The organism is Oribacterium sinus, assembly GCF_014202695.1.
GTDB classification, from domain to species: domain Bacteria; phylum Bacillota; class Clostridia; order Lachnospirales; family Lachnospiraceae; genus Oribacterium; species Oribacterium sinus.
Map to the genome: position 1 here is coordinate 57,672 of NZ_JACHHH010000013.1, position 41,641 is coordinate 99,312.

General features: G+C 43.3%; 33 protein-coding genes and 1 riboswitch (1 of these 34 running past the window's edge). Of the genes, 29 read left to right on the forward strand and 4 right to left on the reverse strand.

Annotated features, from left to right (window positions below; all coding sequences use genetic code 11):
- From HNQ46_RS10955 to HNQ46_RS11055, 21 genes are all read left to right on the forward strand, one after another.
- Nucleotides 1-218, forward strand: partial view of a substrate-binding domain-containing protein gene (locus tag HNQ46_RS10955; protein WP_183684719.1) — the end only. The gene continues 784 nt to the left of window position 1, outside the view; 218 of the gene's 1,002 nt are visible here — the last part of the coding sequence; its start codon lies off the left edge, out of view; its stop codon occupies nucleotides 216-218.
- Nucleotides 219-286: 68 nt separating this feature from the next.
- The gene (locus HNQ46_RS10960) at nucleotides 287-1,804 is read left to right on the forward strand and encodes a sugar ABC transporter ATP-binding protein (protein ID WP_183684720.1); all 1,518 of its coding nucleotides are present in this window, start codon (nucleotides 287-289) and stop codon (nucleotides 1,802-1,804) included.
- A complete protein-coding gene (locus HNQ46_RS10965; RefSeq protein ID WP_183684721.1) occupies nucleotides 1,797-2,756 on the forward strand; it encodes an ABC transporter permease in 960 nt (319 codons plus the stop codon). The genes HNQ46_RS10960 and HNQ46_RS10965 overlap by 8 nt, the downstream gene beginning before the upstream one ends.
- A 183-nt stretch (nucleotides 2,757-2,939) precedes the next feature.
- A complete protein-coding gene (locus tag HNQ46_RS10970) occupies nucleotides 2,940-4,301 on the forward strand; it encodes a cation:proton antiporter (protein WP_330604605.1) in 1,362 nt (453 codons plus the stop codon).
- A gap of 67 nt (nucleotides 4,302-4,368) precedes the next feature.
- Nucleotides 4,369-4,824 (forward strand): hypothetical protein, encoded by a 456-nt coding sequence (locus HNQ46_RS10975; RefSeq protein WP_183684722.1) that lies wholly within the window; start codon nucleotides 4,369-4,371, stop codon nucleotides 4,822-4,824.
- A 32-nt stretch (nucleotides 4,825-4,856) separates the two neighbouring features.
- On the forward strand, nucleotides 4,857-5,582 hold the full coding sequence (locus HNQ46_RS10980) for an MgtC/SapB family protein (protein WP_183684723.1): 726 nt from the start codon (nucleotides 4,857-4,859) through the stop codon (nucleotides 5,580-5,582).
- Between the two features lie 81 nt (nucleotides 5,583-5,663).
- Nucleotides 5,664-7,043 (forward strand): ATP-binding protein, encoded by a 1,380-nt coding sequence (locus HNQ46_RS10985; RefSeq protein ID WP_183684724.1) that lies wholly within the window; start codon nucleotides 5,664-5,666, stop codon nucleotides 7,041-7,043.
- Between the two features lie 124 nt (nucleotides 7,044-7,167).
- Nucleotides 7,168-7,818, forward strand: coding sequence for a GntR family transcriptional regulator (locus HNQ46_RS10990; RefSeq protein WP_183684725.1), 651 nt, complete (start codon nucleotides 7,168-7,170; stop codon nucleotides 7,816-7,818).
- 102 nt (nucleotides 7,819-7,920) lie between these two features.
- Nucleotides 7,921-9,681 carry a glycerophosphodiester phosphodiesterase gene (locus HNQ46_RS10995; protein WP_183684726.1) on the forward strand — a complete coding sequence of 587 codons (1,761 nt, stop codon included), beginning with the start codon at nucleotides 7,921-7,923 and terminating at the stop codon, nucleotides 9,679-9,681.
- A gap of 846 nt (nucleotides 9,682-10,527) precedes the next feature.
- Nucleotides 10,528-11,826 carry an L-cysteine desulfidase family protein gene (locus tag HNQ46_RS11000; protein WP_183684749.1) on the forward strand — a complete coding sequence of 433 codons (1,299 nt, stop codon included), beginning with the start codon at nucleotides 10,528-10,530 and terminating at the stop codon, nucleotides 11,824-11,826.
- A 170-nt stretch (nucleotides 11,827-11,996) separates the two neighbouring features.
- Nucleotides 11,997-13,217 (forward strand): dicarboxylate/amino acid:cation symporter, encoded by a 1,221-nt coding sequence (locus HNQ46_RS11005; protein WP_007157464.1) that lies wholly within the window; start codon nucleotides 11,997-11,999, stop codon nucleotides 13,215-13,217.
- 384 nt (nucleotides 13,218-13,601) lie between these two features.
- On the forward strand, nucleotides 13,602-14,816 hold the full coding sequence (locus HNQ46_RS11010; RefSeq protein ID WP_183684727.1) for an ATP-binding protein: 1,215 nt from the start codon (nucleotides 13,602-13,604) through the stop codon (nucleotides 14,814-14,816).
- A 44-nt stretch (nucleotides 14,817-14,860) separates the two neighbouring features.
- Nucleotides 14,861-16,084 (forward strand): MBL fold metallo-hydrolase, encoded by a 1,224-nt coding sequence (locus HNQ46_RS11015; RefSeq protein ID WP_183684728.1) that lies wholly within the window; start codon nucleotides 14,861-14,863, stop codon nucleotides 16,082-16,084.
- 38 nt (nucleotides 16,085-16,122) lie between these two features.
- Nucleotides 16,123-17,532 carry a hypothetical protein gene (locus tag HNQ46_RS11020; RefSeq protein ID WP_183684729.1) on the forward strand — a complete coding sequence of 470 codons (1,410 nt, stop codon included), beginning with the start codon at nucleotides 16,123-16,125 and terminating at the stop codon, nucleotides 17,530-17,532.
- 498 nt (nucleotides 17,533-18,030) lie between these two features.
- Nucleotides 18,031-18,528, forward strand: a complete 498-nt coding sequence (locus HNQ46_RS11025; protein ID WP_040648880.1) for a QueT transporter family protein — start codon at nucleotides 18,031-18,033, stop codon at nucleotides 18,526-18,528.
- A gap of 124 nt (nucleotides 18,529-18,652) precedes the next feature.
- Nucleotides 18,653-20,053: a UDP-N-acetylmuramate--L-alanine ligase gene (gene murC, locus HNQ46_RS11030; protein WP_007157456.1), complete on the forward strand. Its 1,401-nt coding sequence runs from the start codon at nucleotides 18,653-18,655 to the stop codon at nucleotides 20,051-20,053.
- Nucleotides 20,054-20,416: 363 nt separating this feature from the next.
- Nucleotides 20,417-21,262, forward strand: a complete 846-nt coding sequence (locus tag HNQ46_RS11035; RefSeq protein ID WP_007157454.1) for a DnaD domain-containing protein — start codon at nucleotides 20,417-20,419, stop codon at nucleotides 21,260-21,262.
- 14 nt (nucleotides 21,263-21,276) lie between these two features.
- Complete coding sequence (locus HNQ46_RS11040; RefSeq protein ID WP_183684730.1) at nucleotides 21,277-22,233, forward strand: ATP-binding protein; 957 nt, start codon at nucleotides 21,277-21,279, stop codon at nucleotides 22,231-22,233.
- A 294-nt stretch (nucleotides 22,234-22,527) separates the two neighbouring features.
- Nucleotides 22,528-23,754, forward strand: a complete 1,227-nt coding sequence (locus HNQ46_RS11045; protein ID WP_183684731.1) for a ribose-phosphate pyrophosphokinase — start codon at nucleotides 22,528-22,530, stop codon at nucleotides 23,752-23,754.
- Nucleotides 23,744-24,844 (forward strand): acyltransferase family protein, encoded by a 1,101-nt coding sequence (locus HNQ46_RS11050; protein ID WP_183684732.1) that lies wholly within the window; start codon nucleotides 23,744-23,746, stop codon nucleotides 24,842-24,844. Before HNQ46_RS11045 ends, HNQ46_RS11050 begins: the two co-directional genes overlap by 11 nt.
- Nucleotides 24,845-25,001: 157 nt before the next feature.
- A riboswitch (TPP riboswitch) is annotated at nucleotides 25,002-25,096 on the forward strand.
- A gap of 34 nt (nucleotides 25,097-25,130) precedes the next feature.
- Nucleotides 25,131-25,682 (forward strand): energy-coupled thiamine transporter ThiT, encoded by a 552-nt coding sequence (locus tag HNQ46_RS11055; protein WP_183684733.1) that lies wholly within the window; start codon nucleotides 25,131-25,133, stop codon nucleotides 25,680-25,682.
- Between the two features lie 235 nt (nucleotides 25,683-25,917).
- Here the strand turns inward: HNQ46_RS11055 and HNQ46_RS11060 are convergent, their stop codons facing one another.
- Both HNQ46_RS11060 and HNQ46_RS11065 read right to left on the reverse strand, forming a co-directional pair.
- Complete coding sequence (locus HNQ46_RS11060) at nucleotides 25,918-27,135, reverse strand: cell wall-binding protein (RefSeq protein ID WP_183684734.1); 1,218 nt, start codon at nucleotides 27,133-27,135, stop codon at nucleotides 25,918-25,920.
- Nucleotides 27,136-27,273: 138 nt separating this feature from the next.
- A complete protein-coding gene (locus HNQ46_RS11065) occupies nucleotides 27,274-28,197 on the reverse strand; it encodes a class I SAM-dependent methyltransferase (protein WP_183684735.1) in 924 nt (307 codons plus the stop codon).
- A gap of 173 nt (nucleotides 28,198-28,370) precedes the next feature.
- Here HNQ46_RS11065 and HNQ46_RS11070 point away from each other — a divergent pair, with 173 nt between their 5' ends.
- The 8 genes from HNQ46_RS11070 (at nucleotide 28,371) to HNQ46_RS11105 (ending at nucleotide 39,193) form a co-directional block, all read left to right on the forward strand.
- Nucleotides 28,371-29,069, forward strand: a complete 699-nt coding sequence (locus HNQ46_RS11070; RefSeq protein WP_243155926.1) for an RluA family pseudouridine synthase — start codon at nucleotides 28,371-28,373, stop codon at nucleotides 29,067-29,069.
- A gap of 64 nt (nucleotides 29,070-29,133) precedes the next feature.
- Nucleotides 29,134-29,661, forward strand: coding sequence for an RNHCP domain-containing protein (locus HNQ46_RS11075; RefSeq protein WP_183684750.1), 528 nt, complete (start codon nucleotides 29,134-29,136; stop codon nucleotides 29,659-29,661).
- 190 nt (nucleotides 29,662-29,851) lie between these two features.
- A complete protein-coding gene (locus HNQ46_RS11080; protein ID WP_183684736.1) occupies nucleotides 29,852-31,264 on the forward strand; it encodes a 6-phosphofructokinase in 1,413 nt (470 codons plus the stop codon).
- A gap of 20 nt (nucleotides 31,265-31,284) precedes the next feature.
- The gene (locus tag HNQ46_RS11085; RefSeq protein ID WP_183684737.1) at nucleotides 31,285-32,292 is read left to right on the forward strand and encodes an aldo/keto reductase; all 1,008 of its coding nucleotides are present in this window, start codon (nucleotides 31,285-31,287) and stop codon (nucleotides 32,290-32,292) included.
- Between the two features lie 193 nt (nucleotides 32,293-32,485).
- Nucleotides 32,486-34,042, forward strand: a complete 1,557-nt coding sequence (gene cls / locus HNQ46_RS11090; RefSeq protein WP_183684738.1) for a cardiolipin synthase — start codon at nucleotides 32,486-32,488, stop codon at nucleotides 34,040-34,042.
- Nucleotides 34,043-34,236: 194 nt separating this feature from the next.
- Nucleotides 34,237-35,967: a zinc ribbon domain-containing protein gene (locus HNQ46_RS11095; protein WP_183684739.1), complete on the forward strand. Its 1,731-nt coding sequence runs from the start codon at nucleotides 34,237-34,239 to the stop codon at nucleotides 35,965-35,967.
- Nucleotides 35,964-36,617: an ABC transporter ATP-binding protein gene (locus HNQ46_RS11100; protein WP_243155927.1), complete on the forward strand. Its 654-nt coding sequence runs from the start codon at nucleotides 35,964-35,966 to the stop codon at nucleotides 36,615-36,617. Before HNQ46_RS11095 ends, HNQ46_RS11100 begins: the two co-directional genes overlap by 4 nt.
- A gap of 53 nt (nucleotides 36,618-36,670) precedes the next feature.
- Entirely contained in the window at nucleotides 36,671-39,193 is a 2,523-nt protein-coding gene (locus HNQ46_RS11105; protein WP_183684740.1) for an ABC transporter permease, read from the forward strand.
- A 911-nt stretch (nucleotides 39,194-40,104) separates the two neighbouring features.
- Here HNQ46_RS11105 and HNQ46_RS11110 read toward each other — a convergent pair.
- Together HNQ46_RS11110 and HNQ46_RS11115 are read right to left on the reverse strand one after the other, a co-directional pair.
- Nucleotides 40,105-40,890 (reverse strand): type III pantothenate kinase, encoded by a 786-nt coding sequence (locus HNQ46_RS11110; RefSeq protein WP_183684741.1) that lies wholly within the window; start codon nucleotides 40,888-40,890, stop codon nucleotides 40,105-40,107.
- A gap of 9 nt (nucleotides 40,891-40,899) precedes the next feature.
- Nucleotides 40,900-41,505, reverse strand: a complete 606-nt coding sequence (locus tag HNQ46_RS11115) for an ECF transporter S component (protein ID WP_183684742.1) — start codon at nucleotides 41,503-41,505, stop codon at nucleotides 40,900-40,902.
- Nucleotides 41,506-41,641: the final 136 nt, after the last annotated feature.

Genomic DNA, 41,641 nt, shown 5'->3' on the forward strand with positions numbered 1-41,641 from the left:
CAGCCAATGCAGCAACCAAGATTATCGGTTATGACGGAAATCCAGAAGGTGTTGCAGAAATCAAGAAGGGTGGAAACTGGGTTGCAGATGTTGCACAGGACCCTGCAGGAATTGGTAAGACCACTCTTGAGGCTATTAAGAAGCATTTAGAGGGTGAGAAGGTAGATTCCGAGATTTTGATTGCGCCTTATATTATTGATGCAAAGAATGCAAAGTAATAAAAAGATAGGTTAAGAGGAAGGCGTCCCACTTTTTGGACGCCTTTTTCTATAATATGGAGCATATTATGATGGAAGAAAGAAAAGAGACTTTAGTAGAATTAAAGCATATTCATAAGGAATTTCCCGGCGTGAAAGTCTTAGAGGATATTTCTGTTGCTTTTTATCCTGGGGAAGTACATGTTCTTTTGGGAGAAAATGGTGCAGGAAAATCCACAATTATTAAAATCATTTCCGGTATTTATCAACCTGATAAAGGGGAAGTTTTGATAGAGGGACAGCCCGGGGCAAAAAATATTCGAGAAGCGCAGCAGAGAGGAATCAGCGTTATTCATCAAGAACTTAGCGTTATTGAGGATTTAAAAGTTTATGAAAATGTTTTTCTGGGAAGAGAAGAGAAAAAATCCGGATTTTTAAACAAAGAAAAAATGATTGCGGAATGTAAAAGGATTTTGGATGAAATGGATGTGGCGATTGATCCACGCTCACCGGTATATAAGCTTAGTAATGGAGAAAAGCAAATGGTAGAGATTGCCAGAGCTGTTTCTCAGAATAGTAAGTTAGTAATTATGGATGAGCCTACCAGTTCGCTTTCTGACCACGAGGTACAGTCTCTTTTTCGAGTTATACGTCAATTAAAGAAAGATAATGTTGCAGTAATTTATATTTCTCATCGTCTAAAGGAAATTCTGGAGATGGGAGATATGCTTACCGTACTTCGAGATGGTATGAAGATTGCTACAGTACCGGTTTCAACAGTAACTGAACAGAAGATGGTAGAAATGATGGTGGGAAGAGAAATTTCCCAATTTTATTACAAAGCCAAAGCTCCGGAAAATAAAGAATTGGTTTTGGAGGTGAAGAACCTATGCTCTAAAAATCATTTTAAAAATGTTTCATTTCAACTATATAAAGGAGAAGTTCTTGGGGTAGCCGGACTTATCGGTGCAGGAAGAACTGAATTAATGAGGGCGATTTTTGGAGCTGATTCCTATGATAGTGGAGAGGTATTTTTGTATGGAGAAAGTTTAAAGGGATTACAGCCTAAGGAAATTATTAAAAAAGGTATGGGATTAATTCCCGAAGATAGAAGAGGCCAGGGACTTTTACTGGAAAAGACAGTTCGGGAAAATACCAGTTTGGCATCTTTAAAAGAGAATAGTCATAGTGGTTTTATTGATTTTTCGTGGGAAAAGCGAGAAGCAATTTCCTACATAGACAAGTTACGGATTAAGACTCCTTCAGATTCAGCAATCATTAAAAATCTTTCAGGAGGAAATCAACAGAAGGTAGTAATAGCAAAGTGGCTTTTAGCAAAGTCTAAGATTCTTATTATGGATGAGCCTACCAGGGGAATAGACGTTAATGCTAAAGCGGAAATATATGAGCTTATGAAGAATTTTGTCGAGGAAGGTGGCAGCATTATCCTCGTTTCTTCAGAATTACCAGAGGTATTAGGATGTTCTAATCGCATTATGGTAATGCGAGAGGGATATGTAACCGGTTTTCTGGATAGTGCAGAAGCGACAGAAGAAAATGTCATGCTTTTTGCCAGCAAAGGAAATGAGGAGGTTGTTTATGAATAAGAAAAATGGTGGTATATCAAAAGTCCTAAAAGGAGAAAATACCATGCTCCTTTTTGCGGTAGCGCTGTTTGCAGTGTGTCTTCTTTTTGTCCCTCGATTTGCGACAGGGGGAAATATCAAGAATATCTTGATTCAGATTTCAATCAATGCACTTATTGCCTGTGGCATGACCTTTACTATACTTTCAGATGGTATTGACCTTTCTGTTGGTTCGGTAGCGGCTATAGCAGGGGTAGCAGGAGCGTCTTTAATCAAAACTATGCCAAATGCATCTGTTCCGATGTCCATTCTGATTATATTACTAACTTCCTTAGTAATAGGTACTGTGTGTGGTGCTCTTAATGGATTTTGTATTGCAAAGTTGAATGTTCCTCCCTTTATTGCAACTATGGCGATGATGAATGTAGCAAGAGGTTTAGCCTATGTTTTTACAGATGCAAAGCCGGTTTTTGGCTTGCCGGAAAGTTTTGGGTTTATCGGTTTAAGAGAACTTGGTATTATTCCTGTATCAGTTATTTTAATGGGTTTTATTATTTTTCTTAGTTATATTATTTTAACAAAGACTTGCTATGGAAGATATATTTATGCTGTAGGTAGTAATAAAGAGGTAGCTAAGCTGACAGGAATTAATGTAGATCAAGTCCGTTTTTCGGTCTATGTGATTTCCGGAATTCTTTCAGCATTAGCAGGGCTGGTGTTAGCCTCCAAGTTACAGAATGGACAGGCCACGGCAGCAGTAGGCTATGAGTTAAATGCCATTGCAGCAGTAGCAATGGGTGGTACTAGTATGTCCGGTGGACGAGGAGGAATTCCTCAGACAGTTATTGGTCTTATCGTTATCGGAATTATTAATAATGCGTTAAGTTTACTTGGGGTTTCGGCATATTGGCAGACGGTGGCAATGGGCGTTATTATTCTGATTGCAGTAGTCATTGATCAGGCTAGAAAATAAGAAAAAAATAGATTGCCTATATTGAAGAAGCTTGGGAAGCATTAAACTACCTCATTTACGGATGTTTAGTACTTCCCTTTTTCGTGTTGATTATTTACTATAGATTTAGAATATTTTCCAGGAAGGAGGACAATCCCATGGAAGGACAATCCATCATGCAAATATTTCAGGGGGGGCTCCTCTGTGTCCGGAGTGATTATCCCCATAGCTTTAATGCTATTTTCCGGCTTTGCCTTAACAAGAGTCACCAAGCGCCTGAAGCTTCCCAATGTAACCGCCTACATTTTGGCGGGAATCCTGATTGGACCCTATTGCTTGAATCTGGTGAATCCGGACATTATTGAAGGCACAAGTTTTATTGCGGATATTGCTCTAGCCTTTATTGCCTTTGGTACCGGAGAATTTTTTACCTTTTCTACGCTAAAGCAGAACGGGCTGAAGGTTTGTATCATTACCCTTTTTGAAGCGACTCTGGCTTCCCTCTTTGTTTTTGTGCTTTGTCTTTTTATTTTGAAATTGAATTTAAGTCTGTCCTTGGTTTTGGGAGCATTGGCAGCAACCACCGCCTCCGCTTCCACGATTATGACCATCCGGCAGTTTAATGCCAAGGGGGACTTTGTGAATACCCTTTTGCAGGTGGTGGCATTGGACAATGTCTTTGGCCTTGTGGCGTACAGCATGGCGATTTCCGTGGCGGTGGCGCTGCAATCCGGCTCCTTTAAGCTGAGCAGTATTCTTATGCCTATTGCTTTAAATCTGGCGGTACTTCTTCTGGGAGGACTTTTTGGGCTTTTTTTAAAACTTTTAATGCCGAAGCAGCGTTCTACGGACAACCGTTTGATTATTACCATTGCGGTGCTTTTCAGCTTTTGCGGCATCTGCGCCCTTTTGGATGTTTCTCCTCTTTTGGGCTGTATGTCCATGGGTATGATTTACATCAATATTACGGAAGACGACAAGATTTTCAAGCAATTAAATTACTTTAATCCTCCTATTTTACTTCTGTTTTTCGTGCGCTCCGGTATGAACTTTAAGCTGGATGTGCTCTTACATTCTGAGGGAATAGGGGAAAATGTTCCTTTGCTCTTGGTGGGAATCAGTTATTTCTTGGTACGTATTTTGGGAAAATATCTGGGGGCTATTCTGGGCCCAACTTTGGTGGGAGAAAAGAAGGAAGTTCGGAAATATTTAGGATTGGCATTGGTGCCTCAGGCAGGAGTAGCCATCGGTCTTTCCGCCTTGGGGGCAAGAATCCTGGGAGGAGAGTTGGGAAGAGCCTTGGAAACGGTAATTCCTGCCTCCAGCATTCTCTACGAACTTATAGGACCGGGGTGTGCTAAACTGGGACTCTATCTTTCCCATTCCTATGCGGTAAGTCTGGAGGATTTAACGGAATCCGTCACACTAGAACCGGAGAAGAAGAAAAATGAGGTGGAGCTTTTGATTGAGCGAATCCAGGCTATTCAGAAGGAACTTCCTTCTCATGCTAAGAGACTGGCGGAAGAGGAAGAAGCCTTTACCGAGGCGGCGGAGGAGCAGTATTAGCTTGAAGCTTCTACTTAAGGGGTTATATAAGATAAAAAATAGATAGTTCATTTACGTAGGAGGAAACATGGCGAAAGACTTAACTACTTGCCAAGTGGATAGACAAAATATATTGAATAATGAATTGGCTATTACGGAGTTACAAAAACAAACCGGAATACAAGGAGTTGTTTTTGAAGAACGTCTTAGGTTTACTAAGGCTATGGTGGCTACATATTTTGATGTTGATGAAAGAACAATAGAAAGGTATGTAAGTGACAATATTGATGAAATTTCCTCGAACGGATATGAGATTGTCAAAGGAGCCAGGCTGAAAGCATTTATAAAATGTATTGCTGAACAGGATGTTCCCGACATTAATGTCGGGAACATCAGTAGTCGAACTTCCCAGATTGCTTTATTTGATTTTAGAGCATTTTTAAATGTGGCAATGCTACTAGTTGAAAGTAAAAATGCAAAAGTACTTAGACAAATTATACTTGATATTTTCAATGCAATTTCGATTGTAGATGAGTTTTATTAGCATTGATTACAGAAGAACAGGAGGAAAAAGCCATGTCAGAATGGACACTACAGGAAGCTTTTCAAAGTCTTAGGATAGAGCATAATATCAGCCTTTCTTCCGCCTTGCTTAGAATCTTACTTGCGGTTCTTCTCTCTTCCATCATTGGCTGTGAGCGAGCCAACAAAAGGCATTCCGCAGGTCTTCGTACCTTTATTTTGGCTTCTTTATCCAGCTGTCTGGCCATGATTTTGGATCTGCTGTTTATGAACGAGGGAAATCTTCGTTTTCCTATGCTCTCCGCCTTTGCCATGATCAGTATTGCAAGCATCAGCCGAAAGGCGATTCTTTACAGCTCCCGAAATCAGGTGAAGGGATTAACCACTGCCATTGCCCTATGGTCCTGTATTCTCATCGGCCTCAGTGCAGGAGCGGGACTATACTTGATCAGTGTAGTAGCCTGCTTTATGCTTTATTGGATTCTGTCTTCTTTACCGGGTTTGGAAATGTATTTGAAAAATCGCTCTAACCACTTTGAAATTCATTTGGAGTTAAAGAGCAGGCAGTATTTACAGGACTTTGTAACGACTATCCGGAGACTGGGGCTTCGAATTGATGATATTGAGTTAAATACCGCCTACCACGGTTCCGGCCTTAGCGTGTATTCCGTGACCTTTACTATAGACAGCAAGGAGCTGAAGAAGTTCAAAACTCACAAGGAGATTATCGAAGCCCTGTCCACCATTGACTACATTTATCATATTGAGGAAATGCGGTAGTTTAATTCCTGGCCTTTACATCTTAGAACAGATATGATAATTTTTATTCGGACAAAACCGAATCGGAGGTGACCGAATAAAATGAAATTTATCGGAAGAGAGGAAGAAGTACGGAAAATCAAAGGCTTGTATCAGTCTCCCGGCATGGAAGTGCTTCTATTATACGGAAGAAGGCGTATTGGAAAAAGTGAGCTGATGAAACATTCCATGCAGTTCTTTGAGGGGAAGAGGATTTATTACGAGTGTAAACAGACTTCTGAAATGAACAATGTAGAAAGCCTGGCGACTTTACTTTCGGAAGAGTTTGGCTACCCGAAGATTTCCTTTTCCGGTCTGGAGGAAGTGCTGGATTTTCTTTTTAAAAGGGCAACGGAGGAGAATATTCTCTTGATTTTGGATGAATATTCTTATCTTAGCGATGTGCTGAAGGGCATGGACAGTGTTTTGCAGGCACTGATTGATAAATATCGAAACCGGAGTAAATTGAAATTGGCCTTGTGCGGTTCCTTTGTGGATACCATGCAGAAACTGATAGAAAAAGAGAATCCCTTATTTGGACGTTTTGATTTGGTTTTAAAGCTGAAGCCCATGGATTACTATGATTCGGCACAGTTTTATTCCCATTTTTCCGACGAGGATAAGGTGAGGCTTTATAGTGTTTTTGGCGGAATTCCCTATTATAATCGTTTGATTCGGGAAGACAGGTCCGTAAAGGAAAATATTATAGAGCTGATCGCATCCCCCGGTGCAAGACTGGAAAATGAGGTACTCATGTACCTTAAGTCGGAAATTGCGAAAATTGTGAATGCCAATGAAGTCTTTGAGGCTATGGCAAAGGGATTTTCCCGCTTTAACGATATCCTGTCTCAGTCCCATGTTTCCAGTGGCCCCAGCCTAGTGGATGTGTTGGACAAGCTGATTCGTATGGAGTTGGTGGAGAAGGCAGCGCCCATTAATGATGAAAATAACCGAAAGAAGTCCGGATATTATATCGGTGACCCCATGTCCTTGTTTTATTATCGATATATTTTCCGCTACAGCTCCCAGCTAAACGTGATGAATTCGGATATTTTCTATCAGCGATATATTCAGGAGGACTTTGAAAATGCCTATGTGCCGAAGCGTTTTGAGACAATAGGAAAACAATATTTGATTCGGCAGAATCGGGCAGGACTTATAGAGGAGCCCTTTGAGAAAATAGGCAGGTACTACTACGATATTCCGAAAGAACGACGAAACGGAGAGTTCGACATTGTCACCTACGATCCCAAGGGCTATATTTTTTATGAAGTAAAGTTTCAAGATAAGCCTCTTAGCAAGGCGGAAATAGAAAAGGAGATAGCGCAGGTAAAGGAATGCGGCCTGCAATGCTATCGTTACGGCTTCCTTTCCAAAAGCGGATTTGAAGCAATTTCTCGGGATGATTTGCTTTTGATTTCCTTAGAAAGTCTGTATGTATAGTTTTCTATGGCAAGTTTTAAGATAAAAAATCTTTTCTTCTCATCAGAGAAAATCACTTCGGAGGCTTTTTTAGCCTCCTTTTTTACGCTATACTAGGACAGTTCAAAGAAATGAAGGGAGAACTATGGAAAAAAGTCTGAAAGACCAAGTATATGAATCTATTCTGGAGGATATCTTCCAGGGCAATGTTTCTCCGGGAGATATTTTGAATGAAAAGGCACTACTGGAAAAATACCACTGTAGCAAGTCTCCGGTTCGAGAGGCGCTGATGGCACTTTGTGCGGACGGCATTTTAAAAAATATCCCCCGCTACGGCTATGAGGTGGTGCGCCTCAGTAAGGAAGATATCTACGATATGCTGGCTTTCCGCTTTGTCTTGGAGCGGGGAGTGCTTTTGGAGTGCGGAGCGGAGCTTAGGGAGGAAGACTTTCGGGACTTGGAGCAGATCAACAGTCAGTGCAGTGAAAATAATACGGACGCCATGACTCACTGGAAGCATAACATGGAATTTCACCTTCGTTTGATTGCCTGTGCCCACAATGACTATATTACGGAGCAGCTGGAAAAATGCATGACCAGACTGAAGCGAGCCTACTCCCAATACTATTGGAAAAAGGACAAGGAAATTCTTTTTTCCATGGATACGGAGCACCATGTGGACATTGTGTCGGCGCTACGAAATAAGGATGTGGAGAAGGCCATTCGCTATTTGGAGGAGGATATTCAGGACTTCGGAGAGTACTCCGCCTATCGTTTAAAGCTCCATTTTTCTTAAATCGATATCGGAAAGAAATTTGCGGTTTCTTTAACGAAAAGGAGATATATTGTAAAAATATTCATTTAAAGCATTTACCAAGCAAATTTTAGAAAGGAACTTATGGAAAAAAAAGAGGGCATGTGGAAACAGGTTTTTGGGACTTTGACATTTTGCAATCGCCATAAGTTCCTCTTTTTGTCTACCGCTATTTTTTTGCAGATTGCGACCTTTGTAGGGAAGGAGCTTTTGCAAATGCTTTTCCGTCTGGCTTTGGTGCTGGTAGACTTGCCCAATGTGGATCAGTACAATATTCGCTATTTCTTTACCAGCCCCAGAAGCCTCTTTATGGTTTTGCTTTTTGCTTTTCTTCTGGCCTTCTTTTTTTATGTGGAGGTCTTCACCCTGGTACAGGTGATTTTGGCGGCCAAGGAAGGGGTTCGGATTTCTTATCGAAAAATTCTTCGCACCTCTCTAATCCGACTGCGGGATTTCAGCTATGGAAATGTGCTGCTGTTCCTTCTTTATATTCTCTGCACCGTGCCGGTGGCGGGCTTTATTCTAAGCTCTTCCCTGACAGATTCCTTCCACATTCCGGATTTTATAACGGAAGAAGTGGGCAAAACTGTGGGAGGGCATATTGCTCTTTTTCTTCTGTTTTTCTTTTTCATGTACTTAAATATGCGTCTGGTTTATACTGTGCCTTTAATGGGCTTAAAGGCGCAGAAGTTTAACAAATCTGTGCGGGAAAGCTTTGCCTATACGAAAAAAGGCGGAATCAAATTGTTTCTGACTCTCTTTTTATATGAGTTTTTGCTGAGTTTGTTGGCCGCTCTTTTACTCTATCTGGCGGCTTTTCTCTTTACCCGCCTGGATCCAAAGGGAGAATTGGGCATCTTTCATTTTCTTTTCTTCCTGCTCTTTCGTTTTACCCGATTTTTCTTTGGAATTTTGTCAAAAATCGGCTTTCTTTCCCTCTTGGTAAATACTCTTCCGGTGGAAGGCTCCGAGGGGGAAAATGCTTTTCTTGCCGAGGAACAAAAGTATAGCAAAACCACCGTTTTCCTCCTACTGGCTTTATTTGTTTTTCACAGCACCATAGCGCTTATGGATTATATGGGACGGGAAGTTAATACGGATGCGAAAATCATTGCCCATAGAGGGCTGGTTTCTACCGGAGTAGAAAATACTATAGAGTCTTTAGAGGGGGCAAAGGCAGCAGGGGCTGATATGGTGGAGTTGGATATTCAGCTGACCAAGGATCGGGAATTTGTGGTAATGCATGATGTGGATCTTTCCCGACTTACCGGAATAGAAAAAAAGGTCTACGACTGTACCCTTTCGGAGCTCACCGCTATGACGGTGCATCAGGGGGAGTTTAGCGGAAAAATTCCAAGCCTTCGGGAATTTGTACAGCGGGCAAAGGAGCTGAATATGCCCCTTCTGATAGAGATTAAGCCTCATGGGAAGGAACCGGAGAATTTTTCGGAAATTCTTCTGGAGAAGCTGGAAGAATACGGGGTGGAGAAGACGAACCCCCTGATGTCTTTGGACATTTCCCTGATGGAGGGGATAGAAGAGACTGCTCCGGAATGGAAGACCGGGGTGGTGATTCCGGTGCAATTCGGAGATTTTGCCACGGAAAATGTGGACTTTTATGCGATTGAAGATTCCTCCTATAACGGCTACCTGATGGGAGAGGTGCAGGATATGGGGAAGGAAATTTATGTTTGGACCATCAATGAAGAAGACAAAATCATCAAATACCTGCAAAGTCCGGTGGACGGCATGATTACGGACGATCCTGAGGATGTGTTTAAGCTTCGAAAGGATATGCTGGAGGATAGAAGCTATTACGGTATGTATGAGCGCATGGCGGGGTAGGGGGCGCTGATGCAGTATAGGCGTGAAATCGAGCACGCTTCCGCTATGCTTGCCCTTGCAAAGTGAAGGACTGTACTCAATATGAGAAAGCGCTTTGATGAAGTATAGGTCTGTAATCGGGGCACGCTCCCGCTAACCTCGCCTTCGTAGCAGTACTAACTTCAAGCGTCGCCTTGGCTCGCTTTCAGTAAGTACTGACGGGCTCAGATTGCCCCCTATTACAGACCTATACTTCATCATTCGCTTTGGTTATTAGATTTCTACAGTCCTTCGCTTCGCAGGGGCTCTGTAGATACCGGCGGGCTCAGATTGCTCTCTTTCATGTCTATACTGCAATCGCTTCAGCTATTTGATTTCTATAGTCCTTCGCTTTGCAGGGCCTCCATAGGTTCCGGCGAGCTCAGATTGCTCTCTTTCATGCCTATACTGCATCATTCGCTTTGGTTATTAGATTTCTACAGTTCTTCACTTTGCCGGGGCTCTGTAAGTACCGGCGGGCTCAGCTTGCCCCTATTACAGGCCTATATTGCATCAGAGCGGCTTTCTCATATTGAATATGGTTCTCACTGGTGATGTTTGTGAGGGCGTACTTCTATGCACTTATATATTGCATAAAAATCTTGTAATATTTATAGAATCACTATACAAATCATATAAAAGTTATGTTAAAAAATCGTCAAAATCCGCCTAGTGCTTTTTAATCGCATTACTGATATGATTAGAGTAAATCTAAATAAGAATAGGAAGATTTCGGGGTTTTACTTTGAAAGACAATCTTCACGCTTACTATGGGAAGGAAGGTTTAGTTAAAAAGTCCTGTCAGACATATTTTAGGAGGTGCTATTGGTGGAAGAGAGCTTGATGAAGAATTATACGGAGATTTTACAGAATGAGCTGGTGCCGGCCATGGGCTGTACGGAACCCATTGCCATTGCCTATGCCGCAGCGGCAGCAAGGAAGCTTCTGGGAGAAGAGGTCAAGGAGATAAAGCTTTGCTGCTCCGGAAACATTATTAAGAATGTAAAGGCGGTTACTGTGCCTAATTCCGGAGGACAGAAGGGAATGCAGGCAGCGGCAATCTTGGGTGTACTTGGCGGTGATCCTGACTTAAAGCTGGAAGTATTATCTACTGTTACGGATGAAGACCGGGAGAAGTGCAGAAAGCTGGTGGATACCGGTTTTTGCAAGGTCAGCTTTCAGGAGGAAGGCCCCAAGCTTTACATTGCGGTAGAGCTTCTGTCCGAAAACCATAAGGTAAAACTGGAGATTGCAAACCAGCACAGTAACATCATTTACATGGAAAAGGATGGAGAGGTTCTTTACAAAGAGGGAGAAGAGGATAAGCAGGATGTGATTTCCACAGGAGGAGACCGGAGTCTGATGTCTCTTCAGGGTATTTTGGACTATGCCAATGCAGTGGATTTATCCTTGGTAAGACCGTCTTTACAGAGACAGGTGGAGATGAACCTGGCGATTTCCCAAGAGGGCTTGGACAATCCCTGGGGGGCCAGTGTGGGAAAGACGATTTTGGAGACCTGGGGCTCCGATGTACGGGCTTGTGCATGCGCCAGAGCGGCAGCAGGATCTGATGCCAGAATGAGCGGTTGCCCTCTTCCGGTGGTGATTAACTCCGGCTCCGGCAATCAGGGTATTACCGTAAGTATGCCGGTGGTGGAATATGCGAAAGCCCTTTCCATTTCCGAAGAGAAGATGTACAGAGCCTTGATTGTCAGCAATTTGGTGTCCGTTTACATTAAGCACTATATCGGTGCTCTTTCCGCCTTCTGCGGAGCGGTTAGTGCCTCCTGCGGTGCGGGTGCCGGTATTACCTACCTTTGCGGAGGAAATTATCAGAAGATCGGCCGTACCATCAGCAACACCTTGGGCAATGTGGGAGGCATTGTCTGTGACGGTGCCAAGCCCAGCTGTGCGGCGAAGATTGCATCTTCCGTTCATGCGGCGATTTTAGCTCATCACATGAGTATGAAGGATCAGGGCTTCCATGGGGGAGAAGGCATCGTGGAAGAGGATGTGGAGAAGACCATCCGCAATATGGGCTATATCGGAAAGGTGGGTATGCAATCCACCGACAGAGAAATTTTGAAGGTAATGACCGATCAGGTGGATGTGAATTCCTGTGTGTAGGAATTTTTGGCGTCCTGACCGGGGGGACGGAACTGCGTAAACCGGCAAAGCTTAAGAAATAGATTGAAATATGTCTCGAGACATGGCTTAAGAAATAGCCGGAGAATAGACTGAGAAATGTCTTGAAATTGAGCTTGAAAATTTACAACAAAATAAGAAGGAGAAAAAGTATGGAAAAACAAGGATTTATTCATAGTCTGCCCTTTAAGCTTTTGGTGGCATTGGCTGTGGGCATTTGCTTAGGACTGGCTTTAAGCGGAATGGATAATGGTGTATCCCATGCCATTTTGAACATTGTGGTAACTGTAAAGTATATCGCGGCACAGTTTATCAGCTTCTGTGTACCGCTGATTATCATTGGCTTTATCGCACCCTCCATCACAAGACTGGGAAACAATGCTTCTCGTATGCTGATAGTGGCTTTATTCATTGCCTATGTATCCTCTATCGGAGCGGCATTTTTTGCTACATTTTCCGGATACACCATCTTACCCCACTTAAACATCAACCCGGATGTGGATGGTTTAAAGGAGCTTCCTGAGGTAGTCTTCCAGCTGTCCATTCCTCAGATTATGCCGGTAATGTCTGCTCTTTTCTTCTCTGTATTGGTGGGACTTGCGGCAGCTTGGAACAATTCCAAGATTATTACCCAGGCATTGGAAGAGTTCCAGAACATCGTTTTATCCATCGTAACCAAGTTCGTTATTCCGGTACTGCCTCTTTTAATCGGTACCACCTTCTGCACCTTGGCTTACGAAGGAACCATTACCAAGCAGTTACCCATCTTCTTAATCATTATCATTATCGTAATGATCGGACATTACATTTGGCTGACTCTTCTTTACTCCATTGCAGGAGCGTATTCCAAGAAGAATCCCATGAACATTGTAAAGCACTATGGTCCTGCTTATATGACAGCCGTAGGAACCATGTCTTCCGCAGCAACCCTTTCCGTAGCTTTGGAGTGTGCAAGAAAGTCTGAGCCAACCATCCGTGAGGATATGGTGGACTTCGGAATCCCTCTTTTCGCCAATATCCACCTTTGCGGCTCCGTTATGACCGAGACCTTCTTCGTTATGGCGGTATCCAAGATGCTCTACAATGAGTTCCCTTCCGTAGAGAAGATGATTCTTTTCTGCCTCTTACTGGGCGTATTCGCTATCGGCGCTCCCGGTGTTCCCGGTGGAACCGTTATGGCCTCCTTGGGACTGATCACCGGTGTCCTTGGCTTTGATGAGACAGGAACTGCTCTGATGCTGACCATCTTCGCATTACAGGATTCCTTCGGAACCGCTTGTAACGTAACCGGAGACGGTGCATTGGCACTGATTCTTACCGGATATGCAGAGAAGCACGGGATTCACCCACAGAAGTTAGAGTCTGTATTGTAATGGCTTGTACTTTGGATGTATGTTTAGGTGAGAAAAAGTATCTAAAGAATCCTATAAACCATGATAGAAGATAAAAAATCTATCTATGGATAAATGGAAAATGCTGGAACCTATGATTAATAGCGAAAGCTAAGTGTATGGAAAAGAGACAGTTTAGGCTGTCTCTTTTTGCTACACAGAGATAAACTTTTATAAATAATATAGTTTTTTAGTATAGAGAAGTAAAAAATATATAATATATAGAAGTTTTTCTGTATGCTTGTGATATAATACGAAATGATAGAACAAAGTAAAATGATAGAACAACCCAAGTTGAGAGAATTGCATAGGGATAGTTTAGAAAAAGTATGGGTAAATAAAGCAAACAAAGGAGTTAAGGATAGTATGGAAAAACAAAATAGAATTGAGCGTCCTCAATATTTACAGGAGCTGGGCAAATATCGAGATACTCCTTTGGTAAAGATTTTGGTAGGAATTCGGCGTTGTGGGAAATCCACCATCTTAGAAATGCTAAAGGAAGAGCTGATTCGGAGCGGAATTTCGGAGGAACATATCATTAGCCTGCGTTATACCTCGGAAGAGTTGGAAGAGGGAATGAGCAGTAAGGAAATGTATCAGGGGATAAAGCGGTTAATGCAGGATCAAGACCGCTATTATCTTCTGCTGGATGAGGTGCAGGAAGTGACAGGCTGGGAAAAGGCGATAAACAGTCTTTTAGAGGAGGCAAACACCGACATTTATGTGACGGGCTCCAATTCCAAGCTGATGTCCGGAGAGATTTCCGACTATTTAACGGGGCGATATATTTCCATTCCGGTTTACACCCTGTCTTTTTCCGAGTATTTACGTTTCAAGGAAGGAGATTCCCGCTCTAAAAAGGAGCTCTTGCAGGAATATATTCGTATGGGGGGCTTTCCTATCGTGGCCCGCAGCAATTTTGAAGAACGCTCCGCCTATCAGATTGTGGAAGGAATCTATAATTCCGTCATTAACAGTGACATTACCAGGCGGTACAAGATTGTAAACCTGGATTTGTTTCAGCGTGTGGTTAAATTTGTGGTGGAAAATGTAGGAAAAACCTTTTCCGCCAATGCCATCGCCAAGTTTCTGAAAAGTGAGGGGCGTTCCCTTTCCATTGAATCCATATACAACTACTTAAGCTATCTGGAAAAAGCCTTCGTGATTTATCGTTGCCCCCGATATGATTTACAGGGGAAGTCTGTCCTGAAAACACAGGAAAAATTTTATCTGGCAGACTCTTCCTTAAAGTATTGTATGATGGGCTTTAATCCCAAGTCCGTTGCTTCCATGCTGGAAAACCTTGTGTACTTTGAGTTGAAAAGAAGAGGATATGAGGTCTATATCGGGAAAAATGAGATGAAGGAGATTGATTTTGTGGCGGTTCGGCGGGATGAGAGAATCTATGTACAGGTCTGCCGGAATCTTCCGGAGGAATCGGATCGAGAACTTGCGAATCTTTTGGAGCTTAAGGACCATTACCCGAAGTATGTGGTGACACTGGATGACTTGGCAGGGGGAAATGTGAATGGGGTAAAGCTTGTGCACATGGCGGATTTTCTCTTGAATCAGGAGTATTAAGTTCTGTTATAAACGGTTTTAAAATCTTAGAATAGGTAAAAGTCATGAAGAGGGAAATAGAAGTATATAATGCACATTTTGGCGATTGTATTGTTATTAGAGAAATAGAAGAAAAGAGTAATCTCCTCGTTGATTTTGGCATTCATTATAATTCAGTAATTAACTACGAGCCACATGGTAAAAATCGGGAAGTTTTAACTACACATATAGCAGAGGACATTGCTAGACGTTATTCACACTGTAAACTAAGCTTATTAATTACTCACTTCCATGAGGATCATGTCAGTGGATTAATTTATATGTATAAAAGCGAGGATAAAAGATATGAAAATTTATTTTCTAAAATTTATATAGCTAATATGTGGAACAATCCTTTCGCTATTGCTATGTCTTTTTTAGAGCAATTAATTTTAAGTCATGAGTGTAAAAATGGGAAATTACCAAGGACGGACAATTCACTTTTGGATTTAGTAGAATTTCTCTGTGTTAATATCTCTAATGTTCATCTTTTAAGCAGAGGAGAAAAATTTGAGAATGATAAATACATCACATTATGGCCCATGAAAGATGACAGTAAAAATGATGGCGAAGACTACTTTAATAAAATTAAAAAAGAATTTAATTTATCTGAAAAATTTGAAAAAAGACTAATCTATTTATCTAGAAATGTCTGTAATTTAGCTAGTGAATGTACGTCTATGCGTGAAAATTATGATTCAGGTATGGTGAGTTATGTAGAAAAGAACATAGAAAGAATGCAAGGAGACTATTTTTACTTACAAAATGAAAGTCATAATTTGTTCAGACACTTTAAGGAAGAATGGTTATCAGATAAAATAATAAAACTAAATGAATTTAATCATAAGTATAATATAGTGTTCCAAAATACTCAATCTGATGGACATAATATACTCTTTACAGGTGATATGGAACGTTCACAAATGAAATATCTTGAAGAACATTCGGATATAACTCTACATAAGTGTTATAAGTATATTAAAATTCCTCATCATGGTACAAAGAAACATGGAATTGACTTTTCAAAATATAGTCCGAAAAATATAATTATAACCAATGGACAGGTTGGTATGAATAGTAATGACTCCTATAAAATTGATACTATATATGGAGATTTAAATGCACGACATGTCTGTACAAATTCAAATAATTGTAAAAATTGTAAATATAAATGCAAAGTGCCTTCGACGATTTGCAGAAATAAAGACAGTAGAATTTTAGTATTTAGTAAATTATATAAGAAAATATAATGATGAAAAAATAAAATAACAGATACTTAGGAGGAATTTTGAATATACCAAAGAGAATTGTGGGAAATTTAGAGTTAAAAGGCGAAAAATACTCCTTCGAGTTGGATAAGAAGTCCTTTGAGCTTAAACTTTATCATTTAACCACAGAGGATGTATGTACAAAGTTTTTTGAAGCATTTAAAACTTTAAACTTAAAAGTAAGAGAAAATAAATGGATAGATAGAATAACTATTCAAGGAGTAACTTCTGAGAGGTATTTAGTATACTTTGGAACCATAGATAATCCAGAAAGCTATAATGGATATTATACGTATAGAGTCGATTGGTATTACTTAACAGATGAAGATTCTGAAATGGTTGATGAGATGAGATTCTATAGTCATGAAATTAATTACTTTTTTAATCCGACCAGAAGTTTTGAGAAGAATATTACTTATAATACAGAGGAAGATGTGACATTACAATCATTTAGCATTCACTCTGTTGATTGTGATGCGTTAAAGTGTGGGAGTTATATTGATAATAATATTCAAGTTAATATTACTTGTGACTCGAATTCGATTTTGCATTATGAATCCCCAACTCCCTTAGAGTCAGAGTCATGTTTAAAGTTACAGTTTTCTGAGGCAATTAATATTGGGAAAGTGGTATACAATGCCAGGATTGTGCACAATTTTTTAAAATATGTTTGTTATCGCAGTAACATTCGATTTTCTAATATCTCTGTATATACAACCAGCGATGAAGGGAAACAACGAAATTGTGGAAAACTTGTATTTAGATATCAGGGTGATGAAGAAAAAAGCGAAATATGCAGAAAGAGAATTATCAGAGCTGAATATTTAAATGAACGAATAGCTGATATTATGAAAGCAATAAATGATAATGAAATACATTTAGACTATTGCTGCGATTCTTTAAAGGCTTTATCGTACTACTCTATCAATAGGGTTATAATGATACTAGCAACATTTGAAAGAGAGTATAGAAATATATATGGGTATGATGTAAGAAGGTCTGTAAATTATAAATGTATTAAGGAAAATGTGATTCAAATTATTGAAAAGTATGCAGAAAATTTAAGTGGAAAAAACAAAAAGTATGCAAAAAGTTTTGCTAAAAGAATAAAAGATTATGACGTAAGTTATGGAGATAATGTTAAGTTTGCATTTGAAGATTGCAGAGAAATAATGGATGTATTTATAAAGAAATGTTTTGATGAATCTTATGAAGAGGCAGTGGAGGGAATATCTGAGAGCATCAATAAATTAAGAAATGGAATAGCACATAGTAGATTAGATATGGAGATAGAGCCTAGACATATTACAGACATAAAGCTTATAGAGGAAATGTTATATGTAATCAGATTAAAAAAACTAGGTATTGAAGTGTCTGTTATTCAAAAAGTAATAAATGAATTATTTGGAGTTGGAATTATTATAAAATAATTAAGTTATAATTCTTATAGTGATTTTATAGGGGTGGTCTGAGCTTGATACTTGCGAAAGACCGGCGAAGTGAAGGACTGCAAAAAATCAATAATTGAAGCGATTGATGCAGTGTGAACCTATAATAGGGGCAATCTGAGCCCGTCAGTACTTACTGAAAGCAAGCAAAGCGAAGCTTGAAGTTAGTACTGTTACGAAGGCGAGGTTAGCGGGAGCGTGCCCCGATTATAGGTTCACACTGCATCAGAGCGCCTTCTAATAATGAGTGCAGTCCTTCACCGCGCAGGGCGAAGCTAGCGAGAGCGTGCCCCAAATTTAGACCTATATTGCTTAGAAAACTATTTTGATTTTTTACAGCTCCTATTTTTGTACTTTTTTTCTATCACGAAAATAAAAACTATGAAGAACGTCGATTTTATGCTAAAATCTCACGGATTGTAACTATTTACCCGTGTGTTCGAGACCTTCCACACGCTAAACAAAACTAAAGGAGAATTTATGCATTTTCAAGATCAAAAAACCAAGATGATAACCCAGGCGGCGTTGATTGCTGCTGTGTATGTGGCGTTGGTGCTGATTTTTAAGCCCATCAGCTTCGGGGCGATTCAGTTCCGTATTGCGGAAGCCCTTTGTATTTTGCCATTTTTCAGCTTTGCGGCTGTACCGGGCTTGGCAGTGGGCTGTCTTTTAGGAAACTTCTTTTCCGGAGCGGCCATGCCGGATGTTATCTTCGGAACCTTGGCTACCCTGATTGCTGCAATTTTAAGCTATCAGCTTCGGAACAAGAATAAGTTCCTGGTATGCGTTCCGCCCATACTGGCCAATGCCATCATTGTGCCCTTCGTTTTACAGTATGCTTATGGGGTACCGGACAGCTATCCCTTCCTCTTTGCTACCGTGGGACTGGGAGAGGTCATTGCGGTAGGTGTTTTGGGAAATGTATTGCTTTTGGCTTTAGAAGGTCGGAAGGAAGTGCTTTTCGGCGCAGGAGTTTAACAGAAAAGCCGGTATTTTGCCGGAGGAAAAGTTTCTCCTTGGTAAGATAGAGAAGTTATGGTATAGGACGGAAGTAGAGAGCTCAACAACTAAGCAGTAGTAAGGAAATGCTTTAGGAGGAAATATGTACGATATTCATTTTGACAAACCACTTTGGGTGCACTTTATCGGAATAGGGGGTATCTCCATGAGCGGCCTGGCGGAAATTCTGCTGGATCGTCATTTTACCGTAACCGGATCGGATGCCAAAACTTCTCCTCTGACAGAGCACCTGGAAAGCTTGGGAATCAAGGTCTTTGTTCCCCAAAGCCGTCAAAATATTCAGGATGGGGTGGAGCTTTGTGTGTATACCGCCGCTATCTCCGAGGACAATGAGGAGTTTCAGGAGGTAAAGCGCAGAGGCATCCCCATGATGACTCGTGCAGATCTTCTGGGACGCATTATGCAAAATTATGCTACGGCGATCAATGTGGCCGGTACCCACGGAAAAACCACCACCACCTCCATGATCGGTGAGATTCTTATGGAGGCGGCAAAGGATCCTACTATTACGGTGGGGGGGATGATGAAGGATATCGGGGGAAATCTTCGGGTAGGACAATCCGACATTTTCCTGGCAGAGGCCTGTGAGTACACCAACTCCTTCCACTCCTTCTTCCCCAGCATTGCGGTGATTTTAAATGTGGAAGCAGACCATCTGGACTTTTTCAAGGATATTAATGAGATTCGGGATTCCTTCAAGACCTTTATCGAAAGATTGCCGGAGGATGGCCTTGTGGTCATCAACAAGGATATTCCTCATTATGAGTATTTCTTAGAGGATTTGGGCGGACGGAAGATAATTACCTTCGGTCATGGGGACGCGGATTATACGGCGAATTTTATTTCTTATGACCATTATGCAAGACCCAGCTTTACCCTCTTTGAGCACGGAGAGGATAGAGGCAAGGTGACACTTTCCGTTACCGGAGAGCACAATATCTACAATTCCCTGTCTGCCATTGCGGTGGCAAGATATTTGGGGATTTCCTTTGAGGATATCAAGGAGGCTCTGCATCGTTTTTCCGGAACGGATCGTCGTTTCCAGCGAAAGGGAAAGATTAACGGCTTTACCATTATTGATGACTATGCCCACCATCCGCAGGAGATTGCGGCAACCATTGCGGCGGCACAGAAGTATCCTCATAGAAAGCTGTGGATTGTTTTTCAGCCCCATACCTATTCCAGAACGAAGGCTTTAATGGAGGACTTTGCGGGAGCTTTGGCCCAGGCGGATGAGATTATTCTGGCAGACATTTACGCCGCCAGGGAGAAAAATACCGTAGGCATCAGTTCGGATGATTTGCGGAAGCTAATGCTTTCTCAAAACACCAATGTGTACTATATTCCGGATTTTCCATCCATTGAGAAGTATATTTTAGAGCATGTGAAGGAGGGAGACCTTTTAATCACCATGGGTGCGGGAAATATCGTAGACGTGGGAGAGGATTTGCTTTCTTTGGAAGGTGCGGAGAGAGAAGAATAGAATTTTTTGAAGAAGGTTTTTCATCGTGGAAGAAAAGGAATTTTTTCTTTTCCCAAATGGTGGAAACCTTCTTTTTTATCTTCTTCAAGCCGGGGGAGTTGGGGGAAAGAAAATTATTTTCTTCTTTCCTGATTTTCCGGAAATCCACCTAAGAATTGTGGATAACCGGAGGGAAAATCCTTCAAAAAAGGATAGATAAACCCAGTAAAATCAAGCTTTTAAAGAAAATAAAAAAAGAAACCCACATTATCCACATTGCTGTGGATAAGTCCTGTGGATAAACTTGTGGAGTAGTCTTCTTGAACTGAAAAAGCTCCTATGTTATGATTTGCTCACCGACGACTTAGGGGAGAAAGGGAAGAGATGGAGATACAGTTTCAAGAGGGAATCCAGGCGGAGATTACTTGTGTTCCGAATGCATTTATAGACGAATATGTAGCCGAAGCCAATGGAGATTATGTGAAGGTGTATCTGTATTTGCTTCGCCATCAAAAAGAAAAGCTAAAGGGCAAGGAAATCGGTGAGGCCCTTTGCTTAACTGACCAGGACGTGAAAAGAGCCATCCTTTTTTGGGAGAAAAAGGGGGTATTAAAAGAGGGAACGGCCAGAGCTTTGGAGCGGGAATTGCAGTCGGAAGAGGCGGCTCTTCTTTCCGAGGAAAAGCTGTCTCAGAAAGAGAGGCTGAGCCGTATGGAAAGGACTTCTTTTTTTGATGAGCAAAAACAGGAAATGGACGGAAAAAAGCGGGAAATCGATGAGGAAGAATTTGGCGGCATTTTGTTTGTAGCCAAGCATTTGATGCCTGTGGTAACGCCTTCCCATGTGCAGCTTTTTGAATATATGTATCAGTCTCTGGAAATGGATGCGGAGCTGATTGAATTTTTCTTAGACTACTGTTGCAGCCTGCAAAAGACCAACTGCCGCTATATGCAGAAGGTGGCGGTGGACTGGCACGAGTTGGGCATTCGAGATGTTCGGGCAGCCAGAGAGCATGTGAAGAATTTTGATATGGCGAAGGGCATGAAGGCAGGAAACGGAGACGGAAAGACCGGCGGAAATACATTTTCTTCGAAAGGAAAGGGCGGAAGCTCCTCCGGAGAGAAGAAGGGCAATCGTTTCCTGAATTTCAGTCAGGAAGAGGTAGACTATGATTCTTTGGCTAAGCAGAAGGCCTTAGAACGACTTGGACAGTTTCATACCGCTAAGTAGAGAAGAGGCAAAGCATGGCACTGAGTAACGGACAGGTTCAGGAGATACAGAGGATACTTTCAGAAAGACAGCTGGAAGCCCATAGAAGATATTTAGAGAAAAGGGAAGAGATATTCCGTAAGCTTCCGGAACTGGAAGAGCTGGAGGAGAAGGTTAGAGCCTTCTCTTTATCCGTTGCCGGAGAAATGCAGCAGGGAAAGCGTGAGGGATTCCTTCGACTCAAGGAAGAAATCGGAAAGCTGCATAAAGAAAAGAAAGCTCTTTTGGAAGGCGTGGGTTATAAGATACAGGATTTAGAGGAAGAAGAGCATTTTTGTCCCCTTTGTCAGGATACCGGATATGTGGACGGGAAGAAATGCCAATGCTTTTTAAAGCTACAGGGAGAGCTTCTGTACCGACAGTCCCGTATGGGGGCGGTGCTGGAACGGGAGAACTTCTCCAAGTTCCAGTTGGAGCGCTTCGACAATATAGAGAAGCTGGGCCAGTGCGGAAACAAAACCCTGCGGGAATATATTAAGGAGATTCGGGACTATCTGATAAACTACTGCGAAGAATACCCGAAAAATAACCGCAGCATTTTATTTACCGGAAGTACCGGAACCGGAAAAACCTATTTTCTTCACTCCATAGCCAAGGCCCTGTTGGATAGAGGCGTAAGTGTATTGTACTTTACTGCCACAGGACTCTTTGAGTATTTTTCCAAAAGGATGCGAGAAGAAGATACGGAAGACTACATCGAAGAGGTGGATGTGATTCTGATAGATGACTTGGGAACGGAGTTTTCCAACAGCTTCACCACCTCCCGCTTTTTCGCCCTGCTGAATCAACGGATATTGGACCGAAAAACCATGCTGATATCTACAAATTTGAATTTTAAGGAACTTAGGGAGATGTATTCCGACAGAGTGGTGTCCCGCTTTATGTCCGACTACGAAATCATTCCTTTATATGGGAAAGACCAGAGACTCTAAGAAGAAAGAAATCAAACTTGCAGGATACTGCCAGATTGTAAGGAAAGAAAAATGCGAAGCATTTTCCCTGTTCTCTACCGGAGGCGCCTCTGAAATATTTATATTTCAAGAGCGGCTTCGGCAGAGAATAGGGAGTCAAACTTGCAAAGCAAGTTTGATTTCTTTCCGTCGCCCCTCCCCTAAAATCTCTTCGACAAAAGTTTTTTCCTAAAAGCAAAAAAGAGCATAGACTTTTTCTTTGCTTTCCTGTATTTTTAATCCGTAAGTGTCTATATATTTGGAAGGAGAATAGTCATGGCTGATTCCAGAACTTCACAGTTCATTGAGCGTATTCCGGTAGGACCTTTGGCTTTGATGCCGCTGAAGTCCATTGAGCCCTTGGGAAAGAAGGTAAACGATTACTTGGTTACCTGGAGAACCAAGAGAGAAAGTGAGCATAAGGAAACTCTTGCTTTTTCAGGGTATCAGAAATCGGATTACATTGTTCCCACAAGAATTTCCCGATTCGGAACAGGAGAGGCAAAGGGAGAAATCCTGGAGTCCGTACGAGGCGTGGACATTTACTTGATGGTGGATGTGATGAACTACTCCATGACCTATTCCATTTTCGGCCATGTGAATCACATGTCTCCGGATGACCACTATGCGGATTTAAAGAGACTGATTGCGGCAACAACAGGAAAGGCTAAGCGAATCAACGTCATTATGCCCTTCATGTATGAGTCCAGACAGCATAAGAGATCCGGAAGAGAGTCCTTAGACTGCGCTATGATGCTGCAGGAGCTTCATGAAATGGGCGTGGAGAATTTTTTAACCTTCGATGCCCACGATCCCAGAGTCATGAATGCCATTCCCAGAGACTCCTTTGACAATGTTTCCTGCACCTACCAGTTCGTTAAGGCACTTCTGATGAATGTAAATGATTTGGACATTGATAAGGATCATATGATGATTATTTCCCCGGATGAGGGCGGAATGAATCGTGCCATTTATTATGCCAATGTCTTAGGCTTAGATATGGGTATGTTCTATAAGAGAAGAGACTACACCCAGGTGGTGAACGGACGGAACCCTATCGTGGCTCATGAATTCTTGGGAACGGATGTGGAAGGAAAGGACGTTATCATCATCGATGATATGATTTCCTCCGGAGAGTCTTTAATCGATACAGCCAAGGCATTAAAGGACAGAAAGGCAAAGCGAGTTTATGCTTGCTGTACCTTCGGCTTATTTACCAACGGTCTTAACAAGTTCGATGAAGCCTATGCAGCCGGAATTCTTGCGGGAGTTTTGACCACAGACCTGATTTATCAGCCGGAAGAGCTGCTAAAGAGAGAATGGTATATCAATGTAAGCATGGCGAAGTATATTGCCCTGCTCATTGATAATATGAACCATGACATTTCCATTTCCTCTATCTTGGATCCGGTGGGCAGAATCAATAAGAGAGTTTCTGAATATAAGGAAGCCAGAGCTTCCCAGACAGAGCAGTTTAGCTTAGAGTTGGAAGATGATATGTAAAGAAAAGAGAGGCTTGGAAACAAGCCTTCTTTCTATATTTCCCCAATATAGTTTTTTATTATCCCTTTTGGTGGTTTTTGTTCATAGCACCCATTTTTCCGTGGAAGAGTTGCAGAGCGTAGCAAGGCTACCCTTTTTTGAGAGCTCTTTTTTGGAAAAATGGGAGTTTTTCTTTTCGGAATTCTTAGGGCAGGTAGCGGTTCCCGGATTTTTCTTTGTCAGTGGCTACCTGTTTTTCCGGAATTTGCAGAGCCTTTCCCAATGGAGAGAGAAGCTTGGAAAACGCTTTTTTTCCTATGTCCTTCCCTATCTTTTCTGGAATACCGGAATGACTATCCTTTATCTTTTATTTCAAAAGGCAGACTTTAGTATTCACGGGATTTTTGAGGGGATATTTCTTTATCGCTATCAGCCGGTGTTTTGGTATTTTTTTCAGCTGATTCTTCTGACCTACGCCTGTCCATTCTTTGCCTTAGGTCTTTCTCTGTTTCGAAAATGTTTTTCTTCGAAGCTGGGGAACCTGCTTTTTGGCGTTTTTCCCCTATTCTTTCTTGGCTTGGTGTATTTTCGCCTGGATATACCCTATCTCAATGAGGATGCGGCTTTTTACTATAGCTTTGGTGCTTATTTGGCATTGCTTGGTTTTGGCTTTTCCGGGGAGGGGAAGAGTGTATCTTATGAAAATACGAAGGAGAAATCTGCATTTTTCCTCTTTCTCCTCCTGCTCCCAGCCCTTCTTTGCTATGGCTATACAATCTTGGGAAAGACCATCGGGCTTTTGCTTTTGACAACGGTTTTGTATCGCATCAGTACCGCGCTTTTCCTGCTTCTTCTTTGCCAAAGGGGCTTTTTTGCCTTTGGAAAAAAGTATGCGGACCATAATTTTTATCTTTATGCAGTGCATTATCTTTTTTTGCGACTTTGGTTTATGCTGCAAAAGCATTTTTTTCCGGAAGCGGGGGAGGCTTTGCTCTTTTGCTTTTATAGTTTGAGCCCAATTTACTGTCTGCTTTTATCCCAAGCTACAGCTTATCTTCTTCAAAAGTATGCGAATCCTTTATGGAGATTTTTAAATGGAGGAAGAGCTTAGTAGTATTTCGAGAGCCGAAATATTTAAAGAATAGAGCTGTTATGGCTCTATAGGAAAGGGATGCTTTGGATCTATAGGAAAAAGAAGCTTTTAGAATTTTTTATGAAATAGCAAAAATCCTTTAACTTGACGAACCATCCTATTCGGACTAAACTGATACTGTTGCTAGGGGCGCTGTATGCTGAGAGGTGAAAACCAACCCTTTAACCTGACCTGGATAATGCCAGCGTAGGGAAGCTATAGTGAGCCCTCCATTGTCCTTTGGACAGCATAGGAGGATTTTTTTATGCATAATAATACTAAGAAGATTGCTTTGTCCGGAGTTTGCGTAGCTATGTCTTTGGTACTGGGAATGATTAATCTTTTTTCATTGCCTATGGGAGGATCTGTTACCGCCTGCTCTATGCTTTTTGCCACATTGCCGGGATTTTTCTTCGGCGGCACCTACGGATTCCTGTCCGGTTTGGCCTATGGAGCTCTGAGCTTTATTTTGAAGCCCTATTTCTATAGTCCTGCCCAGTTTATTACGGATTATGTTTTAGCCTTTACCGCCTTAGGCTTATCCGGTTTATTTTCCCAAAAGAAACATGGCCTTTTTATCGGCTATATTGTGGCTTGTCTGGGACGCTTTTTCTTCGCCTTCTTATCCGGCGTACTGTTCTTTGCTTCTTATGCCCCGGAAGGCATGAATCCCATTTGGTATTCCTTCAGCTATAATATCAGCTATATTTCCGTGGAAATGGTTCTTACCCTTGGGGTACTTTTGGTTCCCGCGGTACACAAAGGCCTGTATCGGATGAAGGGACAGCTTCTTTCCGAAGGAGCTTATGCTCGATAGGCTTACGAGTCTGAATTTAAACTTATAAAAGGAACTGTAAAAATCAAAAAGATTTTCTACGCAATATAGGTCTGAAATTGGGGCACGCTCTCGCTAGCTTCGCCACGAAGCGGATACTAAGCGAAAAACTGCGATTCTCTTGTTTTTCGCAAGTACCGTCGGGCTCAGACTGCCCCTCATTCAGACCTATATTGCCGAAAATTTTTATTTTTTGATTTTACAGTTCCTTTTTCTTTTAATCCAGATCGGTAACCTTCGGGGATTGAAGCTCTACGCTGTCCAGTCCCTCATCCAAGGTAATCACACCGCTGGCATTGACAGACCACTTATTGCCGTTTCCGTCACGGTATTTGGTCTTATTCTTCATGACTCTGCCGGACTCGTTCACTACGTAACTTCTGTTTTGTCCGGGAAGGGTGACCTTCTGATAACGGGAGCCCTGATCCGCCTTTTGGAGACGTCCGTTAAAGTACAGGTAATCCTGTTTAATGCCGGTGATTCCTCGACCGTTTTGATCAAAGAAACAGGTGATGTTGTCTCCGTCTCCGTCCACCAGATTCATTCTTCCGGTTTTTACGGAACAGTCCGCCTTGTTGGCTCCACAATAGTAGTAGCCTTCAGGAGCATTGGAAGCAGTGCGTCCCTTCTGGATGCCGTAAACGGGATTGCCCTTTTCATTGAAAAGATAGCGCTTATCATTGATTCTCTGGACTTCGTACACCCCTTCGTTTCCGGCTGCGGGATGGCCATTATTCTTAAAATAGAACCATTCCACATCCCCAGAGGAAAGCTTGCTGCTGTTTCCTTCAGGACCTACGGTGGAGTACCAGGTGCCGCTTAAACGCTGTCCCATCTTGAATTTATTATCGTTTTTCTCTGCGAAAAATACATAACCGGCAATTTCCGGATTGGCATCATTTACCTCTGCCCAACCGGTAACCATGATACCGTTTTCATCAAATCCGTAGGAGGAATTGTCCAAGGTCTTTACCGCAACATGACCGTCCTTGGAGCGAAGCTTTTCTCCGGTGCTTTGATTAAAATAGAACCAGTAGTTTCCGTTATTTCCCTTTCGATTTTCGTCGGCGGTAACGCCGGAGGGAAGGGGAAGCTGTTTCCAGCCGGTAATCATCTTTCCGGTACTGGGGTCGCAGTAATAATTATCATCATTTACCCAACCGGTCTGCATAATGCCGTTTCCGTCAAAATAGTAGAAGGAATCCTGTAATTTCAGCCAGCCGTCCTGCTTAAGGCTTCCGTCTCCTGTGGCATAATACCAAATGGTCTGGCCGTTCTGATTGATTTTAATCCAGGAGTTTTGCACCACAGAACCGTTATCATTTTGATAAACCTGCTGTCCTCTGCTGTTTACATTCCAGCCGGCTGCGAAAGCGGTGCCGGAAAAAAGGCCGATTCCTGCAAGAAGCAGGAAGGGTAGGGTTCTCTTCTTCATTTTGTCCTCCAAATCTCTATAGACAATCCTTAAAGGATGGTAAAAATATATTATTTCAGCTTCTCTTTATAATACTATCTTTTTCTCATAGGAAAAACAACGAATTTTTCCTAACGAAAAGGACAAAAAGCTTACGGTTTAAGAACGTTCTTCCCCTTGAAACCATCTGGCGGAACAACCGCAGGGCAGTACCTGATTGCTTTCTGCAATGGGCAAGCCTACTTCCTGGGAATCCACGATGCCTCCACGGCTTTTTTGAATCAAATCCTTCAGCATATAGGCCATAACCCCCGGCTGTAATCCGGTGGTGTAGGAATTTAAGAGGAAAAAGAGGGCGTCCTTTTTCAAAATCTTTTCGCTCAGCTGTAAAAAAGGATAGATGCTGTCTTCGATTTTCCAGATTTCTCCTTTGGGACCTCTGCCGTAGGAAGGGGGATCCATGATGATGCCGTCGTACTGATTGCCTCTTCGGATTTCCCGCTCCACAAATTTCACACAGTCATCCACCAGATAGCGGATGGGGGCGGAAGCCAGACTGGAAAGTTCGGCATTTTCCTTGGCCCATTGCACCATACCCTTGGAAGCATCCACATGGGTCAGCTCTGCTCCGGCCTTTGCCGCGGCCAAGGTGGCTCCTCCCGTATAGGCAAAAAGGTTTAAAACTTTGATGGGGGTTTTATCGCCTCTTTCCAGTCTTCTCTTTTTTTCTTTTGCAATCTTTTCGGAAAACCAGTCCCAGTTGGCAGCCTGCTCCGGGAACAGTCCGGTGTGCTTAAAAGCAAAGGGCTTTAAATGGAAGGCAAGGCTCTGCTCCGGATTTCCGTTCAGCCCATAGGAAATCTTCCACTGCTTGGGCAGGTCGAAAAATTCCCAGTCTCCTCCTCCGGCCTTGGAACGGTGGTAGTGGCCGTTACATTTTTTCCACAGAGGATTTTTCTTAGGATTTTGCCAAATGACCTGAGGGTCCGGTCTACGCAAAATATACTTTCCCCAACGCTCTAATTTTTCTCCGGAAGAGCTGTCCAAAACGGCATAATCCACCCAATTCTTTGCTAGAAACATTTTTCCTCCTTAAAAGCCCGACAAACTGGCATTTATCCTAGCATTCTTTTAGGAAAATGACAAGAAATGCCGGAAAAAGAAAAGAATCCCCAGACCGCCCTTTTCGGATAGAAAATTTATGTTAAAATAGGGGACGGTACAGACCGGATAGGGAAAATTCCCGAGGAGGAAGCTTGATTATCGAAGAAACAAAAGACTACCTGGTGTTTTATAAGGAAGCAGGGCTGGATAGCGAAAAGGATGCTCCTAAGGACTGCCTTCCCATCCACCGCCTGGATAAGGTGGCTTCCGGTCTTTTATTGTATGGGAAAAATAAGGAGGCTGCGGCGGCTTTGTCCAAGCAGCTGACAGAGAAAAAAATCAAAAAACGTTATCATATCGTGGTACCCAAGGGAGAAGAGGGAAAAGCTTTACCGGAGGAGGGATGCTTTCAGGACTATCTCTATAAGGACAACAAAAAACAGAAGTGTTTTCCGGTGAAAAGCCTTCGAAAGGGCGTAAAGGAAGCCATTCTCCGCTATAAGATTTTGGAGGAAAATGGGGAATGGATGCTTCTGGATGTGGAGCTGGAAACCGGCCGTTTTCACCAGATTCGCGCTCAGTTTGCCGGTCGGGGTTTTCCTCTTTACGGAGACGGAAAGTACGGTTCCCGGCAGAAAGGGACAGTGGGCTTACATTGCTATCAGCTCTCCTTTTTGGATTTGAAAACGGGAGAGGAAAGACAGTATGAAATAAAAAATCCTGAAGGAGAGCCTTGGAGCATTTTTGAAAGCGCTATGGAGCCCAAAAGCTCTACAGAGTCTAAAAGAGCTACGGAGCCCAAAAGTTCTGTTGACCGGCATGAAAACTCTGTTGACAAGCCGGAAGAGTAAAATGTTATGGCAAAAACACAAGGTGGAAAAGTTTGAGGCTGAAGGGAAAAAGAAAGTAGGAGTCATGCAAAACGGAGATATGCCTTTAAAAAAGAAAAAGAAGCCGGTGGCTTCCCGAAGAAATCCGGGGGAAGAACAGAGGAAGGATGCGGATGAGCAGAGGGATACCGAGTCACGGAAGGAAATCGGCTTGGGTAAGGATGGGAAGTCAAGCTCCATCGATTATCGTTTCACTCCTTGCTTGGAAAGCTTTCGTTGTGCCCACTGCGGAAAGGAAATTCATCCTGAGGGAGCAGGTTCTCAGCATAGAAATCATTGTCCCCACTGCCTGTATAGCCTCCATGTGGATGAAGAGCCGGGAGATCGGAAAGCTACTTGTCATGGGCAAATGGAGCCCATCGGCGTAATCTCCAAGGGAGACGGGGATTGGAGCATTCTACACCTTTGTAAGTCCTGCGGAAAGCTCTCTTTAAACCGTGCTTTGGCGGATGATAATCCTCTGCTTTTAATGCAGCTTGCGGTGAAGCCATTGTCTTCTCCCCCCTTTCCCATGTCCTTCCTGTCTCACTTTTTGGAAGAAAAGGGAAAGTAGGGCAAATGCCCATAAAGCTTAACATAGAGCAGTGAAGTAAAGAGAATCAGAATAAAGAATAGCGTAGTAAAGAATAGCGTGGTAAAGATAAGTGTAGTAAAGATAAGTGTAGTAAAGCAAAGAGAAGTAAAGAGTGGTATAGCCAAGAACGGTATAGGTGAGATGAGGCTTAAAGTAGAATAGGAGTAGTATGAAAAAGAATCTTTTGGTGGCTCAGTCCGGCGGACCTACTGCGGTAATCAATGCCAGTCTTTCCGGGGTAATCTGGAAGGCTATGCAGGAGGAAAAGATCGATAAAATCTATGGGGCACAGCATGGCATTGCCGGCGTGTTTTCAGAGGAATTTGTGGAGCTGAAGGCCTGCGCCGAAAAGCAGATGGAAGAGCGTTTTCCGAAAAAAGAGGAAGAAAGTATCCTCCTTTCTCCTTTTGGAGACTTTCTTTTGGAAAAAGGAAGCACAAGGCAGGAGGCGGCGTTTTTTTCCAGACTGGCTCAGACCCCTGCGGCGGCTCTTGGTTCCTGTCGTCTAAAATTAAAAAATCCTCAGGAAGACCCAAGAGAGTTTCAGGAGCTCTTATCCGTTTTTAAGGCGTGGAATATAGGCTATTTTCTCTATATCGGAGGAAATGATTCCATGGATACCGCCTGGAAGCTGTCCGCCTACTGCAAGGAACAGGGGGAGGACATCGTGGTGGTGGGGGTACCCAAAACCATAGATAACGACTTGGAAGGAATCGACCATTGTCCCGGCTTCGGTTCCTCCGCTAAGTATATTGCAGCCTCTCTGTTGGAGCTGGAGCGGGAGTGTCTGGTTTATGATACCAAATATGTAATGATTGTGGAAATGATGGGAAGAAATGCAGGCTGGCTTACCGCCGCCGCAGCTCTTTCCGCAGAAAAAGGAAGTATTCCTTACCTTATTTATCTGGAGGAGCAGAGCTTTTCCAAGGAGCAGTTCCAAAAGGACGTGGAGAAAGCTCTTCAGCAGTCCGACCAGGTGATGGTAGCAGTTTCGGAGGGCATTAAGGACAGTAACGGAAAATTCCTTTATACCTACGGTCGAGAGGAAGGGAACAAAGATGCCTTTGGCCACAGCATTGCCGGAGGAGCGGGAGCGGTACTGGAGCAGATGATTTTAGAGAAAATGTCGGTGAAAACCAGAAGCATCGAGTTTAATCTCTTACAGCGCTGTGCAGGGCATTTGCTTTCGAAAACCGATGTGGAAGAGTCCTTCTTACTGGGGGCTCAGGCTGTAGAGCTGGCGGTTTTGGGAGAAAACGGGAAAATGTCGTCTCTTCGGAGAATATCCTCCGAACAGAACTCTTCTGAGAAGTCTCCCGAACAGAAGGATTCGGAGAATTCCAATACCGGGAAATCCCCTAAAGCGGGAATCGGATATGCTGTAGAATATTCTGCAGTTCCTCTTTCTGCAGTGGCCAATCGGGAGAAAAAAATTCCTTTATCTTGGATCGGAAAGGACGGACACAGTCTGGAAGAGGAGGCCTTAGCCTATCTTCGCCCCTTGATTTTAGGAGAATACAGCTGTGATTTCGTGGATGGGCTTCCCCAATATATTTCTTTTTTTGAGAAGTCCGGAAAATAAATTGCCTCGGGAGGTATAAGATGGATATTAGAAAAGCTTATGTAGCCAATAAAAATCGTTATGATAGCATGGAATATCGAAAGGCGGGGGAATCCGGTTTGTATCTTCCGGCGATTTCTCTGGGGCTATGGCATAACTTCGGAGAACGGAATTCTCAGGAGCAGATGCAGGATATTCTTAGGGAGGCCTTCGACTTAGGCATTACCCATTTTGATTTGGCCAACAATTACGGTCCCCCCTATGGAGAGGCGGAGCGAAATTTCGGTATTCTGTACCAAAGAGATTTTCGCCCTTATCGGGAAGAGCTTCTGATTAGCACTAAGGCAGGCTATGATATGTGGGAGGGTCCCTATGGAAACGGCGGTTCCAGAAAGTATTTGCTCACAAGCTGTGATGCTTCCTTAAAGCGTATGCAGCTGGATTACGTGGATATTTTCTATCACCATCGTATGGATCCGGATACCCCTTTGATGGAGACTATGTTGGCCATGCTTCAGATTGTGCAGTCCGGTAAGGCAATTTATGCGGGAATCTCCAACTATGACGGAGAAAGCATGAAGAAGGCTGTGGAGATTGCGAAGGAAATACGGCTTCCCTTGGTAATTAACCAAAACCGTTATTCCATCTTGGATAGAAAGGTGGAGGAAAATGGCTTAAAGACTGCCGCTAAAGAAGAAGGCATGGGGCTTATTTGTTTCAGTCCCTTAGCTCAGGGGCTCCTTTCCAACCGCTATGTGGAGGGAATTCCCGAGGATTCCCGGATGATGAAGGACGGAAGATATTTACATAGAGAGGACTTTACCGAGGAAAAACGGCAGATGCTTGCAAAGCTTTTAAAGATTGCCGAGGAAAGGGGACAGAGCCTTTCCGAAATGGCTTTATCCTGGGTGCTGCGGGATAAGTCCACCACCTCCGTTTTGGTGGGAGTCAGCAAGAAGGAACAGCTTTGGGAAAATGTGAAGGCGCTGGAAAACACCTGCTTTACCGCGGAAGAGGAAGAGGCTATTCGAATTGCCACTGCCCTGTAATCAGAGAAAATTAGAAGAAAAAGGGCACGAAAAACGAAAAAATTGTGCAGTTCGAAGAAGAAAAGAGAGAAAGCTGGACTTTCCTCTTTTTTTTTATTAGAATTTAAAATTCAGGAGAAGAAACGAAGGAACGGCGAAAAACTCAGGGTTGTTTTGAAATAGTATTGATTTTCTGGAAATAAGGAGAATAAAAATGCCCAAACGGGGAAAGGTCCTTCACAAAGAGGACAGAAAAAATAGTGTCGGTCGCCTGCTTTTCGTAATACTGGCAGTGATTTTACAAATTACATGGTTTTGGTTCTTTCTGTACTATTTGACGGAAAGTTACCTTTGGGCGTCCATTTTTGCCAGAGTCGTTTCTATTGTCATGGTTTTGGGGGTATTTGCCAAGCGAACCAATGCCTCTATTAAGATGACCTGGATTTTTATGATTATGGCTTTTCCGATTTTGGGAATGCTCTTGTATTTTTCGGTATACGGCTCAGGCTTTACAAAAACCATGCGGAAGAGAATCGAAGCGGCGGATGCCATGCTCTTCCCTTATCTGGATCAGTCTCATTTGATTTCGGATCAGCTGAAAAAAGAAAATAAATCCGTGGGAAATCAGTTTGCTTATCTGGAGCGAGGCGGAAAGTTTCCGGTGTATCGCAACACGGAGCTTGTATTTTATAAGGAAGCTTCTCTGGGCTTGGAGGCACAGCTGGAAGCCCTGTCCCAGGCGAGGAAGTTTATTTTCATGGAATATCATGCCATAGAGGATCGACAGTCCTTTGGAGAAATCAAGGAAATTCTTCGCAAAAAGGCGGAGGAAGGGGTTGAGGTTCGCCTTTTCTATGATGATGTGGGTTCCATCGGCTTCATTGATCCGAAGTTTGTGCAGGAACTGGAAGAGTGGGGCATTCAGTGTCGTATCTTTAACCCCATTGTCCCCATGGTGAATCTTTTCATGAATAACCGAGACCACAGAAAGATTACCGTTGTGGACGGTCAGATAGGCTTTACCGGAGGCTATAATCTGGCGGATGAGTATTTTAATATTCATTCTCCCTACGGCTATTGGAAGGATACAGGTATTCGACTTCGGGGAGAGGCGGTAGGTACTTTAACCCTGCTTTTCCTGGAAATGTGGCATGCCATGGATGATAGTCCGGTGCGGGGACTTTACAATTATTTGCCGAGACATTGGGATCGTTATACCGGACAGGGCTATTGCGCGCCCTATGCCTATGCGCCAACAGACGGATTTCCCTTGGGAGAGGACGTCTATCTGAATATGATTCAGTCCGCCACGGAAAGCATTTACATTACCACGCCTTATCTGATTATTACCGATGAGATGAGCAGAGCTTTATGTCTTGCGGCAAAGCGAGGGGTGGATGTGCGGATTGTCCTTCCGGGAATTCCGGACAAGACCTTTGTTTATGCTGTTAGCCGTTCTTACTATCCCCGACTTCTTCGGGCAGGAGTCAGAATTTATGAATATACACCGGGCTTTATGCATTCCAAGCAGGTGTTGGTAGACCATGTTATGGCGGCGGTGGGAACCTTTAATCTGGATTATCGTTCCTTCTACCATCATTTTGAAAATGGAGTTCTGCTGTATGAAAGTCCCTGTATCTTTGATATTGCGGACGATTTCCATGAGCTTTTCCGTACTTCTACGGAAGTCAGCCCGGATAAGGGGCATAATCGAAGCCTTTTCACCAGAATGAAACAGGGCGCTTTGAGACTGATTGCACCCTTACTATGATTTGACTGTGCCCTTGCTTTTTTGAACTTTATCTTTTGCGTTCTTCTTTTCGAGGTTTTGGTTTCCGAAGCTTTAGGATGCAAACTTTCAGACTACCCCCTTAAAAATTTAATATATTTTAAAAGATTTATTTCTATGAATATGTTAAAATAAGCCTGTTCAATCGACAATTGAAGACAAAGGGAGGAAACAGAATGAAAAATTGTCCGAATTGTGGACAGGAAGTCCAAGACGAGGAGAAGTTTTGTGAGCACTGCGGAGAAAAGCTGGAAGGCGCAGAAACTGTAAGCGCTGAGGCAGGTGCTACCGGTGCTGAAACAAGCACTGCAGCAGAAAGCAGTGAGCTTGGAGCGAATGCTGATCATGCAGTAAGTGCTGCGACAGCTGCAACAGCTACAGAAGCTGCTCCTACAGAGCCCCGGGCAAGCTATACCTATGCACAGACTTTAGAGGAGGCTCCTGCGGGAAAGAAGGGCATGAAGCTTTTAATCCCTGTTGTTGCCGTAATTATTCTTCTTTGCGCAGGCTTTTTTGCCTTTGGAAAGAAGTTATTTTCCGGTGGCGTGGCTTTAAGCGCAGAGCAGAAGTTCCTTCATTATCAGGAGAAGTATCTCCAGGATAAGATGGATGCCATGGTGGCCTTAGGCTTTATTAACGAGGATTTAAAGCAGTCTTCCGATATGACCCTTACCGGAGAAATCGAAGGCAGTGACGAAATGAATAAGTATCTGAAGGATTCTCAGATTCAGTTAAAGTATGACATGGATGCGGAGAAGAATTCCTTTATCGTGAATTTAAGTGCCAAGATTATGGGTACAGATTTACTGGAAGGCTTTGCGGATTATCGTGACGGAAAGATCGGCTTTGCGATTCCTGTAGCGGATGAGCACTACTATCGGGGAGATTTAAAGACCATTATGAAGAATCTCACCGAGCAGGATATTGTGGCTCCGGATTTAAAGAAGTCTGCAGAGAACAGAAAGCGTCTGGCAGAGATTTCCAAGAAGTACGGAGATCTCCTTGTTGGCAGCATGAATAAGGATAACTTAACGGTAGAAAAGAAGGAATTCACCTTAGAGAATCTGAAGGAGAAGTATACCGGAGAGGTTTACGTATTTAAGCCCACAGAGGAAGATTTAAAGAATTTCTATGAGAAGCTGGCAGATACGGTAGAAAAGGACAGTGATTTAGAGTCTCTTTTAGAGGATGTTTATGCGACCAGCACCTGGGACAGCGCTTTAGGCATGGGAGATGCAAAAACGCCGAAGGATCAGCTTAGTGAGCTGGCAAAGGAGATTCGTGATAATGCTGCGGATACCGCTAAGGAGATGGCGGACAATGAATTCCAGTGGCAGATTGCGGTTGTTGACGGAGATTTAAGACAGGTTCTGCTTTCTACAAAGGACGATTCCTTCTCTCTGGAGATTGCCAAGAAGGGCAAAGAGGTTACCGAGCAGATTAATGTTGTAAGCTCCAGCTCCGAGAATATGTACTTAAAGAACAGCTATAGCGTAAAGGATAAGATGCTGGAGGGAAGCATTTCCGGCGGTAACGGTGTTCTGGATGTTAAGGCTTTGGAATATAAGATTGATACCACCAAGCATTCCGCTTTAATGCCTTACGGAACCTATATTGTAGAGGATCCTACAGGAATGGGAGCAAAGCTTACCCTTACAGTTTCTGACGGAGAGAAGGGCAGCAGCGATCATGAGATTGTAGTAGAGGGCTTACAGAACTACTATATGCCCTTTAGCAGTGCGAAGATTAATCTGAACACCACCAAGACCGGTACAGCTACACTTCCGAAGGAAGAGGAAGTGGATATTTCCAACTACAGCCAGGAGGATTTCGATAAGTTGAGCGAGACTATTGGAAATGGCTTAGCGAAGGTAGCAACTACTTTACAGGGAGAACTTGCAGGATGATGAAGGAGAGCCTTTGTGAGATAAACAACTTAGGCCTTAGGTATCATAGAGGAGAGAGCGCCATATTACAGGGGCTCTCTCTTTCCCTATTCAAAGGAGAAATCGTAGGGATTCGCGGAGAAAACGGTGCCGGAAAAAGCAGCCTTTTAAAGGCAATTGCCGGTCTGCTTCCCTATCAGGAGGGAGAAATCCGGATGCCTAAGGAGGTTCGAAAGGGCCTTTCCTATCTGCCCCAGGACCTGTCCCTCTATGACAGTCTGACGGCTTTGGAAAATTTGATTTTTTACGGAAAAATTCAGGGAATACCGGGGAGGCTTTTAAAAACCAGAGGGAACTGGCTTCTGGAGGAGTTGGGACTTTCTCAAAAAAGCCGGGAAAAGCTGTCCGCCCTGTCCGGGGGAATGAAGCGCCGGGTGCATTTGGCATCGGCTCTCATGCTTCGTCCAAGCATTTTGCTTTTGGATGAGCCCACTGTGGGCTGTGATGAGGAATCCTACTACAGGATTCGAGACCTGCTTTTAAAAATGAAGAAGCAAGGCACAGGGATGCTGCTCATCAGCCACGGAAGAGGGGAGCTGGAGGATCTGGCGGATAGAATTTTAACTCTGGAACAGGGAAAACTAAGGGAGAAGTGTATATCATCGGATTGAAGTCATCCCAAGACTAAGGGGTGAAGATAGAAAAGGACTAAGGGGAGAAGAGAATGAAGGGATTTTTTGCGGCCATTTGGAAGGACGGAAGGTTATTTCTCCGAAAAGGAGGACTGTTTATTTTGCTCTTTCCCCTGCTCCTGTTTCCCCTTTTTGCCTTTTTCTTTCAAGGACAAAGCGGTCAAATGCAGGCCTTTCCGGTGATGGTGATTGATGAAGATCAAACCATTATGTCCAAAACCCTGATTCGGGAAATGGAGAAGGTGGAGCTGTTTTCTACCGTTATCAAGGAAGAGGGAGAAATCGGACAGGAAGGTAGGGAAAAGGCCTTCCAAGAGGGAGTAGTAGGCATTTTACGAATCCCCAAGGATTTCTTTTATACCGCCTATCGCTTTGAGGGGGAGCCGGTAGACTTAAGCTTAAATGCCAATCGGCCTACGGAAAGTCTCCTGTTCCAAAGCATTTTCACCTCCATTATGGAAATTATGGAGAAGGAACAGGAAATCAGTAAAGGGGTTTTTCATGCCCTATATGGAGAAAGTCTTTCCAAACAAGAGGAAGAAAGCCTCTATGAGCATGCTTCGGAAAGATTGCTTACGGCTGTTTTAAAGCGACAGCTTGTATTTGACGAGGAGGGGCAGAGTAGCCAAGTGGAGAAGGCACTTTCCCTTCGCATCTTTTCCTTTATTTTTTTCTTCCTATTGGCCTTTTGTGCTCTGTCTTCCGTTTTCTCAGTGCCGGAAGAGGAAAAGAAGGGGATTCCCCAGCGATTTGCCCTGCTGGGAGGAAGAGGCTTTTTCCTTTCTAAGCTCTTATTTTTATTTCTTTCTGCACTGCCCCTTTTGCTTCTCTGTTTATTTGCACTGCAAAAGTCCTTAGACCTTTCCCTAGAACAACTGATACCGATTGCTTTCATTCTTTGTGTTGAGCTCTTGAGCTTCTTCTTTTTCTTTTATCAATTGTTCCGAATTATGGGAGAGGAAAGCACAGCAAAATTACTATCCTTTTCCCTACTCTTTTTGGGAATTCTCTATACCGGAAAGCTGTTCGGAGAGAGTAATGCACCGGAGCTTGTGAAGCGTCTTTCTCCTATTACCGTGAATCGAATGGTCTTGGAGGGAGTCCGGAGAGGACTTTCCTTCTCTACTTTACTGTCTACTGCCCTTCCCCTGCTTTTATGGGATGCCTTGGCCCTTGCCTTAGGAATACTTTCAGGAATATATTTTAAGCTTAAAACATTTTTTAAGCAAAAAGCATTTTCCCGAAAGCTCCGGAGAGAATCCAAGAGACAAGATGGACAACACGGTCAAGATGGTCAATACGGACAAGATAGACCGGATGAACAATATGGACAATATAGGCCGAGCGGACAAGATAGACAAGACGAACAATACGGACAGGATAGACAAGACGGACAATACAGACAATATAGACCCGACGGACAGGACAAATCATACGAAAAGTCTGCCCTGTCTTTTCCCTGCTCTTTACTTTCCCTTCGCTTTTCCCTCCTCTTAGGTGGCGGCAGGGGCTTCCTTTTGCTTGTTCTTTTCCTTCTTTCTCTTTTTGCCTATTCCCGGGTTGGGGGAAAGGAAAAGCTTTCGCTTATGCTGATACGGGAAGATCAGGGAGCCTGGAGTGAAGAATTAATTCAGGAGCTGCAGCAGGAAAAGGGGCTTCAAGTGGAAGTCGTGGAAAATCGGGAAGCGGAAAAGGCTCTTTTGGAGGGCAGTGTAGAGGGGGTACTTTGGATTAAAGAGGGATTTACCGGAGATACGGAGGGAAGAGGAAGCCTACATTACGAAAGCAGTGCGGATTCTTTGGCTGAAATGGGGATTCGGGAAATTGTAGCCGCTCTCAGCAGTACCCTTCGTATGGAGAAGGGCGCTCTTGCCTATGGGGAAAGTCTTTTAGGAAGAAGCCTTAACGAAACGGAAAAAGAAGCTATAGAAGAGTCCATTGTAAAGAGTAAGAGAACAGAACCCCTGTATCAGATTCAAGAGCTGAAGGGAGAAAAGGGCAGAAGCCTGTTCCAGCCCAAGAGGGAAGCCGTATTAGGCTTTGTCTTGTACTTCTTCCTTTTTTCCTTAGGAACGGCATTGGGAAGAGAAGAAGAAAAAAGGGTCTTCCAAAGAAGCAGAACCTATCCCGCCGGAAGAATACGATACCATCTCAGCGGCATCCTGCTCTTCGGCCTTTTAAGCTTGGGATTTTTCCTTGTGCTGGAAGGCAAAACTATTTTGGGAATAGAAAAAGAAGGAGGTCTCCGCCTTGCAGTACTCTACAAGAATTTGCTCCTTCCGCTACTTTGTACCCTGGGATTTTCCTTCTTCCTTTACAGCTTTGCCAGAAGACTATCCTACTCCGTATTTGGAGCGGAAATGGCAGGGGGACTGTCCTTAAGCCTTGGCCTTCTATTCAGCTTCCTGGGCGGAAGCTTTGTAGACTTTTCCTCCTTAAGCAATATCCCAAGCTTTATTCCCTACCTCTCCCCCATAGGCATCTATCAAATGGGAATAGAAGGACAGCCCCTCCCGATAGGAATGCTTGTAATATTAGGTATCTTACTCTTATAAAAGGGTCGGTACAAAATCAAAAAATTCTCTAAGTAACATAGGTCTGAATTCGGGTTGCGCTCTCGCTAAGCCCGCCCTTTGTAGTGAAGGACTGTACTCTTTGTAACGATGCGCTCTGATGCAGTATGGGTCTGTAATCGGGGCACGCTCCCGCTAACCTCGCCTTCGTAATAGTACTAACTTCAAGCTTCGCTTTAGCTCGCTTTCAGTAAGTACTGACGGGCTCAGATTGCCCCTCTTACAGACCCATACTGCATCAATCGCTTTAATTATTGAATTTTACAGTCTTTCACTCCACCGGCTTTCGGTAAGCTTCGATGGGCTCAGCTTGCCCCTCTTACAGACCCATACTGCATCAATCGCTTCAATTATTGAATTTTACAGTCCTTCACTTCACCGGTCTTTCGCAAGTATCAAGCTCAGACCACCCCGCATTCAGACCTATATTGATGAAAATTGCTTTACTTTTCACAGCCCCATCCATCCGATCTGAAGCGTAATAAGTCTGAAACATGGGTAATCCGCGTCATAACAGCCTGAAGCAGAATAGAGCTGAAACAGAGGGAGTTTGAGTCATAACAGCCTGAAGTGGAATAGGTCTGAATAGGGGTAGTCTGAGTCAAACAGCCCGAAGAAGGATAGGCCTGAAACAGCGGAAGTTCGAGTCATAACAGCCTGAACAGGATAGGTCTGAAATAGGGGAAGTCTGAGCCCGTCGGTACTTGCGAAAAACAAGAGAAACGCAGTTTTTCGCTTAGTATCCGCTACGTGGCGAGGCTAGCGAGAGCGTGCCCCCCTTCAGACCTATCCTGCTTCAGGCGCATACTCCAATTTCTTTTTAGACCTATCCTTCTTCAGGCGTAACCCTAATTCCGATTCAGACCTATCCTGCATCAGGCGTATACACCATTTTACTTCGATTCAGAGCTATCCTGCTCCAGCTGCCAAATCTTCCACAGCCCCTTCAGCAGCAGGTTGTCATCTACGATCATCTTATGTTTGCAATAAGGGCAAATCAGGTGGGCTAGGCCTCCTGTGGCAATTACGCTACCTTCCTCCTGCAGTTCTTCCTGAAAATGTTCCACGATACCGTCTAAGGAGCCGGCGGTGCCGTAAATAATGCCTGCCCGCATAGCATCTACCGTGTCGGTGGAAATCAAGGTCTTGGCAGGTGCCACATCGATACTGGGAAGCAAAGAGGTTTCTTTGGCCAGGGCATTCATGGAGATGCCCACTCCGGGAAGAATTACGCCACCCATAAAGACCCCCTCTTTATTCACTACTGTAATGGTGGTGGCGGTACCCATATCGATAATAATGGCAGGGAGAGGATAGTTATTTTTAGCTCCCACAGCGGAGATAATCAAATCCGGAGCCACACCGCTGGGATCCGCCATGGCAAAGCTCATATTCATGGGACTACTGCTGTTGACCACCACACATTTTCCCTTACAGAGAAGCTCCATAGCCTTCTGATAAGAGGTGGTGAGTTCCGGTACAACAGAGGAAAGGATAGAACCCTCCAAGCCTTGCAGATCAATCTCTAAAAGCTGACAGATTTGGGCAATATCTGCGGCATATTCATAGCTGGTTTTTCTCCGGCTACTCTCCATACGGAAAATCTTCTGAATTTCTCCCTCTTTCGTAATGGTTCCAAAAACAGTATGGGTATTCCCGCAATCGATGGCTAAAATCATGTTTTCTCCTTAAACGGCAAGCTCTTGCTTTACAAAGCGAAGGTTTCGTAAGATACGGGCTAAAATGGGAACAAGCACCAGATTCACCAAGAATTCCGCGGTAAAATTGATTCCCAGAATACTGAAAAGAAGGAAATCTACTATTTTATCTTGCCCATTGGCCCAAAGCACCAAGGTATCTTGGAAGAATAGGAGAAGTCCCAAAATGAAAATGCCGGTGTTCACCACAGGAGCAATTCCTGCGGCTAAAAATAGGGACAGCGTGGCATTCTTTTTGGCAAGGCTTCTTGCCACCAGACCGGACAGGTAGCCCGCTGCGGTGCTTTTAATCATACAAAGAGCCAAGGTGATGACGGGCTTTTGGGAGAAGAGCATAAAGCCTCCCGCGTCATTTCCGGAAATCACGGAAATGCAAACCAAAAAGCCGAAGAGTCCCCCCAGAAAGGCGGCACTTAGCGGTCCGTAAAGCACAGCCCCCAAAATAATGGGAACCAAAGTTAAGGTTATGTTAAAGGGGCCCAGTTTCAGACTTCCCAGCAATAGCTGTAGGGCCAAAACCAAAGCGGCAAGAATAGCCGTTCCAACAAGGTTTCGCACAAAATTTTGATTTTTCATGAAAGCTCCTTTCCATTAATAAAAACCGGGGAAATTATGGCATGAATAGCGAAAAATTTCAAGAAAATTAAAAGTCTCTGGGGCAATGTATTGCAATACAAGCATGGATTTTGTAAAATAAGAAAGAACTTTGTTA

Excerpts from the sequence above, each read along its gene's own strand:
- HNQ46_RS10960 (WP_183684720.1), top strand. The coding sequence starts at position 287 with ATGATGGAAGAAAGAAAAGAGACTTTAGTAGAATTAAAGCATATTCAT.
- HNQ46_RS10965 (WP_183684721.1), top strand. The coding sequence starts at position 1,797 with ATGAATAAGAAAAATGGTGGTATATCAAAAGTCCTAAAAGGAGAAAAT.
- HNQ46_RS10975 (WP_183684722.1), top strand. The coding sequence starts at position 4,369 with ATGGCGAAAGACTTAACTACTTGCCAAGTGGATAGACAAAATATATTG.
- HNQ46_RS10980 (WP_183684723.1), top strand. The coding sequence starts at position 4,857 with ATGTCAGAATGGACACTACAGGAAGCTTTTCAAAGTCTTAGGATAGAG.
- HNQ46_RS10985 (WP_183684724.1), top strand. The coding sequence starts at position 5,664 with ATGAAATTTATCGGAAGAGAGGAAGAAGTACGGAAAATCAAAGGCTTG.
- HNQ46_RS10990 (WP_183684725.1), top strand. The coding sequence starts at position 7,168 with ATGGAAAAAAGTCTGAAAGACCAAGTATATGAATCTATTCTGGAGGAT.
- HNQ46_RS10995 (WP_183684726.1), top strand. The coding sequence starts at position 7,921 with ATGGAAAAAAAAGAGGGCATGTGGAAACAGGTTTTTGGGACTTTGACA.
- HNQ46_RS11005 (WP_007157464.1), top strand. The coding sequence starts at position 11,997 with ATGGAAAAACAAGGATTTATTCATAGTCTGCCCTTTAAGCTTTTGGTG.
- HNQ46_RS11010 (WP_183684727.1), top strand. The coding sequence starts at position 13,602 with ATGGAAAAACAAAATAGAATTGAGCGTCCTCAATATTTACAGGAGCTG.
- HNQ46_RS11015 (WP_183684728.1), top strand. The coding sequence starts at position 14,861 with ATGAAGAGGGAAATAGAAGTATATAATGCACATTTTGGCGATTGTATT.
- HNQ46_RS11025 (WP_040648880.1), top strand. The coding sequence starts at position 18,031 with ATGCATTTTCAAGATCAAAAAACCAAGATGATAACCCAGGCGGCGTTG.
- murC (WP_007157456.1), top strand. The coding sequence starts at position 18,653 with ATGTACGATATTCATTTTGACAAACCACTTTGGGTGCACTTTATCGGA.
- HNQ46_RS11035 (WP_007157454.1), top strand. The coding sequence starts at position 20,417 with ATGGAGATACAGTTTCAAGAGGGAATCCAGGCGGAGATTACTTGTGTT.
- HNQ46_RS11040 (WP_183684730.1), top strand. The coding sequence starts at position 21,277 with ATGGCACTGAGTAACGGACAGGTTCAGGAGATACAGAGGATACTTTCA.
- HNQ46_RS11045 (WP_183684731.1), top strand. The coding sequence starts at position 22,528 with ATGGCTGATTCCAGAACTTCACAGTTCATTGAGCGTATTCCGGTAGGA.
- HNQ46_RS11050 (WP_183684732.1), top strand. The coding sequence starts at position 23,744 with ATGATATGTAAAGAAAAGAGAGGCTTGGAAACAAGCCTTCTTTCTATA.
- HNQ46_RS11055 (WP_183684733.1), top strand. The coding sequence starts at position 25,131 with ATGCATAATAATACTAAGAAGATTGCTTTGTCCGGAGTTTGCGTAGCT.
- HNQ46_RS11060 (WP_183684734.1), bottom strand. The coding sequence starts at position 27,135 with ATGAAGAAGAGAACCCTACCCTTCCTGCTTCTTGCAGGAATCGGCCTT.
- HNQ46_RS11065 (WP_183684735.1), bottom strand. The coding sequence starts at position 28,197 with ATGTTTCTAGCAAAGAATTGGGTGGATTATGCCGTTTTGGACAGCTCT.
- HNQ46_RS11075 (WP_183684750.1), top strand. The coding sequence starts at position 29,134 with ATGCAAAACGGAGATATGCCTTTAAAAAAGAAAAAGAAGCCGGTGGCT.
- HNQ46_RS11080 (WP_183684736.1), top strand. The coding sequence starts at position 29,852 with ATGAAAAAGAATCTTTTGGTGGCTCAGTCCGGCGGACCTACTGCGGTA.
- HNQ46_RS11085 (WP_183684737.1), top strand. The coding sequence starts at position 31,285 with ATGGATATTAGAAAAGCTTATGTAGCCAATAAAAATCGTTATGATAGC.
- cls (WP_183684738.1), top strand. The coding sequence starts at position 32,486 with ATGCCCAAACGGGGAAAGGTCCTTCACAAAGAGGACAGAAAAAATAGT.
- HNQ46_RS11095 (WP_183684739.1), top strand. The coding sequence starts at position 34,237 with ATGAAAAATTGTCCGAATTGTGGACAGGAAGTCCAAGACGAGGAGAAG.
- HNQ46_RS11100 (WP_243155927.1), top strand. The coding sequence starts at position 35,964 with ATGATGAAGGAGAGCCTTTGTGAGATAAACAACTTAGGCCTTAGGTAT.
- HNQ46_RS11105 (WP_183684740.1), top strand. The coding sequence starts at position 36,671 with ATGAAGGGATTTTTTGCGGCCATTTGGAAGGACGGAAGGTTATTTCTC.
- HNQ46_RS11110 (WP_183684741.1), bottom strand. The coding sequence starts at position 40,890 with ATGATTTTAGCCATCGATTGCGGGAATACCCATACTGTTTTTGGAACC.
- HNQ46_RS11115 (WP_183684742.1), bottom strand. The coding sequence starts at position 41,505 with ATGAAAAATCAAAATTTTGTGCGAAACCTTGTTGGAACGGCTATTCTT.